At 41.7% G+C, this 54,459-nt stretch carries 50 protein-coding genes, 1 tRNA gene, 1 pseudogene and 1 riboswitch; of the genes and pseudogenes, 36 read left to right on the top strand and 16 right to left on the bottom strand.

Annotated features, from left to right (window positions below):
• Positions 1–104 precede the first annotated feature (104 nt).
• A complete protein-coding gene (locus ACM2FC_RS20535) occupies positions 105–950 on the bottom strand; it encodes a cysteine hydrolase family protein (protein WP_498482906.1) in 846 nt (281 codons plus the stop codon).
• 329 nt (positions 951–1,279) lie between these two features.
• Here ACM2FC_RS20535 and crcB point away from each other — a divergent pair, with 329 nt between their 5' ends.
• From crcB to thiH, 7 genes are all read left to right on the top strand, one after another.
• The gene (gene crcB / locus ACM2FC_RS20530; protein ID WP_498482905.1) at positions 1,280–1,663 is read left to right on the top strand and encodes a fluoride efflux transporter CrcB; all 384 of its coding nucleotides are present in this window, start codon (positions 1,280–1,282) and stop codon (positions 1,661–1,663) included.
• A 56-nt stretch (positions 1,664–1,719) separates the two neighbouring features.
• Positions 1,720–1,818: riboswitch (TPP riboswitch) on the top strand.
• A gap of 116 nt (positions 1,819–1,934) precedes the next feature.
• Positions 1,935–3,884, top strand: coding sequence for a phosphomethylpyrimidine synthase ThiC (gene thiC, locus ACM2FC_RS20525; protein WP_498482904.1), 1,950 nt, complete (start codon positions 1,935–1,937; stop codon positions 3,882–3,884).
• 3 nt (positions 3,885–3,887) lie between these two features.
• Positions 3,888–5,171, top strand: a complete 1,284-nt coding sequence (locus ACM2FC_RS20520) for a thiamine phosphate synthase (protein ID WP_498482903.1) — start codon at positions 3,888–3,890, stop codon at positions 5,169–5,171.
• A complete protein-coding gene (locus tag ACM2FC_RS20515; RefSeq protein WP_498482902.1) occupies positions 5,171–5,923 on the top strand; it encodes a HesA/MoeB/ThiF family protein in 753 nt (250 codons plus the stop codon). Before ACM2FC_RS20520 ends, ACM2FC_RS20515 begins: the two co-directional genes overlap by 1 nt.
• A gap of 23 nt (positions 5,924–5,946) precedes the next feature.
• Positions 5,947–6,156: a sulfur carrier protein ThiS gene (gene thiS / locus ACM2FC_RS20510; RefSeq protein WP_498482901.1), complete on the top strand. Its 210-nt coding sequence runs from the start codon at positions 5,947–5,949 to the stop codon at positions 6,154–6,156.
• Positions 6,157–6,164: 8 nt separating this feature from the next.
• Positions 6,165–6,929 carry a thiazole synthase gene (locus ACM2FC_RS20505; RefSeq protein ID WP_498482900.1) on the top strand — a complete coding sequence of 255 codons (765 nt, stop codon included), beginning with the start codon at positions 6,165–6,167 and terminating at the stop codon, positions 6,927–6,929.
• An 8-nt stretch (positions 6,930–6,937) separates the two neighbouring features.
• Positions 6,938–8,050, top strand: a complete 1,113-nt coding sequence (gene thiH, locus ACM2FC_RS20500) for a 2-iminoacetate synthase ThiH (protein WP_498482899.1) — start codon at positions 6,938–6,940, stop codon at positions 8,048–8,050.
• Positions 8,051–8,117: 67 nt separating this feature from the next.
• Here thiH and ACM2FC_RS20495 read toward each other — a convergent pair whose 3' ends face one another.
• Positions 8,118–9,905 (bottom strand): aminopeptidase P family protein, encoded by a 1,788-nt coding sequence (locus tag ACM2FC_RS20495; protein WP_498482898.1) that lies wholly within the window; start codon positions 9,903–9,905, stop codon positions 8,118–8,120.
• Between the two features lie 76 nt (positions 9,906–9,981).
• Positions 9,982–10,953, bottom strand: a complete 972-nt coding sequence (locus ACM2FC_RS20490) for a LysR family transcriptional regulator (protein WP_498482897.1) — start codon at positions 10,951–10,953, stop codon at positions 9,982–9,984.
• A 102-nt stretch (positions 10,954–11,055) separates the two neighbouring features.
• On the opposite strand from ACM2FC_RS20490, the gene ACM2FC_RS20485 reads away from it, so the two are divergent.
• Both ACM2FC_RS20485 and tsrA read left to right on the top strand, forming a co-directional pair.
• Positions 11,056–12,237, top strand: coding sequence for a multidrug effflux MFS transporter (locus ACM2FC_RS20485; RefSeq protein ID WP_498482896.1), 1,182 nt, complete (start codon positions 11,056–11,058; stop codon positions 12,235–12,237).
• A gap of 207 nt (positions 12,238–12,444) precedes the next feature.
• A complete protein-coding gene (tsrA, locus tag ACM2FC_RS20480) occupies positions 12,445–12,726 on the top strand; it encodes an H-NS-like global regulator TsrA (protein ID WP_498482895.1) in 282 nt (93 codons plus the stop codon).
• 103 nt (positions 12,727–12,829) lie between these two features.
• On the opposite strand, the gene asnC is transcribed toward tsrA, so the two are convergent.
• Positions 12,830–13,294: a transcriptional regulator AsnC gene (gene asnC / locus ACM2FC_RS20475; RefSeq protein ID WP_498482894.1), complete on the bottom strand. Its 465-nt coding sequence runs from the start codon at positions 13,292–13,294 to the stop codon at positions 12,830–12,832.
• A gap of 340 nt (positions 13,295–13,634) precedes the next feature.
• Here asnC and ACM2FC_RS20470 point away from each other — a divergent pair, with 340 nt between their 5' ends.
• Positions 13,635–14,411 carry a class I SAM-dependent methyltransferase gene (locus ACM2FC_RS20470; protein WP_498482893.1) on the top strand — a complete coding sequence of 259 codons (777 nt, stop codon included), beginning with the start codon at positions 13,635–13,637 and terminating at the stop codon, positions 14,409–14,411.
• Between the two features lie 101 nt (positions 14,412–14,512).
• Complete coding sequence (locus ACM2FC_RS20465; protein WP_498482892.1) at positions 14,513–15,010, top strand: hypothetical protein; 498 nt, start codon at positions 14,513–14,515, stop codon at positions 15,008–15,010.
• A gap of 30 nt (positions 15,011–15,040) precedes the next feature.
• On the opposite strand, the gene ACM2FC_RS20460 is transcribed toward ACM2FC_RS20465, so the two are convergent.
• Complete coding sequence (locus tag ACM2FC_RS20460) at positions 15,041–15,469, bottom strand: universal stress protein (protein WP_498482891.1); 429 nt, start codon at positions 15,467–15,469, stop codon at positions 15,041–15,043.
• A gap of 160 nt (positions 15,470–15,629) precedes the next feature.
• Between ACM2FC_RS20460 and ftnA the strand changes: the two genes are divergently transcribed.
• The 5 genes from ftnA to ACM2FC_RS20435 all read left to right on the top strand — a co-directional run bounded on the left by ftnA (position 15,630) and on the right by ACM2FC_RS20435 (position 19,835).
• The gene (gene ftnA / locus ACM2FC_RS20455; RefSeq protein WP_498482890.1) at positions 15,630–16,160 is read left to right on the top strand and encodes a non-heme ferritin; all 531 of its coding nucleotides are present in this window, start codon (positions 15,630–15,632) and stop codon (positions 16,158–16,160) included.
• A 68-nt stretch (positions 16,161–16,228) separates the two neighbouring features.
• Positions 16,229–16,552: a universal stress protein UspB gene (uspB, locus tag ACM2FC_RS20450; protein ID WP_498482889.1), complete on the top strand. Its 324-nt coding sequence runs from the start codon at positions 16,229–16,231 to the stop codon at positions 16,550–16,552.
• A 98-nt stretch (positions 16,553–16,650) separates the two neighbouring features.
• Positions 16,651–17,838 (top strand): BaiN/RdsA family NAD(P)/FAD-dependent oxidoreductase, encoded by a 1,188-nt coding sequence (locus tag ACM2FC_RS20445; RefSeq protein WP_498482888.1) that lies wholly within the window; start codon positions 16,651–16,653, stop codon positions 17,836–17,838.
• A gap of 472 nt (positions 17,839–18,310) precedes the next feature.
• Entirely contained in the window at positions 18,311–18,655 is a 345-nt protein-coding gene (locus tag ACM2FC_RS20440) for a hypothetical protein (protein ID WP_498482887.1), read from the top strand.
• Positions 18,656–18,833: 178 nt separating this feature from the next.
• Positions 18,834–19,835, top strand: coding sequence for an FUSC family protein (locus ACM2FC_RS20435; RefSeq protein ID WP_498482886.1), 1,002 nt, complete (start codon positions 18,834–18,836; stop codon positions 19,833–19,835).
• 104 nt (positions 19,836–19,939) lie between these two features.
• Here ACM2FC_RS20435 and ACM2FC_RS20430 read toward each other — a convergent pair whose 3' ends face one another.
• The gene (locus ACM2FC_RS20430) at positions 19,940–20,272 is read right to left on the bottom strand and encodes a hypothetical protein (protein WP_498482885.1); all 333 of its coding nucleotides are present in this window, start codon (positions 20,270–20,272) and stop codon (positions 19,940–19,942) included.
• 322 nt (positions 20,273–20,594) lie between these two features.
• Here ACM2FC_RS20430 and ACM2FC_RS20425 point away from each other — a divergent pair, with 322 nt between their 5' ends.
• On the top strand, positions 20,595–21,419 hold the full coding sequence (locus ACM2FC_RS20425) for an HDOD domain-containing protein (protein WP_498482884.1): 825 nt from the start codon (positions 20,595–20,597) through the stop codon (positions 21,417–21,419).
• A 12-nt stretch (positions 21,420–21,431) separates the two neighbouring features.
• Here ACM2FC_RS20425 and ACM2FC_RS20420 read toward each other — a convergent pair whose 3' ends face one another.
• The gene (locus ACM2FC_RS20420; RefSeq protein ID WP_498482883.1) at positions 21,432–22,346 is read right to left on the bottom strand and encodes a DMT family transporter; all 915 of its coding nucleotides are present in this window, start codon (positions 22,344–22,346) and stop codon (positions 21,432–21,434) included.
• A gap of 220 nt (positions 22,347–22,566) precedes the next feature.
• Here ACM2FC_RS20420 and rmuC point away from each other — a divergent pair, with 220 nt between their 5' ends.
• The 7 genes and pseudogenes from rmuC (at position 22,567) to tatC (ending at position 28,782) form a co-directional block, all read left to right on the top strand.
• The gene (gene rmuC, locus ACM2FC_RS20415; RefSeq protein ID WP_498482882.1) at positions 22,567–24,048 is read left to right on the top strand and encodes a DNA recombination protein RmuC; all 1,482 of its coding nucleotides are present in this window, start codon (positions 22,567–22,569) and stop codon (positions 24,046–24,048) included.
• Positions 24,049–24,221: 173 nt separating this feature from the next.
• Positions 24,222–25,004, top strand: a complete 783-nt coding sequence (gene ubiE / locus ACM2FC_RS20410; protein WP_498482881.1) for a bifunctional demethylmenaquinone methyltransferase/2-methoxy-6-polyprenyl-1,4-benzoquinol methylase UbiE — start codon at positions 24,222–24,224, stop codon at positions 25,002–25,004.
• Between the two features lie 13 nt (positions 25,005–25,017).
• A complete protein-coding gene (locus tag ACM2FC_RS20405; RefSeq protein WP_498482880.1) occupies positions 25,018–25,626 on the top strand; it encodes a ubiquinone biosynthesis accessory factor UbiJ in 609 nt (202 codons plus the stop codon).
• The gene (gene ubiB / locus ACM2FC_RS20400; RefSeq protein ID WP_498482878.1) at positions 25,623–27,257 is read left to right on the top strand and encodes a ubiquinone biosynthesis regulatory protein kinase UbiB; all 1,635 of its coding nucleotides are present in this window, start codon (positions 25,623–25,625) and stop codon (positions 27,255–27,257) included. The genes ACM2FC_RS20405 and ubiB overlap by 4 nt, the downstream gene beginning before the upstream one ends.
• Positions 27,258–27,303: 46 nt before the next feature.
• Positions 27,304–27,564: a Sec-independent protein translocase subunit TatA gene (tatA, locus tag ACM2FC_RS20395; protein WP_498482877.1), complete on the top strand. Its 261-nt coding sequence runs from the start codon at positions 27,304–27,306 to the stop codon at positions 27,562–27,564.
• A gap of 2 nt (positions 27,565–27,566) precedes the next feature.
• Positions 27,567–27,873, top strand: a pseudogene (tatB, locus tag ACM2FC_RS20390) (Sec-independent protein translocase protein TatB); the annotation flags it as partial.
• A 144-nt stretch (positions 27,874–28,017) separates the two neighbouring features.
• Positions 28,018–28,782 carry a twin-arginine translocase subunit TatC gene (gene tatC, locus ACM2FC_RS20385; RefSeq protein ID WP_498482876.1) on the top strand — a complete coding sequence of 255 codons (765 nt, stop codon included), beginning with the start codon at positions 28,018–28,020 and terminating at the stop codon, positions 28,780–28,782.
• A 48-nt stretch (positions 28,783–28,830) separates the two neighbouring features.
• On the opposite strand, the gene ACM2FC_RS20380 is transcribed toward tatC, so the two are convergent.
• Positions 28,831–29,595 (bottom strand): TatD family hydrolase, encoded by a 765-nt coding sequence (locus tag ACM2FC_RS20380; RefSeq protein WP_498482875.1) that lies wholly within the window; start codon positions 29,593–29,595, stop codon positions 28,831–28,833.
• Between the two features lie 143 nt (positions 29,596–29,738).
• On the opposite strand from ACM2FC_RS20380, the gene hemB reads away from it, so the two are divergent.
• From hemB to spfP, 3 genes are all read left to right on the top strand, one after another.
• Positions 29,739–30,761, top strand: a complete 1,023-nt coding sequence (gene hemB, locus ACM2FC_RS20375) for a porphobilinogen synthase (RefSeq protein ID WP_498482874.1) — start codon at positions 29,739–29,741, stop codon at positions 30,759–30,761.
• 573 nt (positions 30,762–31,334) lie between these two features.
• A complete protein-coding gene (polA, locus tag ACM2FC_RS20370) occupies positions 31,335–34,121 on the top strand; it encodes a DNA polymerase I (protein ID WP_498482872.1) in 2,787 nt (928 codons plus the stop codon).
• Between the two features lie 112 nt (positions 34,122–34,233).
• On the top strand, positions 34,234–34,281 hold the full coding sequence (spfP, locus tag ACM2FC_RS20365) for a small protein SpfP (RefSeq protein WP_438356636.1): 48 nt from the start codon (positions 34,234–34,236) through the stop codon (positions 34,279–34,281).
• Between the two features lie 295 nt (positions 34,282–34,576).
• Here spfP and yihA read toward each other — a convergent pair whose 3' ends face one another.
• A complete protein-coding gene (gene yihA / locus ACM2FC_RS20360) occupies positions 34,577–35,239 on the bottom strand; it encodes a ribosome biogenesis GTP-binding protein YihA/YsxC (protein ID WP_498482871.1) in 663 nt (220 codons plus the stop codon).
• A 148-nt stretch (positions 35,240–35,387) separates the two neighbouring features.
• On the opposite strand from yihA, the gene ACM2FC_RS20355 reads away from it, so the two are divergent.
• The 5 genes from ACM2FC_RS20355 (at position 35,388) to hemN (ending at position 39,489) form a co-directional block, all read left to right on the top strand.
• Positions 35,388–36,005, top strand: a complete 618-nt coding sequence (locus tag ACM2FC_RS20355; protein WP_498482870.1) for a c-type cytochrome — start codon at positions 35,388–35,390, stop codon at positions 36,003–36,005.
• A 210-nt stretch (positions 36,006–36,215) separates the two neighbouring features.
• Positions 36,216–36,863 (top strand): class I SAM-dependent methyltransferase, encoded by a 648-nt coding sequence (locus ACM2FC_RS20350; RefSeq protein ID WP_498482869.1) that lies wholly within the window; start codon positions 36,216–36,218, stop codon positions 36,861–36,863.
• Entirely contained in the window at positions 36,853–37,419 is a 567-nt protein-coding gene (yihI, locus tag ACM2FC_RS20345) for a Der GTPase-activating protein YihI (RefSeq protein ID WP_498482868.1), read from the top strand. The genes ACM2FC_RS20350 and yihI overlap by 11 nt, the downstream gene beginning before the upstream one ends.
• Positions 37,420–37,428: 9 nt before the next feature.
• A complete protein-coding gene (locus ACM2FC_RS20340; protein WP_498482867.1) occupies positions 37,429–37,917 on the top strand; it encodes a DUF2489 domain-containing protein in 489 nt (162 codons plus the stop codon).
• Between the two features lie 183 nt (positions 37,918–38,100).
• A complete protein-coding gene (hemN, locus tag ACM2FC_RS20335; RefSeq protein WP_498482866.1) occupies positions 38,101–39,489 on the top strand; it encodes an oxygen-independent coproporphyrinogen III oxidase in 1,389 nt (462 codons plus the stop codon).
• Here the strand turns inward: hemN and ilvY are convergent.
• Positions 39,476–40,369, bottom strand: a complete 894-nt coding sequence (gene ilvY, locus ACM2FC_RS20330; RefSeq protein WP_498482865.1) for an HTH-type transcriptional activator IlvY — start codon at positions 40,367–40,369, stop codon at positions 39,476–39,478. The genes hemN and ilvY overlap by 14 nt on opposite strands.
• 156 nt (positions 40,370–40,525) lie before the next feature.
• Here ilvY and ilvC point away from each other — a divergent pair, with 156 nt between their 5' ends.
• Complete coding sequence (ilvC, locus tag ACM2FC_RS20325; RefSeq protein WP_498482864.1) at positions 40,526–42,010, top strand: ketol-acid reductoisomerase; 1,485 nt, start codon at positions 40,526–40,528, stop codon at positions 42,008–42,010.
• 239 nt (positions 42,011–42,249) lie between these two features.
• Here the strand turns inward: ilvC and ubiK are convergent, their stop codons facing one another.
• The 5 genes from ubiK to ACM2FC_RS20300 all read right to left on the bottom strand — a co-directional run bounded on the left by ubiK (position 42,250) and on the right by ACM2FC_RS20300 (position 48,640).
• A complete protein-coding gene (gene ubiK / locus ACM2FC_RS20320; RefSeq protein ID WP_498482863.1) occupies positions 42,250–42,507 on the bottom strand; it encodes a ubiquinone biosynthesis accessory factor UbiK in 258 nt (85 codons plus the stop codon).
• 120 nt (positions 42,508–42,627) lie between these two features.
• Positions 42,628–45,774 carry a multidrug efflux RND transporter permease subunit gene (locus ACM2FC_RS20315; protein WP_498482862.1) on the bottom strand — a complete coding sequence of 1,049 codons (3,147 nt, stop codon included), beginning with the start codon at positions 45,772–45,774 and terminating at the stop codon, positions 42,628–42,630.
• 11 nt (positions 45,775–45,785) lie between these two features.
• Complete coding sequence (locus tag ACM2FC_RS20310; RefSeq protein WP_498482861.1) at positions 45,786–46,892, bottom strand: efflux RND transporter periplasmic adaptor subunit; 1,107 nt, start codon at positions 46,890–46,892, stop codon at positions 45,786–45,788.
• Positions 46,893–46,910: 18 nt separating this feature from the next.
• Complete coding sequence (locus tag ACM2FC_RS20305) at positions 46,911–47,492, bottom strand: TetR/AcrR family transcriptional regulator (protein ID WP_498482860.1); 582 nt, start codon at positions 47,490–47,492, stop codon at positions 46,911–46,913.
• Between the two features lie 122 nt (positions 47,493–47,614).
• The gene (locus ACM2FC_RS20300) at positions 47,615–48,640 is read right to left on the bottom strand and encodes a YHYH protein (RefSeq protein ID WP_498482858.1); all 1,026 of its coding nucleotides are present in this window, start codon (positions 48,638–48,640) and stop codon (positions 47,615–47,617) included.
• 222 nt (positions 48,641–48,862) lie between these two features.
• On the opposite strand from ACM2FC_RS20300, the gene rep reads away from it, so the two are divergent.
• Both rep and gspD read left to right on the top strand, forming a co-directional pair.
• Entirely contained in the window at positions 48,863–50,878 is a 2,016-nt protein-coding gene (gene rep / locus ACM2FC_RS20295; RefSeq protein WP_498482856.1) for a DNA helicase Rep, read from the top strand.
• 456 nt (positions 50,879–51,334) lie between these two features.
• Entirely contained in the window at positions 51,335–53,377 is a 2,043-nt protein-coding gene (gene gspD / locus ACM2FC_RS20290) for a type II secretion system secretin GspD (protein WP_498482855.1), read from the top strand.
• Between the two features lie 215 nt (positions 53,378–53,592).
• On the opposite strand, the gene ACM2FC_RS20285 is transcribed toward gspD, so the two are convergent.
• Positions 53,593–54,006 (bottom strand): c-type cytochrome, encoded by a 414-nt coding sequence (locus ACM2FC_RS20285; protein ID WP_498482854.1) that lies wholly within the window; start codon positions 54,004–54,006, stop codon positions 53,593–53,595.
• Positions 54,007–54,295: 289 nt separating this feature from the next.
• On the opposite strand from ACM2FC_RS20285, the gene ACM2FC_RS20280 reads away from it, so the two are divergent.
• A tRNA-Arg gene (locus tag ACM2FC_RS20280) sits at positions 54,296–54,372 on the top strand.
• Positions 54,373–54,459 lie beyond the last annotated feature (87 nt).

The raw sequence follows: 54,459 nt of genomic DNA, 5'->3' as shown, positions 1-54,459 counted from the left end.
GGCCTGTCACGCCGGGGGTCGCGGGTTCGAGTCCCGTCCACTCCGCCATTTATACTAAGCCTTAGTCGAAAGACTAGGGCTTTTTTGTGTTTGTAGGATACAAACTACCTTTCGAAGTTATCTTTAGATGGAGCTTTCGAAGAAGCAAACTTATTAAAACTCTTCATCGACATAAGCTGTACACCTTGTCTTTGCATTGCAACAAGACCACCAACATACACTTGAGTCATTGCTTCTGGCACTGCTCCTACTCTGTAATGTAGATCGGTAGCACCATATTGAGTGCCTCGAATACAATTTGGAAACGTCATACCCACAAAAACAACACTGTTAATATCTTTCGACTGCAAAAAGTCATTTAAGCTACTTCTGTCAAATCCATTGTAATGCGGTTTATAGATGACATATTCATTTGGCCCAATTTTCTGTACACCAAGGTTAAGAAGCAACTTATAATCCAGTTTCGTACCCTTAGGAGCCGTACTATCCACGAGTTCTGATCCCCATGTACCAGGAATGGCCATACTAAACATGCCTTGCTGCATTTGCCATTTTCTTGCCATATCAGCATCACTCCCATCTGGATAATACATTCTGACTATATGGATAATTAACGATCCGCTTTTTCTCCAAGTATCTATTGTTTTCGTTATATTTGGCACTACAGTGGCAATATCTGTTTCTGGAGCTGACCCTTTAGGGCTTCCCCAGTCATTTTGCGTATCAATGACTAGTAGAGCTGTATGTTGTCTATCTAATTTAGTGTCCGGTGTAACAAGATTATGTTTGAGTAAAAGGTTAAATTTATTTAGATGCCCTACTGTCCAGGGCGTTTTTGAATAAAAATTTTGATCGTAAAAACTAGCACTAGTATTACTAAAATTTGCAAATGCAGTAAACGAACAAAAACTCATCATGACTGATAAAAGACATAAGATCTGCTTTTTCATTTTTATCTACCTCTACATAAAGGAACATATGCTATGAACGTACTCCGAATGGAGTACTTAATATGCTATATGACTTAAAATATTTATGTGTAGATAATGAGACAAATTGTTTATATATTCAGTCAATACTCATTTGGTTGCATTGTTGAGCTAGTAAAAGTGACATATGTAACTTTTTAAATATCTAACGCTCTTTGCTGTTATCTACTTATGACGTATTTGTCCTGAATACCTAATTATTCACTTGAGGAATATTAAAAAATACTTTGATTGCTCGCTTTATCACCAATTTTCGTTAAAATACCCCAATTATTTTTGAGGGGGTATTTATGAATCAGTTTTATATATTAGGTTATATAGCGATCGGTGGTGCATTTGGTGCTTGTTCTCGTTACCTAATTTCAGAGTGGTGCGCAGCACTATTGGGTAAAGGGTTTCCATACGGCACATTAACTGTAAACATTGCTGGCTCATTTATTATGGGGCTACTCGCCGCAGCGTTGCAAAGTGAATTGATTTCTAATGATCCGTGGCGACAAATCATTGGGCTTGGCTTTTTGGGCGCATTGACGACTTTTTCTACTTTCTCTATGGATAACGTAACACTGCTTCAGCAAGGTGCGATGTTCAAGATGGGCTTGAATGTTGTGCTAAACGTTGTATTTAGTATTTCTGCTGCTTGGGTAGGCTTCCAACTTATCTCTCGTACATAATCTTGCTTTATATTGCGATGAACATGTTGTGAATCTCAATTAATTTCATATAATGAACCTACTTGTCGGAGTGCCACAAGGCTGAGACCGTTAACTCGGGATCCGTTGAACCTGATCAGGCTAATACCTGCGAAGGGAACAAGAGAAAAATAACTAGAACAAAACTAGTTTATCTTACCTGTTTATCCTTCTGATTAATAAGGATAATTCCTCTTGTAGCACCCTTCCGTCAAGCATTTTTATTTATAAAAACACCGCAAGGAAAAATGCTATGTCGAGTCGCAAACAATCTAGGCTAGAAGCTCAACAGTTTATCGAATCTCTGTCTGTAGAACCTTACCCGAACTCTAGTAAGGTATATATAGAAGGTTCTCGTGAGGACATTAAAGTTCCAATGCGAGAGATTACACTTTCAGATAGCCTAATTGGTGGAACAAAAGACGAACCAATATTCGAGCCTAATGAGCCAGTACATGTTTATGACACGTCAGGTTTATACACCGACCCAGAGTATACGATAGATCTTTATAAAGGCCTTCCTAAGCATAGAGAAGAATGGATTGAAGAACGCGGTGATACAGAGATCCTTGAAGGTGTTAGCTCTGCTTATACTCAAGAGCGTTTAGAAGATGAAACGTTAGATGATGTTCGTGGTGTTGAACTCCCTCGTGTACGCCGTGCGAAGGAAGGCAAATGTGTAACTCAGCTTCACTATGCTCGCAAAGGCATTATTACTCCTGAGATGGAATACATTGCTATTCGTGAGAATATGGGGCGTCAGCAATATAAAGATGCACAGCTTAATTTCCAGCATCCAGGTGAAAACTTTGGTGCTAACTTACCAAAAGAAATCACTCCAGAGTTTGTAAGAAAAGAAGTTGCCGAAGGCCGTGCAATTATCCCTTCGAATATTAACCACCCAGAATCCGAACCGATGATTATCGGGCGTAACTTCTTAGTTAAGGTCAATGCGAATATCGGTAACTCATCCGTTAGCTCTTCTATAGAGGAGGAAGTAGAGAAGCTAGTTTGGTCTACTCGTTGGGGTGGAGATACGGTTATGGATCTATCTACTGGCCGTAACATCCACGAAACTCGTGAGCGTATCTTACGTAATAGTCCAGTCCCAATTGGTACTGTACCAATGTATCAAGCTCTTGAAAAAGTGAACGGCATTGCTGAAAACTTAACTTGGGAAGTGATGCGCGATACGTTAATCGAACAAGCAGAGCAAGGTGTAGACTACTTTACTATTCACGCTGGCTTGCTGCTACGTTATGTTCCAATGACTGCTAAACGTGTGACTGGCATCGTGTCTCGTGGCGGATCAATCATAGCGAAATGGTGTTTAGCTCATCATAAAGAAAGTTTCCTTTACACGAACTTCCGTGAAATTTGCGAGATTTGCGCTAAGTACGACATCGCATTGTCGCTAGGTGATGGGCTACGCCCTGGCTCGATTGCTGATGCAAACGATGAAGCACAGTTCTCAGAACTACGAACACTTGGTGAATTGACCAAAGTTGCTTGGGAGTACGATGTCCAAGTAATGATTGAAGGCCCAGGGCATGTTCCTCTTCATATGATTAAAGAGAATATGGATGAGCAGCTAGAACACTGTCATGAAGCGCCATTCTATACTTTAGGCCCACTGACGACTGATATTGCACCAGGTTATGATCATATTACTTCTGGAATAGGCGCTTCTGTCATAGGTTGGTTTGGTTGTGCCATGCTATGCTATGTAACACCAAAAGAACATTTGGGCTTGCCTAACAAGCAAGATGTAAAAACTGGTATCATCACATATAAGTTAGCAGCGCATGCTGCCGATTTAGCTAAGGGCCATCCTGGTGCTCAAATTCGCGATAATGCGCTGTCAAAAGCTCGATTCGAGTTCCGTTGGGAAGATCAATTTAATCTATCTTTAGACCCAGAAACCGCTAAGTCTTATCATGACGAAACGCTTCCTCAAGAATCAGGAAAAGTAGCTCACTTCTGTTCAATGTGCGGGCCAAAGTTCTGTTCGATGAAGATCTCTCATGAAGTACGTGATTATGCCAAACAAAATGGCACTAGCATTGGTGACGATATGCTAGAGATAAAAATGGTAGATGACCCGCTCGAAGGTATGAGACAAAAATCCAAAGAGTTTTTAGAGTCAGGGGCCGAGCTTTACCATCCTGCGTCTACAAAATCAGAAGCGGCTTTAGAGGACTAACCTTTGAGAGTTCTTATCCCATCGCACGTTCCAGAGCTGAAGGATGAGATAAAGCACTGTTTAACCCTTGCTCGAGAGCAAGGGTTTCAGACGGATGATATCGATCTGGGGTTCAGTTCCATTCAGCACGTTACTATTGAACAAGCACACTCTGATGTTTTTGTTGGAGCAGACTTTATCGGCTCATTAGATAGCGACATGCAGTGTGATTTTTTTCTACTTTACTCTTCCAGTTTAGATATCAAGACTGCTTTCAAGCTTGACGACGAACGTAAAGGCTCCAACATTTTTGTTGGTCTTAAGCATGAAGAATATAGTTATGATATTTGGTGTAGTAACGAAGGTTCTCGAGCAATACGTCGGCTATCTTGTGTAGCGAAAGCTGATATTGCTATCTGTAATCGAGTGCATTTTTGTTGTGTTATATCTGCTCTCGCGCTAAACCACTGTATTGATGATGCCTTGTTGCTAGCAAATACATTTTCTAATGTTTCACGTGAAACATGGCCATTATCCTATCGCCAGTTTCCTGAAATAGTCATGGAGAATGAAGAGCTTGGTATCGATGGTGGTTTGATACAACTAGACGATTCGCATGCATTTCGCACTGTAGACAAAGAAGCTTTTAAGCTTTATCCAATTGTAGATGATATTGATTGGCTGAAACTAGTTTTGGAGCAAGGTGTAGAAACTGTCCAGTTTCGGGTCAAAGGACTTTCAAGCAGCGATACTGAGGTAGCCATAAAGCAAGCAGTTGACATTGGTAAGCGCTACAAAGCTCAGCTATTTATCAATGATTACTGGCAGCTAGCAATTAAGTATAACGCTTATGGTGTGCACCTCGGGCAAGAGGACCTGCTGGAAGCTTCTATACATGAGATAGCAAATAATGGGTTAGCTTTAGGAGTTTCCACACACGGATATTATGAGCTTTTACACGCTGTAAAGATAAATCCTAGTTACATTGCATTTGGTCAGGTATATATAACAAAGACAAAAAATGTCGTGTCCTATCCTTTGGGCGTAACTAAGCTAAAGCTTTATCAGGATCTTATTAAATCAATTCAATTGCAAGAATCTAACTTTGGCGCTATACACAACATTGCGACCGTGGCGATAGGTGGAATCAATGTAAGCAATGCACCCTTTGTATGGAATTGTGGTGTAGATTCTATTGCTCTGATTAGCGCTATCACTAAATCTGACGCTCCGTCAGAAATAATCCAAAAACTTCAAAATATCACACAGAAAAGAATTCACACTTTATCTAAAGAATTGGAGGTCTGATGCTGTCAGATGATCTCTTTACTCGCTATCAAAGGCAAATTTCTCTTAAAGAAATAGGAGAGGTAGGTCAGTCAAAGCTATCAAGCGGGCATGTACTCATTATTGGCTGTGGTGGATTAGGTTGTTCAGTTGGGCTTTATTTGGCAGGAGCAGGAGTAGGTAAGCTTGTTATCAGCGATGATGATTGCGTGGAAGCATCGAACTTACACCGGCAGATTGCCTATAAAACGGTTGATACAGGTACTGCTAAAACTGAAGCGCTAAAAAAGCAATTGCAAGAATTAAATCCAAATACAGCAATCAGAACGATAGCAAAGCGCATGGAAGAGAGCCAGCTAAGCTTGGAAGTGATGTTAGCGGATGTAGTTGTCGATTGTACCGATAATTTTAGTTCAAGACAGATGATAAACCGTGCGTGTTATAAAGCACATAAACCGCTTATAAGTGGTGCTTCTATCGGATGGAAAGGGCAGTTTGCAGTGTTTGATTACACAAATGAAGGTGGATGCTATCGATGCTTGTATCCTTTTGACAAGCAGCCTAGCGTTAAAAACTGTTCTTCTGAGGGGGTCATTGGTCCTGTTGTTGGCACAATCGGTAACCTTCAAGCAATAGCTGTGATTCAAAAACTCGCTACAGACGAATTTATACTCGAGTCTAACACAATTCATTTATTTGATGGTTTTCAAATGCAGTGGCAGAAACTGCCTATTCCAAAAGATACGTGTTGTGAGGTGTGTGGCACCGTTTAAAACCAAAGATTTAGGAGTGATGCATGAGCGTCATAAACGTCACTATTAATAATCAAAAGAAACAAATTAGCCAAAGTTCGAATTTGCAAAACATTATTCATGATTTCGAACTTCCTAGTGAAGGGACAGTATTTACAGTAAATAATCAGATTGTCCCTAAAGGACATTGGGTAAAAACATTATTGTCGGAAGGCGATGTTATTTCTCTATTTCAAGCGATTGCGGGAGGGTAGGTAAAGTCATGTTAAAAATTGCAGGTACGGAATTTGAGTCAAGGTTGTTAACGGGAACTGGTAAGTTTTCGAATAGCGAAACAATGATTAATGCTATATCTAGCTCTGGCTCGCAAATGGCTACTATGGCGCTAAAGCGTGTCGAGTTAGAGAAAAAAGATGATGATATCTTGCAGCCACTGTTGGCCAATAATATAAAACTTTTACCCAATACATCTGGAGCTAAAACAGCAAAAGACGCGGTATTTGCAGCACATTTAGCTCGTGAAGCTTTAGGTACAGAGTGGGTTAAATTGGAAATACACCCAGACCCTAGATATTTGCTACCGGATCCGATTGAAACATTCGAGGCTGCTGAGCAATTGGTTAAAGACGGTTTTATCGTCCTGCCATATTGCCATGCAGATCCAGTGTTATGCAAACGTCTAGAAGATGTCGGCTGTGCAGCTGTAATGCCGCTTGGAGCACCGATTGGCTCAAATAAAGGCCTAAAGACAGAGGACTTTCTAAAAATCATCATCGAGCAGGCTAATGTTCCAGTAGTCATTGATGCAGGAATTGGTGCACCTTCTCATGCTGCTTTTGCAATGGAACTCGGAGCAGATGCCGTTCTTGTAAACACAGCAATCGCAGCCGCTAATAATCCTGTATTAATGGCGAAAGCATTTAAGAATGCGGTTGAAAGTGGTCGCTTGGCGTATGAAGCTGGATTAGCGAATGTTGTTTCTCAAGCTGTTGCATCTAGCCCCCTTACATCATTTCTTGATGAGTGAGTCGTTCAATGAGTTTTCATGAGACTTTTAACAATATCAACTGGGACCATACGCACCTTTCTATCTATTCCAAAACATCAAAAGATGTGGAGCGTGCTTTAAGCAAAGAATCAATCGGATTAGAAGATTTTAAAGCTTTGATTTCTCCTGCTGCAGAACCCTATCTAGAGCAACTGGCACAAAAATCTTTTTCTCTAACTAGACAAAGGTTTGGGAATACGATTTCTTTGTACGTTCCTCTCTATCTTTCGAACCTATGTTCTAATGCTTGTACTTATTGCGGATTTTCTATGGAAAACAAAATAAAACGCAAAACACTAAGTGAAGATGAAATAGCGTTAGAACTGAAAGCCATTAAAGCTATGAAGTTTGATAGTATTTTGCTTGTCACCGGAGAGCACGAAACAAAAGTTGGTATGGAGTACTTTAGAAAATCCTTACCGCTTATAAAGAAGTCGTTCAGCTATTTGGCGATGGAAGTTCAACCACTTGAACAAGTAGAGTATGAAGAATTAAAGTCGTTAGGCTTGGATGCTGTGATGGTTTACCAAGAAACTTATCATCCATCTACTTACGCTAAACACCATTTACGTGGAAAAAAGCAAGACTTTGAGTTTCGCCTAGATACAGCTGATAGATTGGCAAAAGCTGGGATAGATAAAATCGGAATAGGCGCATTGATTGGTTTAGAGGACTGGAGAACAGACTGCTATTTTGCTGCTAGCCATTTAGACTACTTGCAGCGAACGTATTGGAAATCTCGTTATTCAATATCATTTCCAAGGTTGCGTCCATGTGAGGGAGGATTACAGCCGAAATCCGTAATGACGGACAAACAGCTCGTCCAATTGATTTGTGCATACCGTTTGCTTAGTCCAGAGGTCGAGCTTTCACTCTCTACCCGAGAGTCAGAAACTTTTCGCGATAACGTACTTCCACTAGGTGTAACGCACATGTCTGCAGCGTCTAAAACTCAACCTGGAGGGTACGCGAATGATCAGGAAGAGCTAGAGCAGTTTGAAATTTCTGATGAAAGAAGTGCCATGGAAGTTGAATCTATGATCCGTAAAAAAGGTTTTGCGCCAGTGTGGAAAGATTGGCATATAGCTTACTCAGGTTAAACAATGTTTCACGTGAAACATCAAAGCGGCCCTCTAAGCCGCTTTTGTTTTATCAACTAGATATAAATTAATGAGATAAAGGTTGAGTTGCGGACCTGAGCCAATCTTTCGCTTCGCCTTCGACTAGAGGACTTAAATCCTCCCAAACTTTTTGGTGATATTCGTTTAGCCAAGCAAGTTCAGGCTTGGTCAAAAGATTAACGTTTATGTTGCGTTTGTCGATAGGACATCTTGTCAGAGACTCAAATGCTAGAACAGAGAAGTCTCCATCGGTCTCTTTTTCTACTACTAACTCTAAGTTTTCAATTCGAATGCCGTATCCATCTGCTTTGTAATAGCCTGGTTCATTTGATAGAACCATACCTGCTTCAAGTGGTACGTTAATCTGCCTTTTAGAAATACTCTGCGGGCCTTCGTGTACACTTAAGAAGTGACCGACGCCATGGCCAGTGCCATGGTCATAGTCGTACCCTTCAGCCCACAAATGATGTCGAGCCAATGTATCAATCTGATAGCCACAGGTACCTTTCGGAAAGCGTGCTCGCGCGACAGAAATGTGACCTTTAAGTACCAAAGTAAATTGCTTAATCATCTCGTCGCTCGGTTTACCGATCGCGATGGTACGAGTGATGTCTGTTGTGCCATCTTTATATTGTCCACCCGAATCAACCAAATACAAGGAATTGAATTCAAGTTGAGAAGGGGTTTCTTGGTTTTCATGATTATAGTGACACATTGCGGCGTTTGAACCCGTTGCCGAAATCGTGTCAAAGCTTAAATCAACCAAACTAGAGTCCTGGCGTCTAAAGCTTTCAAGTTGATCTGACAGGGTTGCTTCTGTATGGCTAACTTGTTGTTCTACCTGCTTATCAAGCCAAGAAAGAAACTTAACCATTGCGACGCCATCTTTTATATGACTCGATTTCATTCCAGCAATTTCTGCTTGGTTTTTAGCGGCCTTTGGTAGAGCACACGGGTCGCTCGCTGTAATAGTCGTAGCGTTGCAATCCTCAAGCGTAATGGTAAGCCAAGCGTTACTTGTTGACGGGTCAATAAGTACTTTCTTGTTCGCTAGTGTTTGAAGCTGATTTTCAAACTGATCAGGACTATAAACTTCTACGTTAGCGCCGACATGCACTTCAAACTCAGCTGGAAGACGTGACGAGTCGATAAAGAACTGTACGCGACCATCGCTAAAGATAATAGCTTGTGACAACAGAACAGGGAGTCTTGATACATCTGTACCGCGAACGTTTAGTAGCCAACAAACAGAATCTAATGCGGTGATTACGGCACAATCTGCCTCTTTGTCAGCAATTAAGTTTCCAATGTTAACTCTCTTGTCATAAGAGCATGCTCCGGCTGTCTTGGAGTCCATAAGGTGAGCTGTTGATACAACGGGTGCAGGTCTGTCTGACCAAAGGGTGTCTACTGGGTTTTCTGTTTCCGCCACGAGATCGAATTTAGCTGATAGAGATTCTAATGCTCGTTCATACCACGAAAAAGAATGCATACGTGGATCAAAAGCTATTCTAGATTTAACAGTAAGATTAGATAGAATCCATTTGACAGGAGGCTCATCAATTAAATGACAATACTGGAAAGTTTCTTCTGAAACCTGATTTCTTACTTGAACCGTGTATCTGCCATCGACAAATATCGCAGCTGAAGTCTGAGTTATGATAGCTGCACCAGCAGACCCGGTAAAACCAGTGAGCCAATGAAGGCGTTCATTGTGAGCGGGAATATATTCTCCTAAATACTCATCTTCATGAGGGACAATAACAGCTTCATAGTTGTGTTTTTGTAGCCAAGAACGTACTGCCTGGACTTTAGAGGAAACCGATTCAAGCATTAAAAATTCCTTATTGTTAGAGCGATCTAATTCCTACTGAATATTCTTAGAATGGGGTAGGTAGATGATGATAACGCTACTCCTTTTCATCAGCCAACGCAATCGTTCTAAAGTGCAACGTTTTCTCATCAATAATATTACGTAGCCAGGTAAGAGCGGGATCGTTCGATCGCTCGCGATGCCAAAATAGGGTGTAGGCTATAGGGGGAAATTCTAGTGGGAGTGGAAGTACAGTCAAATTCATTTGTTCAGCGACTAGCTCGATAAAATGGCAAGGTGCGGTAAATACGAAATCCGTATAGGTACACAAATTGGCGGCGCTGTTGAAGTCTGGTACAGATATAGCAATATCTCTTTCTTTGCCCATATCCGCCAAACGATAGTCCAACAGCCAACGATTGTTTCCATCACAGCGAACTTGAACGTGCCTTAGTGATAAATAACTATCTAGATCCCAATGACCATGACTTAAGATAGGGTGATTTTTACGCACGACACAAGATATTGGATCACGATAAATTTCTAGTTCAGATATGTCACTAGGTGTCATCATAGTGAGCTTTGCGTCATTAATATCAATGTCTTTTCCAGTAATACCTAAATCGAGATCGCCTTCTTGTAATTGTTTAAATGTACGATCAGTCCAAGGATGAGTTTCTATCGTCAAGTTTGGGGCTTGTAGAAATACATTCGGTAAAAAATGAGAAAAAATAAGAGGGTAGACGCTTTCTACAGTTGCGATATTAAAGCGATGTTTACTGGAATCTGGTGTGAAGATTTCAGGCTCTACCAGCAGTTCAAGGTGATTAACTATCGACTCAATTTTTGGCTTAATGTAAAGGCTTTTGGGCGTGGGTTTAAGCCCATGAGACGTTCTAATAAATAAAGGGTCATCAAACTGACTACGTAACTTCATTAAAGATTTGCTGACTGCTGATTGACTTAAATTGAGCCGATGAGCGGCCCTAGTAACACTCTGCTCTTCAAGTAAAACGCTAAAACAAACCAGTAGGTTCAAATCAAGGCGAGACAGCTTTTGAATATTCATCTGATTTTCCAAATAGGAATATTGATAATGATTATATGTCATTACAATTCATATCCCAAATCAGTTAGAATTTGCTGCACATATCTTTGACTGGAGGTAAAAATGACAACGAGTGCAAGCAAAGGGCAAGTTATGATGCTGATTTTATTAGTGTTATTTAGTCCGTTGGCGATTGATATATATTTACCTGCTTTACCCAACATTGCGGGTGAGCTAGATGTCCCTACCTATGTTGCTCAAGATACAATAACGTGGTTCATGTTTTCTATGGGCGTTGGTCAGCTGTTTGCTGGGCCACTTGCAGACAAATTTGGTCGCAAGACAATCGCTGTTACAGGTGTCGTTATTTACGGATTTAGCGCTTGGTTAGCATATTTAGCACAGTCCATTGAGTGGCTACTATTGGCGAGGCTTTTACAAGGCTTCGGAGCTTGCTCAACGTCAGTTGCTGCATTTGCGTCAGTTAGAGATCTGTTCGGTCCGAGTCGAAGTGGAAAAATGATTAGCTATCTAAACGGGGCTATATGCTTTATACCTGCCTTAGCTCCTATTCTTGGTAGTTGGCTAACCATGCATTTTGGTTGGCGCAGCAATTTTGCCTTAATGGCGAGCTTTGCCGTTTTAGTTGGTTTACTTGTGCTTCTCTCAATGAAAGAGACAAATAGAACTAAACAGAAGCACAATGTATTTAATATCGAACGGTATTGGTCAGTTTTAAAACAGCCATCTTTTCTGTTTCACTCTACCATGTGCTTGCTCGCCATGGCGGCGATATTGGCATATGTGACATCTGCGCCCGTCATTCTTATGGAGCAACAGGGGTTGACGATGACGCAGTTTACCATGTGGTTTAGTATCAATGCGGTCGTCAATATTATTGCATGCATGGTGGCGCCTAAAATTATGGATAGAATAGGTACGCATAAATGCCTAGTTATCGGCTCACTATTATTGATTGTTGCGGGCGCCAGCATGTACTTACTGTCTAACTTACATGTAGCATTGGCATTTATGTTTCCAGTGTTTGTATCTTCTGTTGGTTGTTCATTAATCCTTGGCTCTGGGGCAGGAGAGGCACTATCGGCGTTTGGAGATAAAGCTGGCACGGCAGCAGCACTACTGGGTTTATTTCAAATGAGTGGATCTGGTGTCATTGTCAGCTGGGTACAAAAGCTAAGTTTTATGCCTCAAGTTATAGTCGCTATCCAGATGCTTTTTGTCGTACCCGCATTTGTAATTTTGTTGACTAAAACTTATCGGCGATGGCAATTAGAGGCTGTTTAATTAGTGAATGCGAACTCAATAATTGCTGTTTGTATGATTTAGGTAGGGTCAAAATTCCAAAAACGTATAGTGGTTTATATCTCGAGCTGTTTAGAATTGAAGCAATTAAATATTAAAGTTTAAATATTGTAAAAACAGGTGTATATTTATATTTGATCTATTCAACTAATCTTTTTCCTATATATATCCACTGGAAGCTATACACTAATGACGATGACCACCTATGAAATGGCACGCGTTCTGGAGCAATTAGAAGAATCTCCAGAGAAAATTATGTTTGGTAAGTTATTAAATGAACTTGGCAACCAAAGTGGCGAGCGAATTCAAAGCGCAGCGAAGCAGGTTCCAATTCATTTATTGCGCGATATTGTATTTCAATTTCAGCAAGTTATTGAAGCTCGTAAAGACGAGCAAGTGGAAGTGTTAGCTAAGCAGCTAGCAGAACAGGGTATTTCTGCTGAAGAACTTGAGAAATACTTAAACCGTTAAGTTTTTATAAAATATCTTACTGTATCAGGCTTTTATTAATAATAGGAGCCTTGTTTGTTATGCGTTTATACTCATGAATATACTTGGGCGTAGCTCCGATATATTATGGGTTTACATTACGACTAATTGGATTTTGAAGAGAGATTAATGTTTCAGTTGATTGAACTTCATCGATGGCTTGAAGCTTATTTATTAGCACCCCTTGCAAATCTTCAATTGAGCGACACATTAATTTGACAAAAATATTATATGCCCCCGTTGTATAGTAGGCTTCAACGACTTCTTCCAAAGCATCTAGCTTTTCTAATGCCGATTGATAATCTCGCGCTGCATTTAAGTTAATTCCTATAAAGCAGCACACATCATAGCCTAGCTTCTTTGTATCAACGATAACCTCTGTTCCTTGAATAATTTGAGCGGCTTTCATTTTCTCTATACGTACGTGAATGGTTGCTGGGCTAACGTTAAAGTGCTTTGCCATTTCAGCATAAGGAGTGCGAGCATCTTCCATTAAAGTTTTAAGTATGGCTTTATCTAGCTCATCAGTTTTGGACATGCTGGCAGACATATAGACTCCTTTAGCAGTAATAGGTTGAATTCAGTTTGTTAGTTTATATGTTCAATAGTGTATATGGGTATAAGCTGCATCTTGGAAGTAATAGCAAGATCAATTCCGTTGACACCTAGTTAAAGAGATTCGCATACACGATAAACTATACGACAAGTCATTAAAATAATAGAAAGGGAGAATCAAGAAAATTACCTTGCTATTAGAGGTATTGACTTTATCTGCTAGAGAACTCACTGATATAAAAATACACAGCTTTAGTGTGTAGTGACTAAATTAGTCTATAAGGCAAATTTCCGATACACTTTGCGAAAATTATCAGCAAGTCGTTGGAGTGATAGTGAATATTAAGCTGATTCCTGAGCCTAGTAGGCAAGCTTATTTAAATACATACGCCGAAAAATTTGGCTTGGTTGCTAATGATGAGGCGGTATTTGCTTTGGTTGATACAGGCATCCATATTGAGCTACGCAAACTGGATGAACCTAAGCTTGGCCCTATCTACGTTGACTTTATCGGAGGCGCTGTTGCGCATAGACGAAGGTTTGGTGGGGGTAAGGGGCAGGACATCGCTAAAGCCGTAGGGATCAGCAAAGGCGCTTTACCATTAATCCTCGACGGAACAGCGGGTTTGGGGCGTGACTCATTTGTTTTTGCTTCGTTAGGTTCTCGAGTGCATATGGTAGAACGCCACCCTGTGGTTGCAACTCTCCTTGCTGATGGGCTAGCGCGAGCAAAACAAGATGAAGAGATTGGTGAATGGGTTAGACAAAGAATGTCATTTTCTTTTTCTCCTAGTCAAAAATTACTAGTAGAAAGCAAGGGTATCGGCGACGAAGTGAGACCCGATGTTGTTTATCTTGATCCAATGTATCCGCACCCAGAGAATAAAAAAGGTTCGGCTTTAGTAAAGAAAGAAATGCGTGTATTCCAAGGACTTGTGGGGGAGGATAATGACGCCGATAATTTACTTGAGCCAGCACTAGAAATCGCTCAGAAGCGAGTCGTTGTTAAGCGTCCAAACTACGCTCCTTGGTTATGCGAACAAAAGCCGACGATGACTTTTAAAATGAAAAAGAATCGATTTGATGTTTATGTCATATCATCAATGACTTAGACCACATCTTTTGTAATGAAAATGATTTAACAGTTGCTAAGCTAAAGTTCACGTTGTATATCTAATTACGAATCATTTTTATTCCTGTCTGGAGCTGTGGCATGGTAAAGCGTTTTTGCAAAATGAACCGTCAAGAAATCTCAAGTAGCTTGGGCCAGATTCATCAATTAGTTTCTCTGCCGAAGTACATTTGCCAGTCGTGTGTTCGTAGTTCTGCTGATAAAAGCTCTTTATGCAAGCCAAGACCCATTCCAAAACAAGAGCTAATTGGTAAAACTTGTGATGAGACTATCGAAGTTCTGAATACACAGAAGAAAAGTAGCCTCAACACAACCAGTGAACAAAATAAAAGTGAGCAGTCACTATCAATGAGTAATATTGAAGGGAAAAGAGTTGATAAGAAAAAAGTGAAGAAGCTTAGAAAGCAGCTCTGTAAGCAAAATAAGCAAAGTAAGAAGTTGAGTAAATTGCTTAAAAAACAGAAAAAGCTGCAAGCTAAGCATCTCAAGCTTAAGAGTAAGATCTACCAGCTTGATAATGAGCTAGCCGTCGCTTCCAACAAAATTGTCGCAATCACCGAGGCTCCGCTAGTCCATTAAACCTTTCACCAAGCAATCGTTCTGTTTTGGTTAATCCTCTCTTAGAGGAACGACTAACATGTCAACGGGTGAGCAGTTTATCAGCTGTCGTGTTGATGAAAGGAACTTGCTCCAAAAATCTTGGTGATGGCCACAAACGAGTAGGTCTACCTTAAATTCATTGATGGTGTCACACAGTTCATTACCTAGATCGCCACTACCAACCAGCGTATGTTTGATAGGGTACTCTGCCTTGTCCGCTATCTTCTGCAAGAATTTTTGCGATGATTCCATCGTTTGGTGCTGCGTTTCAGCCAAATTTATATCGATTAGCCCAGTGTAGACTTCAGCATAGTTGACATCAATGTGGATAAAAGACAGCTCAGCTTGCAACGGTTTTGCGAGCGCAACTGCTTTTTTAACAATAAAGTCGCTTTCTTCTGATAGATCAACGGCAACTAAAATATGCTTGTAACTCATTGTCAGTTCCTCTTCTTTATCACCTATTTAAAGACTAACACCGCAGATAATTTATTTTTGTCGTTGTGATCTCAGTTACACATTCGGTATGCAAGATGATATCTTTGCCAAAACGTAGACTGGCTAACCGCCTAGACAAAAAAATAGTAGGAGACTTTTTATGCTGTCGAATGAAATGGTTGAACAATTAAATGAGCAAATTAATCTCGAATTTTTCTCATCCAATCTATACTTACAAATGAGTGCTTGGTGTGAAGATAAAGGATTTGAAGGTGCAGCTGAGTTTCTTCGTGAACATGCAGTAGAAGAAATGCAGCACATGCAGCGTTTATTTACTTACGTGAGTGAAACAGGAGCAATGCCAATCTTAGGTGCAATTGATGCTCCACAACACGAGTTTGCAAGTCTAGGTGAAGTGTTCCGCTTAACTTACGAACATGAACAAATGATCACAGGCAAAATCAACAAGCTTGCTCACGTTGCCTTTACTTCACAGGATTACTCGACGTTCAACTTCCTGCAGTGGTATGTCGCAGAGCAGCACGAAGAAGAGAAGTTGTTTAAAGGGATTTTAGACAAGCTAGAACTTGTAGGGGAAGATGGTAAAGCTTTGTTCTTTATCGATAAAGATCTAGCAACAATGGCGAAAGAAGGTTCATCTTCAATTATGGATGCCCAAGCTAACGCGTAGCTAAAAAGGTAATTTTCTCTGATTATCTTTTTCTTCGGGGCACTAACTGAAGATGTAGGGAGGAAAAGATGATCAGTGGAGACACTATTCTATTTGCGCTTACACTTGTTACTGTCATCAATGTAGCAAGATATCTCACCGCGCTACGTTCACTCATATACATAATGCGCGAAGCTCACCCGCTCTTATATCAACAGGTAGACGGCGGGGGCTTTTTTACTACTCATGGTAATGTATCCAAACAGGTCCGTTTGTATCATTACCTAAAAACTAAAGAATACCACCATCACCATGATGAGTTATTCACCGATAAATGTGGTCGTGTCAGAGAGCTGTTTGTGCTATCAGCAGTGCTGTTGATTGTCACTCTAATTGTCGCTGTTGTCATTTAGTAGGCATTTGTCAGTCACTTGATTTGTGGTTAAACTGGCGGCCTTAGCAAGGATGTGCGTAAGCACATCCTTTTTTATTTCACCAGTAAGAGATGGTTATGAGTAAGAAGTTTGACGTTATTATTATCGGAGCAGGGGCTGCAGGGTTAATGTGTGCTGCTGAGGCTGGTAAACGCGGACGAAAGGTTTTGCTTGTTGATCATGCTAAAAAGCCCGGGCGTAAAATTCTTATTTCTGGTGGTGGCCGTTGCAACTTTACCAACTACGATGTTTCTGCCAGTAACTATCTTTGTAGCAACCCTCACTTTGTAAAATCAGCTTTATCTCAATACACCAACTGGGATTTTATTTCTTTAGTCAGCAAGTACGAGATAGATTTCGAGGAGCGCGACCACGGGCAGTTATTTTGTTTAGAGTCAGCGAAAGATATTGTTGCCATGCTTCTAGAGGAATGTGATTTGCCTACAGTAGAGCAACGTTATCAAGTCGATGTGCATCGTATAACGAAGTTATCACAAGGGTTTGAGCTACAGTTAGGTAACGAAATTCATCAATGTGACTCGTTGGTGATAGCGACTGGTGGTTTGTCTATGCCGAAACTAGGTGCCACGCCATTTGGATACAAGGTTGCGGAACAATTTGGTTTAAGTGTTGCAGCCACAACGGCAGGCTTAGTTCCTTTTACTTTACATACCCAAGATAAACAGGACTTTTCAGAGCTTTCAGGAATTGCAATACCCGCTGAAATTACCGCAGAAGATGGGACGGTATTTAAAGAAGCGCTTTTGTTTACACATAGAGGATTATCTGGTCCTGCTGTGCTGCAAATTTCCTCATTTTGGAAGCCAGGACAAAAGATATCGATCAACTTGGTTCCTGAAGTTGATATTCAGGAGTTTATGGTTCGCTCGAGAGAAAAACATCCTAACCAAACGCTCAAGACTACTTTATCTAAGGTTCTACCTAAACGCTTTATTGAAGTGCTTTTGGAGCGAAAGGAGCTGACTGATAAACCTCTAAAGCAATTCAACTCAAAAGAACTAGAATGTGTGTGTCATCATCTAGAGAACTGGAATATTGCGCCAAATGGAACTGAAGGGTATCGAACTGCTGAAGTAACACTAGGTGGAGTGAACACTGATCATATCTCTTCTAAAACAATGGAGTGTAAAACTGTTACCGGTTTGTATTTTGTTGGTGAAGTCATGGATGTTACGGGTTGGTTAGGAGGGTTCAATTTTCAATGGGCTTGGTCTAGTGGATACGTCGCGGGTCAGTGGGTTTAGTTGTTTTGGAACAATAAAGTTAGCACACAGAGTTTTTCTGCATCACTCAACGGCGTCTCAGCCGCAATAGGGCATTATTTACTATCAAAATGACTATCAGTGGTCATATCATTTGCATTCAACTGCAGATCATATATTTCAATACCTAACTTGGCTTTGAAATAGTGTGCTCAACCGTATTTGGTTGCTAAGGCTATATAAGTACCAATCATTCCTTTGCCGTTCATAACCACTTTTAGTACGTAGAGTTTGTTTCAAAGTTATTGTCTTGCTTTTATGTAAATTTATCTAACAAATGGGTTAGGACAAACAACTTATCACCAGTTAAATAAGTCCTTAATATTTATTCATCGGGATACGATACAACAACGAAAATATTGTATCTCAGTATGAAATAACGATTAGATGCAGCCATATCATTATGTAGAAAATCTACATAACCAACTAAATGGCAAATATTGAGGAATTAAAAATGAAAAAAGCACTTCTACCAGTCATCGCCCTGTCAGCAGTTTTTTCAGCTTACACTTTCGCAGCTCAGCCAAATAACGATCAGGTTCAAGAAATGAATATGGGGGCGTACACTCGTGTATCTGTATCGGAAAATGGTCAAGCAGTTAATGATGCTTCCGTTGTTGTCTCTCATCAAAATAACCTTGAAGGCAATGTGGAAACTTACAATACCAACAAAGATGGTGTTGTTTATTTATCAAACATGGCTCACTCGGGAAATGCTTACACTGTTGAAGTGAAAATGCCTGACGGAAAAGTAATCAAACAAGAATATCTATTTCCTACAGATGCTAGTGACAACTAATCACCAAAGCATTACTTGTTATTGATTTCATCAATGACATTTGTCATCCAAAAGGTAAGATAGCTTACAGCGCAGTGCACACGCTGCCACAAAACGCTATTGGTACGCTTTCTCGCATAGCCACAATCGTGAAAGTAAATGAGTTAGAAGAGCAGTAGTGGTTGAGGTTGGTAGTAGTATGTCTCCTGTGAAAAAATGGTCATTGGTTGTGTTAGCGCTCGCGCCTTCCTTCGCGTTAGGTATCCATTACGGGTATTGGGTGGCTCTGGAGTTGATGATTTTGAGTGCGTCATTCTATCGGCCGCAATCACAGCTTAAATGGGGCATACTGGCCATTTTGCTCCAGGAGCTAGTCATTCTCGCTGGTTTCTTTGCGTTATATCACTCTTTAGAGTATCCATTAATATTCGCTTTGATTGTCTCTATGTGGGCAGGGCTTTCTATGGGACTTGTGATACATGGTAAGCACTTGCGTAGCTTGGCAAGCTGGATACTAATCCCGTCACTGTATTTCGCTATGGAACTCAAAGACTCACCTTTTATCTATTCGATTTCAAATGACTGGTTATTGATAGTGGAGTTTTTAGCAGTTGCAGTTGCAGGTCCAATTCTAGTTTGTATCTATCAGTATGTCACTGACAGACAAGACCGTTACGCTCTGTGGGGGTTCAACCGAGCGTTGTATCCCCAGCTACATTTTGATTCAATCAAAACGGTGATAGGAGTTATGTTGGCGGTATTCATCACGGCGCTTGGGGTGGGGTATTTTAAAATCCCTCATGGGCAATGGATGATATGGTCTACAGCAAGTGTGAGTACCGGACAATATATCTCCATGCACCAAAAGATCCGTCATCGCATGTCAGGTGCGCTTATTGGTCTTGTATTGGGCTTGTCATTGGCTTATGGGCTACAAGGTGACAACCCTATTATCTTTCAAATAGCGGCGCTGTTAATCCCTTTAACATTGTTTATCAGATATTATCCGTTAGCTTTTGCAATGCGATGTACTTTGATCGCATTAGCGGCTGGAACATTAAGTCATAGCGAGTTCCAGGCTGGATATAGAACTGCGAATGTGTTTATTGGCGCGATTGCAGGTGGTTTATGTGCTTATCTTGTGTATTACCTGATTGATAAATTGTCAAAGCCAAACTTTAAGCTTTTCAATAAATGTTAGTGCAGAACACTTGCATTCAAGGGGACCTAACCGGTCCCCTTTGTATTGTTAGACTCACCAGAAGCTTAATCTAGATAGTAAGTCCTATGTGATTTGCGTCAGTATTAATTGTCGCTAGCATCTTGCGCAAAGGTGTATTGTGATTGGGTTGTTTGACCATTTGCTCCTTTCACCTGCAGAGTATAAGTCTTGCCACCATGTGACATGTTTGAAATGTAAACTACGCCATTGCTATTTGTCGTATAGGTTTCTACTGTGTTCTGCCCTGTGACGACAATAGGAGTATTTGCCATTGCTTTGCCGTTATTTAGAGCACTAACGCTTGTGAAAGCACCCATATCGGTTTCTTGTATTTGAACAGAGCTAGTGCCAGCTGCAAATGCGCAAGTAGAAAAAATAGCAGAAAGAGCAACGATAGATAAGATTTTGTTTTTCATAATAAATTCCTCATTTTTTGTTGGCTGACTTACATTTATTGGGTCTCGTGTGCCGTTGAGGTGTAATTTAACGTCGCAAGGGTGATGTAGAAACAGGACAATAGGAAAAATGCTTTCGACTTTTCGCAATAATATGTTTTTATATGTGCGAAATACGCAACGATTTCTGCGCATGAATGCCGATTTATTCCTATCAATTCTATTCAAATGTGTAGTTAACAAAACTCAAAAACATTGCTCTAAAATTTGCCGATTCTTTCTTCGAGCTTTGTTAACTTGTTCTATATTAAATGAGTAAATAATTATAATAAGGATTTTAAGCATGAGTCATGACGCGCTGATTTCCCGAATCAATGAGTTGCCAAGAATTGAAAGTGTACTCCAAGAGCTCCTTGAGATGGTGAATCGTGAAACCATTGACTTTGGTGAGCTTTCTCGAAAAATGTCAATGGATCAGGTACTGAGTGCCAGAGTGCTACGCATGGCTAACTCAGCGCATTTTGGTGGTGTAAAAGGCGTGTCGACTATCAATGACGCCATTATTCGGGTGGGCGGTGGTGCGATACGAACTTTAGTGTCATCTTCAATTCTTTCAACTACGTTTCCGAGATTGGAAACACTCAACCTAAAAGACTATTGGTCAAATACCTTCGAAGTATCCATGATAGCTAGCACAGTGTCCAAAAGTGTTCGTTTGGACCCTAATGAGACCTTTACTACCGGGGTCTTACACAATATCGGTGAATTAATGATTCACGCCCTTGTTCCTGACAAGGCTATAGTAATTAAACATCGCGTTGATAACGGTGAAAGCCGAAGTCGAGTACAGAAAGAGGTGCTGGGTACGGACTCACAAGAGTTGGGAGCGGCACTGGCAAAAAGCTGGAAATTTCCAGCTGCTATGGTTGACGCTATCGCTAATGTTAATCATCCGGGTAAAGCCGGAGACTCAAAAAAGCTAGCTTGCGTGCTTTATTTAGCGAGAGATGTCCATAATAAGTGGGACTCAATGCTCGGTGAAGACGAAAAATCTGCCTTTCTTGTCAACCACCCAGCGTCCAAGGCTCTAAAGCTCTCGAGTGATATGGTGAATAGAATAGATGGAGTTCGCGGGCAGGGTAGTGAGCTCGCCTATCAATTGTTTTAATCCGCCTCAAATTTAATCTGCTTTTTGGCATCGGCTTACTTTGCGACCTTTGCCGAACTTTAACTGTTGTATCGCCAGTCCTATGACGATGAGTACCAATCCTACTAATGTCGAAGGGTGGATGTGCTCTCCAATTATTGTTGCGAGGAGTATTAGTGATATAAAAGGGGATGCGAAGATCAGATTACTGATACGAGAGGTATTATTCGTCAGCTTTAGCGCTGTCAGCCATAATACGAATGTGACACCCATTTCGAAAAGCCCTACGTAAGTAACCGCCAGCCAGCCTTTTGCTGAAATGTGCGACCACTGAGAGTGTTGGTAAAAGCAAATTCCAATTGCTATAGGTATAGCAATCAAAAAGCCCAATAGTACACTCACAATGGGATCGGCTTTATTTTTTGTATTGAGAATCCAGTAGCTAGCCCAGAGTAGAGTGGAAAGTAGCGCGAGTCCTACACCTAAAGGGCTCTGAAATTTAAGCCCGAGTAGATTTCCTTCTGTTGCTATGACTAGCACGCCGATATAGCTAAAAGTACAAGCTAACCAGTCTTGCTTACGAATAGATTGGCCAAGAAATACCGCAGCCATCAAGGTCAATGTGATCGCCCAACTATAATTGATGGCCTGTGCTTGCGCAGCAGGAAGCAAATCATAGGCTTTGAATAAAATCAAATAGTAGGCTAATGGGTTAATCAGTCCTAACACAACGTAGTACAAAGGGTTTGCTAATAAGGTAGGAATGATGAGTGACAGCTTCTTTTGAAAGCCACATATTGTTATCAGTGCTGACCCTGATACCATGCTAGCGATCGTGAGCATCTGTATCGGGGTAAACTGCTCAAGAGTGATTTTAAAAGCAGTTGCGACGGTAGACCAAAGTAAGACAGCGGCTAAGCCAAAACCTAAAGCACGACGTTCGTTCATTACATTATCCCTACAAAGCAAGCACGTATTCATTGGAGGTTTACCCATCATTTCACGAATTATGGGTATCGATTTATTTTAATTTGATGGATTTATTGTCAAGCCGAATGGCCTGCTTCTCGCCAGTCTATATGTAGCTAGCGTTTGCTACAAACTGGACATTTATCCAGTATGGAAATACCATTTAATAGTTAGGATTTAAGTTTAAGCTAGGTGAGCTATGCAGTGGATTTTTGAGTATAAAGACATTTTTTTCACGGCTATAGGTAGCTCTGTTGTGGTCGGTGGCGGTGTGAGCTGGTGGGTGAAGCAAAAAAGCACGATTAGACTGGCGCAACTGACCCAACAGCTAGAGTCTGTCCATCAGCTACACAAAACGCAAACCGATCATCTTCAGAAAGAGCTGGAGAATGCCCAGCAAGAGTTAACCGAACTAGACAGCGACAGAGATAAAGCGGCTTACGAACTCAAACAAGCCCAAAATAAACTGATTGTTGCAGCAGAGAAACTGCGGCAGTTAGAGGTTATGAAACAAGAAAAAGCCAAGCTCTCTCAAGATCTAGAACGTACTCGTAGTCAAAAAAATCAATTGGAAGTTCAGTATCGTGAACAACAGGCGCGCTATGAACAACAAAACCAGTCTAATAAAGAGAAAGTTAAGTTATTAGAATCGGCAGAAGATAGACTGAAGCAACAATTTGAGCACTTGGCGAATCAAGTGTTTGAGGATAAAAGTGCCAAAGTCGATCAGCAAAACAAACAAAGTTTAGAAGGCTTGCTCTCCCCACTAAAACAACAGCTTGAAGGTTTTAAAAAGCAAGTAAATGATAGCTTTCATCAAGAAGCTAAGGAACGTCATACCTTAGTGCATGAACTAAAAAACTTGCAGCGACTGAATGAACAAATGGCCAAGGAAGCACTCAACCTGACCAATGCTTTAAAAGGGGACAATAAGCAGCAAGGTAATTGGGGTGAAGTTATTCTTGCTAAAGTCTTGGAGGAATCGGGTTTAAGAAATGGACACGAGTATCAAACCCAAGTGAGCCTACAAAGCGAATCAGGCAAGCGCTTCCAACCCGATGTTATTGTTAACTTACCGAATAATAAGCAGGTCGTCATCGACTCAAAGATGACATTGGTGGCTTATGAAAGATATTACAATGCCCAAGACGATCTAGAGCGAGATCGGGCGTTAACACAACACCTCACCTCACTTAGGGCACACATTAAAGGGTTAGGGCAAAAAGACTATCACCAGCTGCAAGGAATAGAGTGTTTAGATTATGTATTGCTGTTTGTGCCTGTTGAGCCCGCGTTTCAAGTCGCCATTCAAGCTGATCCAAGTTTAGTTAAGGAGGCAATGGAGCAAAATATTATCTTGGTGAGTCCCACCACCTTGCTCGTCGCTCTTCGTACGATTGATAACTTATGGCGAAATGATCGTAAAAATCAAAATGCGCAAATTATTGCCGAGCGAGCGAGTAAGCTTTATGACAAATTGAGGTTATTTGTCGACGATATGGAAGGCTTAGGAAGTTCGTTAGATAAGGCCAACCAAAGCTATCAAGGGGCGATGAACAAGTTAATTTCTGGTCGAGGCAATGTCATTCGGCAAGCTGAGAGTTTTACTGATCTCGGTGTGCAGGTAAAAAAGCCAATCTCACCTCAACTCGTCGTGAACGCAAAATCAGATGCTGAGTAGAAGCCAGTTAATTGATCGTTTTTGGTTAAATATTGGTATATCAACAAGTCCCCAAAGATTTATTCATTACAATTGCTACCACTAAAGCCTGTGTATAAAGTAAACTAGCGGGCACAACGTGTGTAGGTACGCAATTATTGCGCGGAACTAAAGTGACCAAGGTAACAGAAAGTATGAGCGATTCTAAGGCGCAATTGAAGGTAGCAAACAAACCAACAGAAACAACTCATTTTGGTTATGAGACTGTCGCTAAAGAAGAAAAAGTGGCAAAAGTTGCTGAAGTCTTTCATTCAGTAGCAACTAAGTATGATGTGATGAATGACTTAATGTCTGTAGGTGTTCACCGCGTTTGGAAGCGTTTTACGATTGATTGTAGTGGTGCTAAGCCTGGGCAACGTATTCTTGACCTTGGTGGTGGTACGGGAGATCTTACGGCTAAGTTCTCGAGAATTGTTGGTGAAAAAGGCCACGTGGTGCTGGCGGATATCAATAATTCGATGCTAAATGTTGGTCGCGACAAGCTTCGAGACAACGGTATTGTGGGTAATGTTCACTACGTGCAAGCCAATGCGGAAGAGTTACCGTTTCCTGATAACTATTTCGATTGTATTACCATCAGTTTTTGCCTAAGAAACGTAACGGATAAAGACAAAGCACTTCGCTCTATGTTTCGAGTGCTAAAGCCCGGCGGACGCTTATTGGTTCTGGAATTTTCTAAGCCAGCTTCTAAGTCGCTATCCAAGATCTATGATGCATACTCTTTCCATATTTTGCCTAAAATGGGCAAGTTGATTGCTAATGATTCTGAAAGTTATCGTTATTTAGCTGAATCTATTCGAATGCATCCGGATCAAGATACTCTCGAAGCCATGATGCAGGATGCTGGGTTTGAGCAGACCAAGTACTATAACCTGACCGGTGGCATTGTTGCCTTGCATCGTGGGTATAAGTTCTAAAGGAGTGGACGGTATGCCAATCAAACAATTTGCTACTGCGATTATCGAAACCTCATTAAATACAATGATTCGTGACGACGTTGAATTGAGCCGTCGCTTATCGCGTCTTAAAGGTAACTCAATCCAAGTATTAGTGAGAGAAATAGATACAAGTTTAACTTTTATTTTTAGTCAGCAGCAAATTGACGTGGTTAGTCAATATGAAGGTCAGCCCGATTGCTACCTATCTTTTAAGCTTGCCGATCTGCATGAATTACGCGAGCAAGCTAATATTACTAAGCTCATAAAGCAGGACAGGTTGGTATTAGAAGGGGATATGCAGCTTGCACAGAAGTTTGCTCAGCTTATTACCGATTGCAAACCCGACATTGAAGAATGGCTATCTCGCATTACCGGCGACGTAGTGGCACATACAGTAGTACAAGGTGTCAAAGACTTTGGACAATTGCTACAAAACAAAGCCGCTAAGCATCAAGACCACCTTGCACAAGTTTTGACTGAAGAGTGGAAGTTTGCCCCTAGCGCACTTGAAGTAGCACATTTTTGCGATCAAGTAGATGAAGTTAACAGCTTTTCGGCGAATATTGAAACTAGACTCAACAAGTTGTCGGAGCGACTATGACCCCAGCTGAACTGAAACGTTTATATCGAATCATCAAAGTTCAGTTAGAGTACGGCTTAGATGAGCTTCTTCCCAATCACCAGCTAACCAAGGCGCCGTTACTGCTTCGCAAATCTTTGTTTTGGATTAAAAACAAACATCCAAATAAACCATTGGGAGAAAGGCTTCGGTTAGCATTACAAGAGCTAGGTCCGGTATGGATTAAGTTTGGTCAAATGATGTCCACTCGACGAGATCTTTTTCCAGACCATATCGCTGATCAGCTGGCTATGTTGCAGGATAAGGTCAGCTCTTTTGATGGCAACTTGGCGAAAAATCATATAGAGGAAGCGCTTGGGGATTCATTGGAGAGTTGGTTTGATAACTTTGATATTACTCCATTAGCCTCAGCTTCTATTGCCCAAGTCCACACTGCCAACTTGAAGCAAACGGGACAAGAAGTGGTCATTAAGGTGATTCGTCCGGATATTCAGCCAGTCATTCGAGCAGACATTAAATTGATGTATCGCTTGGCGCGAGTTGTTGCTAAGACGTTACCTGAGGCTCGCAGGCTAAAACCCGTTGAAGTAGTTCGTGAATACGAAAAAACGCTCATTGGTGAATTGGATTTGCGCCGTGAAGCAGCTAACGCTATTCAGCTTAGGCGCAATTTTGAAAACAGCGAAGAGTTGTACGTGCCTGAAGTTATCACCGATTTTAGTAATAAAACGGTGATGGTATCTGAGCGTATTTATGGTATTCAAGTTTCTGATATTGAAGGACTCGAAAAAAACGGCACCAACATGAAGCTCCTCGCCGAGCGTGGTGTCCGAGTGTTCTTCACCCAAGTGTTTCGTGATAGCTTTTTTCACGCGGACATGCACCCTGGAAATGTGTTCGTCGAATATGACCATCCTGAAAACCCACGTTGGATAGGCCTCGACTGCGGCATCGTTGGCACTTTAAATAGCGAAGATAAACGCTATCTCGCCGAAAACTTCTTAGCCTTTTTTAATCGAGACTATCGTCGCGTAGCGGAGCTACATGTTGAGTCTGAGTGGGTTCCACGTGAAACCAATATTGACGAGTTTGAGTTTGCGATTCGTATCGTATGTGAACCGATTTTTGCCAAGCCTCTATGCGAAATCTCTTTCGGTCATGTGCTACTGAATTTATTTAATACGGCGCGTCAGTTCAATATGGAAGTTCAGCCGCAGTTAGTACTGCTGCAAAAGACGCTACTCTATATAGAAGGGCTCGGTCGTCAGCTTTATCCTCAACTTGACCTTTGGGCCACAGCAAAACCTTTCTTAGAAGATTGGATGTCGAACCAAATTGGGCCGAAGGCTTTCTTGAACTCGGTGAAAGACAGAGCACCATTTTGGGCAGAAAAGCTACCAGAGTTGCCAGAGTTGCTTTATGACAGTTTAAAACAAGGTAAGTTGATGAACCAAAAGTTAGAGAGCTTATTCGATGGTTATCGGAAGACCAAACGCTCAATTGCATTGGGTAACTTTATGTTTGGAGCAGGGGCAACATCAATGATTTGCTCAGCAATATTGAGTGGTCGTATGGATGGGCATGTATCCTTGGGATTAGGGGTATTGGGAGTCACACTTTGGTTACTAAGCTGGAGATTTTATCGCAAATAGACGTTAGTCTACGGACAGTATTTTTGTGATCCATGAGGGAATTGATATGGGTGGAATAAGCATTTGGCAACTTCTTATAATTGCATTGATCGTCGTGTTATTGTTTGGGACGAAAAAGTTGCGTGGAATAGGCACAGACTTAGGTGGTGCGATTAAAGGCTTCAAAAAAGCCATCAGTGATGATGACTCTGCGGCGGCGAAAAAAGATGATACAGCTGATGCAGATTTTGAAACCAAAAACATCGATCAACAGAAAACCACCTCAGAGGAATCTGTTGAGACCAAAAAAGATAAAGAGCAGGCTTAAACGTGTTTGATATCGGTTTTTGGGAACTGGTAGTTATTTTTGTTGTTGGTTTAGTGGTTCTCGGCCCTGAACGTCTTCCTCATGCTATTCGCAGTGTTTCTAAGTTTGTCAGTAGCGCAAAAAGTATGGCGAATGGTGTAAAAGAAGAAATATCCAAGGAGCTAAAAGTTCAGGAGCTCCATGAGAATTTACGCAAAGCTGAAAAGAATGGCATGGAAAGTTTGTCTTCTGATCTCAAGTCATCAGTTGAAGAACTAAAAGAAGCTGCCAGATCCGTTCAGCGACCTTACGCAAAGAAAACCGCTTCTCAGGCTAAGCAAGAAGAGCCGAAAACCTCTTCTGTGCCTAGCGAATCATCTGACACACCGATAGATCAACATAAAGCTGAGTAATTGGAAATGAGGAGGAGCAATGGACTTGGTGCTTCCTTCTCAGCTTTATTGAGTAGTTCATATGTCTTCTATGGAACAATCCCAGCCTTTAATGAGCCATCTATTGGAATTGCGAAATCGACTGCTGCGCGCGTTGTTAGCAGTCGTTATTGTATTCTTAGGCTTAATTTACTTTTCAAATGACATCTACGACTTTGTCTCTGCACCTTTAGTTGAGCGATTGCCACAGGGTGCGACAATGATCGCGACTGATGTCGCTTCCCCTTTGTTTACACCGCTAAAACTAACATTAGTTGTGTCGGTATTCGTAGCTGTGCCAGTCATTCTTTATCAAGTTTGGGCGTTTGTTGCACCAGGTTTGTATAAGCATGAAAGGCGTTTAATCATGCCGCTGCTTTTTTCGAGTTCACTGCTGTTTTATTGCGGAGTTGCGTTCGCATACTATGTGGTCTTTCCATTAGTCTTTAGCTTCTTTACCGCCATTTCATTGGGGGGAGTGGAATACGCCACAGATATATCCAGTTATCTCGATTTTGTTTTGGCGTTGTTTATGGCATTTGGTATTGCGTTCGAGGTACCTGTCGCGATTATTTTGCTTTGTTGGACGGGAGCTACGACACCGAAAACATTGAGTGAAAAGCGTCCGTACATCATCGTCGGTGCCTTTGTTGTTGGCATGTTGCTGACGCCACCCGATCTTATTTCACAAACATTGCTTGCAGTGCCTATGTGGTTCTTATTCGAAGTCGGCCTATTTTTCTCGCGTTTTTATGTACGCAAAAAAGAAGAAGACTCGGAGGAGTCGGTGAGCTCTAACAGAGAATAAAGTCGTAGGAGGTTGGCTAGAGCCAACCTCTTTTTTGCTTAACCTGCATCAATCGAGGTTGAAGAGCTGCTTAGCATTTTGTGTTGTTATCAGGTCGATTTGCTCTACACTGATATCTCTGAGTTCAGCGAGTCTGTTTGCGACCAGTTGAGTATAGGCTGGTTCATTTCGTTTTCCTCGATGAGGAACAGGAGCAAGGTAAGGGCAGTCGGTCTCCAAAATAACAAAGTTCATATCTAAGTGCGGAATGACCTTATCCATACCGCCATTTTTAAATGTTGATACACCGCCTAAGCCAACATGGAACCCTAAATCATTAATTGCTTTAGCCTGCTCTGTACTGCCGCCAAAGCAGTGGAATACCCCCCTCAGTGAGCCATCTTGTTCGTTTTTTAGTAGGGATAATGTTTCATCCATTGAGTCTCGAGTATGGATAACGGCAGGAAGTTTTTTTTCCTTTGCCCAATTGAGCTGAGTAACAAACGCCCATTCTTGCTCTTTACGGAATGTTTTATCCCAGTAGAGATCGATACCGATTTCGCCTACCGCGATAAAGTCGTGCTTATCAAACCAAGAATATATGGTGACTAACGTGTCTTTGACATCTTCTTTTACGTAGCAAGGATGAAGTCCCATCATAGAACGGCAGACTTCAGGGTAGTCTGCTTCAGTTTTTAACATTGGTGAAATTGAATCTAAGTCGATGTTGGGCAGTAAGATTTTATCGATTCCTTGGCTTAGCGCTCTCTGCACTACCTCATCTCGATCTTGATCAAATTCATTGGCATATATATGAGCGTGGGTATCTATCATAATAGTTAAGTAGCCGTTACTGTCGATTTTCTACCAAGTATACGGCAGTGTGAGCGTGAGATCATTTTTCGTAAATTGCACCAATCTGCATAGGAAGAGTGATATTATTTCCACTGTCCCAATTATCTGACAAGGAGACAAGTGTGTCTGTATCCATTCAAGGTCAATTCCCACAACGCCGCATGCGCCGTACTCGTAACACTGATTTTAGCCGTCGATTGGTGGCAGAAAACCAGTTGTCGGTAAATGACTTAATTTATCCAATGTTTATTCTTATGGGTAAGGACCGTCGAGAGACGGTGGAGTCTATGCCTGGCATTGAAAGGTTATCGATAGACTTAATGCTTGAAGAGGCATTACACCTTGCTAATTTGGGTGTGCCAGCAATCGCTCTATTCCCAGTAGTGAATCAGGATGCAAAAAGCTTGTGTGCATCTGAAGCATATAATCCAGAAGGGCTTGTGCAAAGAGCTGTCAGACAGTTAAAGGAACACATACCACAAATAGGTGTGATTACGGATGTTGCACTCGATCCTTTCACCACTCATGGGCAGGATGGCATTATCAATGACGATGGGTATGTGTTAAATGATGAAACCACTGAGGTACTGATAAAGCAAGCAGTATCTCACGCTGAAGCTGGCGCAGATATTGTTGCTCCATCGGATATGATGGATGGTCGAATTGGTAAAATTCGGGATGCGCTTGAGGAAGCTGGGCATATCAATACACAGATTATGGCGTACTCTGCCAAGTATGCTTCTAACTATTACGGCCCTTTTCGAGATGCTGTCGGTTCTAGCGCGAACTTAAAAGGTGGCAATAAGAAAAACTACCAAATGGACCCGGCAAATAGCGACGAAGCACTACATGAAGTCTCTATGGACATCAATGAAGGGGCAGACATGGTAATGGTGAAACCAGGCATGCCGTATTTAGATGTTGTACGCCGGGTAAAATCTGAGCTTAAAGTACCAACTTTTGCTTATCAGGTATCTGGTGAATATGCGATGCACAAAGCCGCGATTGCTAACGGTTGGTTAAAAGAGAAAGAAACGATTTTTGAGTCGCTACTCTGCTTTAAGCGAGCTGGTGCGGATGGTATTTTGACCTATTTCGCTAAAGATGTGGCTCAGTGGTTAGCTGATAGTGAAGGTGTAGATTAGTACTTAGAAGCTGTGATATATTAAACGTAAATGATATTTTTTCTCATTTAGTGTTGACATGTTTATGAGAATGATTATTATTAGTGTTGTGTTTAGGAATTAAGGCGAAGCCTGATTGTTAGATACGACATTGCTCACATTGCTTCCAGTGTAATTTATATAGCTTTTGGTAAAGCTTACTCAATCACATTTCGTAAGGTTTACTGGTTATGCTAGGCGACATCTATTTGGTGTCGCTTTTTTATTGCCTGCTATTTTGCTAGCTATCTATCAGACAAAAGAGCGGTACAGGATTTTCCACAGCAATTGATCATCTTAAGATCAATTAAAAAAGACTCGATCTTATAATATGTATATAAAATACATAAGGTTATAGTGATTATTTGGTTAGTCATTCTTACTGTTTGGACAAACTACAAAATTGTATAAACAGAGTTATCCACAAAAGAAAATTAGATCTACCCGCTTATTTTTAATCGATCAAAACTCGAACGCGCACAACGTCGTGGATTCATGATTTCAGTCGTGGCATCCTAAGCAGATCTTCGTTCTCAATTTCGGATTAATTAGACAATGGCTCTTATTCCAGACAACCCGCTGATACTGATCGACGGATCTTCTTACCTTTACAGAGCGTTTCACGCATATCCAGGCACAATGAGCAATGGTGACATTCCTACCAATGCTGTGTATGGCGTCGTTAACATGCTGCGTAGTATGATGCGCCAGTACCCGTCCGATCGCATTGCTGTCGTGTTTGATGCGAAAGGTAAAACGTTTAGGGATGACATGTACCCAGAGTACAAAGCGAACCGTCCTCCTATGCCCGATGATTTACGTTGTCAGATAGAGCCATTGCACAACATTATAAAAGCGTTAGGGTTGCCTTTGATTTCTATCGAAGGAGTCGAAGCAGATGATGTTATTGGAACGTTGTCCCACCAGGCATCTCAAGCGGGTATTCCGGTGCTGATCAGTACTGGTGACAAGGATATGGCTCAGCTTGTCAATGAACACGTCACCTTGATCAATACGATGACCAACGTGGTGTTAGATAGAGCAGGAGTGATCGAGAAGTTCGGAATACCACCAGAGCTGATAATTGATTACTTAGCGCTGATGGGGGACAAAGTGGATAACATCCCGGGTGTCCCTGGAGTGGGAGATAAAACGGCTACTGCGCTTTTACAAGGTATCGGTAGTTTAGACAAGCTATATGAAAACTTGGATGATATTGCTGCTTTAGGGTTTCGTGGTTCTAAGACTATGGCCAAAAAGCTAGTGGATAATAAAGATAACGCATATCTTTCGTATCAGCTGGCGACGATTAAGCTTGATGTTGCATTAGAGGACACACCTCAATCTCTAGTAAAGACTGCTCCTAATCAGGACGAGCTAACAAAGTTATATGGACAGTTAGTCTTTAAGTCTTGGTTGAACGAAATACTAGAAGGCTCTAGTGGTGACGATGTAGCAGAAAATTCTAGGAAAAAGTCATTGGCTAGCTCAGAACCAAATGCTATTGAACCTACAGCAGTTGAAATCGATCGCAGCCAATACGAAACCATTTTAGATGAAGAAACATTTAACCAGTGGTTAGAAAAGTTAAAGGCAGCAGAAGTGTTCGCCTTTGATACCGAGACCGATAGCTTGGATTATATGGTGGTTAACCTTGTTGGATTATCATTTGCTGTTGAAGAAGGGAAAGCGGCTTATGTCCCATTGACCCATGATTACCTTGATGCTCCAAAGCAGCTCGATAGGGATTGGGTTCTAGACAAGCTTAAGCCGGTCTTAGAAGACTGTGAACAATACAAGGTTGGTCAGAATCTTAAATACGATGCTAGTGTTCTTGCTCGTTACGATATTGAGCTTAATGGCATTCGATATGACACCATGTTGGCTTCCTATGTCTTAAATAGCGTAGGTGGTAAGCATGATATGGATAGCTTAGCACTTCGTTTCCTTCAGCATAGTTGTATCTCTTTTGAGCAAATTGCTGGCAAAGGCAAAAAGCAACTGACTTTTAACCAAATCGACCTTGAACAAGCATCGCCGTACGCTGCTGAAGACGCGGATGTCACATTACGACTACACAATTGTTTAAATCAATCGCTGGTTAAAGATGAGAAGTTGAACTCAATCTATCAAGATATTGAAGTGCCGTTAGTGCCTGTCTTATCGAGAATAGAGCGAACGGGCGTGTTGATTGATGACATGTTGCTTTCTGCCCAGTCGCAAGAAATTGCCGTTCGATTGGATGAGCTGGAACAAAAAGCGTATGAATTGGCTGAGCAAGAATTTAACTTAAGCTCACCAAAGCAACTGCAAGCGATACTGTTTGAGAAAATGGGTCTACCTGTAATTAAAAAAACCCCGTCGGGCGCACCATCTACCAACGAAGAAGTGCTGCAAGAGTTGGCCTTGGATTATCCATTACCTAAATTGCTACTTGAGTATCGTGGTTTGGCCAAGCTGAAATCTACGTATACTGACAAGTTGCCAAAAATGATTAACCCAACGACAGGTAGAGTGCATACCTCTTATCATCAGGCGGTGACAGCAACAGGCAGACTCTCTTCAACAGATCCAAACTTGCAAAATATTCCTATCCGCAATGAAGAAGGGCGACGTATCCGACAGGCTTTTGTCGCTCCTCACGGCTACAAAATACTGGCGGTCGACTATTCGCAAATAGAACTACGTATTATGGCTCACCTCTCTGGGGACCAAGCTCTTCTTGACGCTTTCCAGCAAGGTAAGGATATACACGCAGCTACCGCAGCGGAGATTATTGGTGTAGATATCAGTGATGTTACCAGCGAGCAGAGACGTCGAGCTAAGGCGGTTAACTTTGGTCTGATCTATGGAATGAGTGCATTTGGTTTATCAAAGCAGCTCGGCATTCCGAGAGGTGAGGCGCAGGGGTATATGGATAAATATTTTGAAAGGTATCCGGGTGTTATGCAGTATATGGAAGATACTCGCAGTCTCGCATCGGAGTATGGATACGTTGAAACTATCTTTGGGCGGAGATTACATTTACCAGAGATTAAATCTCGTAACGGGATGCGCAGAAAAGCAGCTGAGCGTGCTGCTATCAATGCGCCTATGCAGGGAACAGCGGCTGATATCATCAAAAAAGCGATGTTACTTGTGGATGAATGGATTGAAAGAGAAGGTCAGGGAGATATTCGTATACTGATGCAAGTGCACGATGAACTGGTTTTTGAAGTGAAAGAGTCAAGATTGGCAGAAATTGAAACTCAGATACAAAAATTGATGGAGTCTGCTGCCGAGCTCGATGTACCACTCGTTGCCGAGGCGGGCCATGGCGATAACTGGGACCAAGCACACTAACAAAACGAAAAGGATTGTTCTTTTATAAAAAAATAATGAAAAAAAATTACATAAACTGTTTTACTTTGCGATCAATTGTTGTACATTAAGAGGCGTAGGGTACAGAGGTAAGATGTTCTATCTTTCAGACCTTTTGTTTCACGTTATTGGATTAGGCTGATTCAGCCGCCCCAGTCAGTATTTGACTGGGGCGTTTTTTATTTGGGCGCTATAAAACCCAATAACCCTTTCTTTAAGCCAGCAAAGCCTATCTTTTGGTTATTTTAGTTAAAATGACAATATGATTCGAAACTGTAATAAATATACGAAAATTGTGTTTTGGGTACACTTCTCTCTTTGTATATCAGTATGGATACTTATGTTTCGGTGAGAGCTGAATCTAGTAGGTGAGGGTTGAAATGTTGGCCAAATGGCTGCGGCCAACATGTATTTATAAAGTTGCAGTAATTGTTTATTTACTCTTCATCGTCTTGCGGATCTGCTTGCTCTACGTTTAGGTCATCGACTTGTTCAAAAGCAGGAGCAAACCATTGGTCGAGTTTGTTGCGTAAAACATCGACACCAAGACCTTTCAATGATGAGAAGGCATCAACTTTGACATCGCCACCAAATGCGAGTGCAGCTTCACGAATTTTAAGAACTTGTGCTTTGCGCGCGCCACTTTTCAGTTTGTCCGCCTTAGTTAGCAATACCTGTACTGGGATATCGCAATCCACAGCCCAGTAAATTAACTGCTGGTCTAAGTCTTTCATCGGATGTCTGATATCCATCAGTACGACTAAGCCTTTCAAACAGGTCCTTTTCTGTAGGTATTCACCTAATGATTTTTGCCACTTTTTTTTCATTTCTAGTGGCACTTGAGCAAAACCATATCCGGGAAGATCGACTATATGGCAACCTTCATCAACTTTGAACAAATTGATCAGCTGGGTACGACCCGGAGTCTTACTGGTTTTTGCTAAACTTCTTTGGTTCGTCAGCCGATTAAGGGAGCTGGATTTTCCTGCATTGGAGCGACCAGCAAACGCGATTTCGATACCTTCATCTTCCGGTAAGTGACGGATATCAGGCGCACTGGTGATGAAATGCGTGTTTTGATACTTAATTTTTACGCTCACTGTTAACTCCATCTCGACTTTGTGTTATTGATTGATTACTTTTATGTGATTATGTGTAAAATAATCATGCTCGGCATAAAGTCGCCTATTGTAGCATGAGTGACATAGCGGAGTGGTAATGGAAGCCAGATAATTATAATGGAATGTCATGAAAAAATTAGTGCTAATCGTAAGTCTTTTAGCCAGCAGTGCCTTATGGGCTCAAGGTAATATCGAAGCTGGTAAAGCGAAATCCGCAACTTGTGCCGCATGCCATGGTACAGATGGCAATAGTCTTTTGGGCATATACCCCAATCTTGCCGGTCAACATGAAAAGTATTTAGAGAAACAACTCCGTGACCTCAAGCTAGCAATGGAAACTGGTGGTAAGCAAGGTCGAAACAATCCTGTTATGGGAGCAATGGCGCTGCCACTGTCTGATCAGGACATGGCTGATCTTGCCGCTTATTATGCTTCTCTTCCAGCCAAAGAAGGGTCTACACCTGAGAGTGTGGTAGCGCAAGGCAGAGCCTTATATTCTGGTGGTGATGAGGAGAGAGGGTTAACCGCTTGTATTGCTTGTCATGGACCGAGAGGACATGGTGCTAAGCTTTCAGGTATCCCAAGACTTTCTGGGCAACAAGCTGAGTATATTAAGCTCCAACTTGTAGAGTATCGAGCTGGTACTAGAGCAAACGATATGAACGAGATGATGCGTGATATAGCGAAAAAGCTCACAGACGAAGATATTGAAGTGCTATCTCAATATGTCGGTGGTCTTCACTAACTAATTGCTATATCAATAAGTTTTTTATCGGTGCCCTGATATTTATCGGGGCATTTTTATTGCCAATCTTTTCCATTAATACATTTTTAGCTTTTCACCTAGTTTTTCTACAGTCTCTATACAGTCCGATTTGCTGAAAAATAAACCAATAACACTCCACACAAGTCCAGATTTCTGATATGTTTCGCATCCCTAAATGAGGAACAGAGCATGTATCACTGCCCATTATGTCAATCTGAAGAGACACGCCACTTTCATACCGATAAGCGGCGCGATTATTTTCAGTGTCTGGATTGCCATTTGGTCTATGTCGATCCCACTCAGCGTCTGAATGAAAAAGACGAAAAAGCGGAATATGAATTACATGAAAACAACTCTGAAGATGCAGGGTATCGAAGATTTTTATCTCGACTTGCTACTCCTTTGCAGGAGAAGCTTTTACCCAAGTCGCATGGGTTAGACTTTGGATGTGGGCCAGGGCCGACATTATCCTTAATGATGGCAGAAGCCGGGCATCATGTGGAGTTGTATGATCTCTACTTCTATCCTGATAAAAGTGTACTGCAGCAGCAGTATGACTTTATTACTGCAACAGAGGTAATCGAGCACGTTTATCGACCAGATGTTGTTTGGCAACAATGGATAAATAGCTTGAAACCTAGTGGTTGGCTCGGTTTAATGACAAAATTAGTGATAGATGTCGAAGCTTTTTCTAACTGGCATTACAAGAATGATCGCACGCATGTGATCTTTTTTAGTCGCCAAACATTTGAGTTTTTAGCGAAGCGAGACAAGCTCCAGCTAGAATTTATAGGTAATGATGTAATCTTACTGAGGAAAACCAGTAATGAGTCGTAAAAAGAAATCAAGAAAACCAGGTTCCACTGGCGATGTAGACTTGATTGTCACGCGCAATCGCACCGAATCAGACGTTGAAGGTCGCCTGCGTAAGAAATTAAAAAAGCGTAAAGGTCTAAAGACCGGAAACCGCAACTCAGAAGCCAGCGAAGCTCAATTAGCTTCTGGTAAGCAAAAACTCGATCCACGTGTTGGTAGCAAGAAGAAAATACCACTTGTTATTGACACTAAAAAGCCAACTAAGCAAGAGAAGAAACAGTCAGCAGAAAAAGAGCTAGAAATGTTAGAAAATGATGCTCAGTTGAACGTACTTCTTACTCGCATTGAGCAGGGTGAAAAGCTGGGAGCGGGATTGCAAAACTACGTTGATGAGAAGCTAGACCGAATAGAAACTTTAATGAAACAATTGGGTCTATATATTGACGAAGAAGATGAGCTTGGGCCAGAGGCTGAAAAAGAAGTTCCTGTACGAGCTGAAAAAGCATCTAAATCGAAAAGTGAGCAAGACTTGCTCGATAGTTTTGAAAATGTAGACTTGGACGACTTTAAACACTAGAGGTTTAGGATGAACGTGACGTTACTTGCTGTTATTGGTGGCTTAATTGTATGTGGTTTAGCTATTTATGCTGGCTATTTGTTACTGCTTCTTAGGAAGCAAAACAAGCTTCGGGCTAAACATCATCAGCTTGCTATCAGTCAGCGTAACGCCAATATATACGATAACGTGACCACATTGTGTATGGCGGGTATACAAGGTCAGTGTGATTTGTCAGAAATCAGTATTCGTGTATACAACATTATGGATTATGTTCAAGGTGAAGACAGGGTAGACTTTTCTCGAGAGTATCCTGCCATTAGTGAGTTGTACTATATCGTCAAAGATATGGCTCGTGGTGAGGAGCGGCAAGCGCTACCTAAAAAAGAGCGAATGAAGCAAAACTTGACTCGTAATAAGGCAGAAGCTCGGTTAAATGACGTTGTCGTAGAAGAGCTAAAACACTTAAAGGGTCGAGTGAAGCCTCTAAACGATCAAATTGCCGTTCAGATGGTATAAGGGCGATATAATCAAGCTCATTATATTAGATGAGTGATCGCGCTAGCAGCTACGAATGTTTTTTGTCGAAATTTGGATCGCATGGCAATGTTATCGGGTAGTGTGTGGCAAAATGCCCCCATATTAACAATTTAGTATCGCGCCAATAACGTTGGCACTTTGAAGTAAATGATGGAAAACTTTATGTCTCAGCAAGTTGAATTAAGCCAGAACATAGTGTGGGATCAGGCTGTTATTGAAAAATATAACCAAACTGGGCCACGTTATACCTCTTATCCAACTGCCCTAGAGTTACATGAGGCTTTCACTATTTCTGACTTGGATATGGCGTGTACACAATATCCTGACAGGCCACTTTCTCTATATATCCATATTCCATTTTGTCACACACTTTGTTACTACTGTGGATGTAACAAATTTATCACTCGGCAAGAACAAAAGGTGAATGACTACCTTGATGTTCTCGTTCACGAAATCAGGCAACGCGCTTTTTTACTGCAAGGGAGAGAAGTTGCGCAATTGCATTTCGGTGGTGGTACGCCAACTTACTTAACTAAGGAGCAGCTATCTCGTGTGATGGCGACTCTACGAGATGAGTTCGACTTTATAGCAAAAGCTGAAATTAGTATCGAAGTTGACCCGAGAGAGTTCGAGTTGGATAGGCTCGATCATCTTGTTGAAGAAGGGTTTAATCGTCTGAGTATTGGTGTTCAAGACTTCAATAAAACCGTTCAAAAGTTAGTCAATCGGGAGCAAGATGAGCAGCACATTGTCGCGCTTATTAATCGAGCGCGAAAATTAGGCTTTGAATCCGTTAGCTTAGATTTGATTTATGGATTACCCAAACAGACGAAGGCATCTTTTTCCGAGACTATCTTTAAGGTTCTTTCTCTAAGGCCCGATCGCTTATCTGTATTTAATTACGCTCACATGCCAAATGTGTTTGCTGCTCAGCGTAAGATTAATGATGAAGATTTACCGCCAGCAGAAGAAAAGATGGCAATATTGCAAGATACCATTGCTAGCTTGACCAAGGCGGGTTACCAGTTTATTGGTATGGATCACTTTGCTTTGCCTGAAGATGAACTCGCAATGGCACAAAAAAATGGTGAACTGCATAGAAATTTCCAAGGTTATACGACTCAAGGCAACTGTGATCTTGTTGGATTTGGTGTATCGGCGATATCAATGATCGGTGATGTTTACTCTCAAAACCGTAAAAACTTAAAAGAATACCGTAGCCAAATTGACGAAGAGCGCCATGCTTTGTGGCGCGGTGTAGTACTTGATGAAGATGACTCAATAAGAAGCCATGTTATCAAGCAGTTGATCTGTAACTTCAATTTAAACAAAGCTGATGTTGAGTCTGCCTATGGCATTAAGTTCGATGACTATTTCAAAGAAGACTTAGCGCAACTAGAGCCGTTCATTGAAGATAAGTTGGTGACGGCGAATTCAGCAAGCATCGAAGTAACAGCAAGAGGAAGATTACTCATTCGCAATATCTGTATGTGTTTCGATAGATATATGCGAAATAGGCAACGCCAACAGCAATTCTCTAAGGTGATATAGAGAAAGACATGTCGGAAGCTATTTTCCATAGCGCTTGAATCAGTGGGTTGCTAAGATTCGATTTTTGGCAACATAACCCAAGTTTAAAAGGTTTGAGTGGCTCTACATTTAACTTTTGGATGTTTTCTTTCACAGGACTGTAAGAAAGAACGACATCTGGGACAATGCCAACCCCGCATCCTAGTGAAACCATACTTACTATGGCTTCATGACCTGCCTGAGCATATATTTTTGGCTTAAACTTCATCTGCTTAAACCATCTGTTTGCTCTTTCTCGAGTGGTTCCAAGCTCTGGAATAATAAATGGGATCTTTTCCCAATCTGGAGAGTCTTTTTGTAGCTCTTCACTGAAAGTATTTACGCCAATGGGTGCAATCACTGAGAAAGCGTATTCTCCAAACACTTTAAACTCCAGCTTTGGAGGCAAAACATCCGGTATGATAGTTAGCGATATATCCGCTTCATTAGAAACTACTTGATCGACAGCATGGATAGGATCGCCGGTTGTCAGCTTGTATTCGATTAGAGGTTGATGTAATCGAAACTCAGAAATTAATTCTGGCAGGAATATATAACTCGCTGTTACAGAGCAAAAAATCCTTACTTCACCCGTTAATATATGAGTGTCTTGAGTAAATTGAGTTAAATATTGAGTCCATTCGGCGACGATTTTCATCGCTACGGGCAGTAATTTAGCTCCAGCTCTAGTCAGCTCCACCGAGCGGTTATCACGAATGAACAAAGTTTGACCGATGCTTTCTTCTAACTTTTGTACTTGTCGACTTAATGCCGAAGGGCTCATATGCATTGCTAATGCACTCTTTTGAAAGCTTCTGCTATCACATAAGTGAATGAATAACGTCAAAAGTTTTAGGTTCATTATAGCTTTTTCCTTCTTGCAAAAATCGCAATTACTTATTGTAAATATATCACTTTAAGCAAGCTTGCGTTGATACTAATATGAATTCCATCTTTGGTACTCAGCCGGTGAGTCCCTAAAAAGCAAATACCAACAAATTACGATTAGGATACGAAAATGGCGAACTATTTTAATACTCTAAACCTACGCCAGCAGCTAGATCAGCTAGGCCGCTGCCGCTTTATGGACAAAGAAGAATTTGCAACTGAAGCAGATTTTCTTAAAGGGAAAAAGATAGTAATTGTCGGTTGTGGAGCTCAAGGTTTAAACCAAGGTCTTAACTTGCGTGATTCTGGGCTGAATGTTTCTTACGCTTTACGTCAATCTGCAATTGATGAGCAGCGCCAGTCTTTCAAAAATGCAAAAGACAACGGCTTTGAGGTTGATTGTTATGAAAATCTAATTCCTCAAGCAGATTTAGTTATCAACCTAACACCAGACAAGCAGCATAGCAACGTTGTTGAAACGGTTATGCCATTAATGAAAAACGGTGCTGCGTTGGGCTACTCTCACGGTTTCAACGTTGTTGAAGAAGGCATGCAAATACGTGAAGATCTGACGGTTGTTATGGTCGCACCTAAATGTCCTGGTACTGAAGTTCGTGAAGAATACAAACGTGGTTTTGGCGTTCCAACTCTGCTTGCTGTTCACCCAGAGAACGATCCAAAAGGTGAAGGTTGGGACATCGCCAAAGCATGGGCGGCTGGTACAGGCGGTCACCGCGCTGGTTGTCTTGAGTCTTCATTCGTAGCTGAAGTTAAGTCTGATCTACTAGGTGAGCAAACCATTCTTTGTGGCATGCTGCAAACAGGTTCTATCCTTTGCTACGAAAAAATGATTGCTGATGGTATTGATGCTGGATACGCAAGTAAGCTTGTTCAGTATGGTTGGGAAGTGGTTACTGAAGCGCTCAAGTTCGGTGGTATCACTCATATGATGGATAGGTTGTCTAACCCTGCAAAAATAAAAGCGTTTGAGCTTTCTGAGCAGCTAAAAGACCTTATGCGTCCTCTATATAACAAGCATATGGATGACATCATCACTGGTAAATTCTCAAGCACTATGATGGCTGACTGGGCTGAAGGCGATAAAGATTTGCTTCGTTGGAGAAAAGAGACGGGTGAAACGGCTTTCGAAACTAGCCCTGAGTCTGACGTTGAAATCTCTGAGCAAGAGTACTTCGACAACGGTATTCTGATGATTGCCATGGTTCGTGCTGGGGTTGAACTTGCGTTTGAAGCAATGACGTCTTCTGGCATCATTGATGAATCCGCTTACTATGAGTCTTTACATGAGCTGCCGTTAATCGCGAACCTAGTTGCGCGTAAGCGTCTATATGAAATGAATGTTGTTATCTCTGACACTGCGGAATACGGTACTTATCTATTTGCTCACGTAGCAACGCCATTGTTACGCGAGAAGTTTATGCCGACAGTATCGACTGACGTTATTGGTCGCGGCCTTGGTGAAGAATCTAACCAAGTAGATAACTCTCGTTTAATCGAAGTAAATGACACGATTCGTAATCATCCAGTAGAGTACATTGGTGAAGAGCTACGTGGTTACATGACAGATATGAAGCGCATCTCTGTTGGCGGTTAATCACTATTAATGACAGAGTTATGATGGCGTCTTGTTAAAAGTTTGAAGTTCGTCATTGTAACAAAGCGTTAAAATTATTAACTTAACGCTAATCAATACAGTAGAGATGGCTTAGAGCCACTTAAATTGGTTAAATATAAATACAACCAAACACATCAAAAATAAAAAGCTTGGTCGCCGTTGACCAAGCTTTTTTCTTTTCTGCTGTTTATTTTTTAAACAGAGTGTAGACTGAGCTGCTACTCTTCACCTTTGTCTAATTTAGCTTCTAGTTCAGAGAGCTTTTGCTCCATTTCTGTGAGCTTTTGTCTTGTTCTCATGAGAACTTGAGTCTGCACGTCAAATTCTTCACGGCTAACGACATCAAGCTTGTTTAATTGGCCTTGAATGACTTGGCGAACCTTCTGCTCAACATCCGTTCCTAAATCTTTTACGGGTTGAGGCATCGAGTCATGAATTTGCTTCGCTATCTGTTCTAGTTTCTTTGGATCAAACATGGATTTACCGCTCCTATTTTATTGATGACATTTTATTGAATTAGGCAGCAAATGTCGTTAGCTGGTTAAAAAAAAGGCCACCGAAGTGACCTTTGATTGAAGTTGAATGCTTGATTCAAGCTAAGAAGAAGGGTTATCACTTTCTTTTAACTGCTTGCATGCGGCCTTCGCTTCATCAATACGCGCAAGCTTTTCCAAATCTTTGTCTTCGACAAATATTGGCAGAGGCTTGTGTTTTTCTGCAAGGAAGGTATAGATAACTGGCAATACGAACAAAGTAAAGATTGTACCTATCGCCAATCCAGCTACGATAACCAAGCCGATATTGAAACGAGCGTGTGCACCAGCACCCGTTGCGTACAGTAAAGGTATCAAACCTGCAATCATCGCTGCAGTTGTCATTAAGATTGGACGAAGACGGGTCTTCGCTGCAATCATTACGGCTTCCATTTTCGAGCGTTGATTGTGTAGCTGCTCCTCTTTTGCTACTTCACATATCAAGATACCGTGTTTGGAAATCAAACCAACCAAGGTTATCAATCCAACTTGAGAGTAGATGTTCATTGATGCTATTCCAAAGAACGCCCCCCAAGCGAGTGCTACCAAGGCTCCGCATATCGCAAGTGGTACAGATACCAAGATGACTATTGGATCTTTTAACGACTCAAACTGAATTGCCAAGACTAAGAAAATAATCGCGACAGCTAAAGCGAATGTCATGTAAAGAGCATCACCTTCAGCCATATATTGCCGAGACTCACCTAGGTAAGCGTGGCTATAGCCCTTCGGTAGTGTTGATGCTGCTGTCTGTTGTACCCAATCAATTGCGGTACCAATAGCGGTGCCTGGGGCTTGCATCATACTGATGGTAGCTGAGTTTAGCTGATCAAAGTGAGGCAGGGCACGTGGTTCTCCGACTATTTTGATTGTCACGAAGCTACTCAAAGGAACCTCTTTCCCGTTTGAAGAGCGAACATAGTACTGCTTTAATGATTCAGGGTTTAAGCGCCATTTACGTTCAACTTGAGGAATCACTTCATAAGAGCGGCCATCGATATTAACGCGGTTAATTTGAGCATTTGACATCATGGTACTGAGCGTTTTACCGATATCTTGCATGGTCACGCCGTATGCACCCGCTTTCTCTTTGTCGATGTTGATTTTCATCGTCGCAGAGTTGAAGTTCAGATCCAGCTCGGAGAAGACAAACATTGGGTTTGCTTTAATCTTATCGAGCATTTCTGTCGCAACACTATACAAGTTTTGGAATGAGTTTGGCGTAGAGATAACCAACTGGATTGGTAACCCTGAACCTGCACCCGGAAGCTCTGGCATCTGGAACGCCGCGATGTTCATCCCAGGGATGTCTTTCACTTCTTCACCAACGCGTTTAGCAATTTCAGCCTGGCTCGCCGTTCTATCGCCCCATGGTACTAGAGTTGCGATACCTAAAGCTTGGTTAGATTCAGGTACACCCGTAAATACCATTGAGAACTTCACTTCTGGCTGCTTAGATAGAATCTTGTTCACGTCATTCATGGTGTTACTGAGATAGTCCAAGTTCGCGTTTGCTTCCCCTGTACCCATCAGCATAAACACACCATTATCTTCTTTTGGTGCGAGTTCACTAGGTATGAACTTGAACAATATTGGCAATACAGCAAACACGATGACAGCAAACCCAATCACAACAGGGCGGTGTTTCATGATAGCGGAAAGCGCTCTTTCGTATTTGTCTGTCAGTTTATCTAAACCAGAGTGTACTTTACTCTCAAACTTACTTGGCTTTTGATTCGCCTTGATCATTTTTGAGCACATCATTGGCGAGAGGGTTAACGCCAATATGCCTGATATAAATACGGCGCCAGCTAAGGTTAGGGCAAACTCTTTAAATAACGAGCCAGTCAAACCACCCATTAGGGCTATCGGTGAATAAACGGCAACGAGGGTTAACGTCATCGCAATTACTGGTAGAGCTATTTCCCTCGTCCCTATAATAGCTGCCCTAAATGGCGATTCTCCCATTTTTATATGCCGGTCAACGTTTTCTAACACCACAATGGCGTCGTCCACCACCAGACCGATGGCGAGAACCATGGCCAACAATGTCATCAAGTTCCAAGAGAAACCAAACATTTGCATGACCATTGCCACACCAATGAGTGACAGTGGGATAGTCACAATTGGGATGATAACGGCTCGGAAAGAACCTAAGAATAGAGTGATTACAGCAAGTACAATAAGTGCTGCTTCACCAATAGTTTTTATGACTTCAGTGATAGAATCATTGATAGCGATCGTTGAGTCATACATGATTCGCATTTGGATGGTGCTTGGCAGGTTTTTCTCCAAATCAGGCAGCATCTTACGAACATCTTTAGCAATATTTATTGGGTTTGCTGTTGGGGTTGAGTTGATTGCAGCAACAACCGCTTGCTCACCGTTTGCACTGGCACGGAAAGTATCACGGCTTTTCGTCAGAGTGACTTTAGCAACGTCACCCAGACGAACGATATTGCCATCGTCTTCTTTAACGACCAGTTTTTCCAGCTGATCTGCTGTATTGGCTTGTGTATCGGCATCACCGTTATACAGAACAAATAAGCCAGTTGCCTGACCTGCTGCGGATTGATAGTTGTTCTCTTGCAATACGTTGTTAATGTCAGTCGCAGTGATATTCAGCGCTGCCATTTTGGCAGGGTCTAACCAAACGCGCAGTGCGTAATCAGTACCACCGTACATGGTGACCTTTGAAACACCACCTACTGTGACAAGCTGAGGATTAACGACTCGTTCCAAATAATCCGTTAACTGGCTGGTATTTAGAGTTTTACTCGTAAAGCCCAGATACATAACCGCAGTACTGGAGTCAGCAGATACCGATACCGTGGGATCTTCTGCATTGCTTGGTAGCTGAGATTTAACTGAGTTTACTTTCGCCATGATATCGGCAAGCGCAGCATTCGGATCAGTATTGAGCTTCATGTTCACCGTAATGGTTGAAGTGCCCAGTACTGAGGACGATGTCATATAGTCGATATTATCGGCCTGAGCGATGGCTTGCTCTAATGGTTGAGTGATAAACCCTTGGATGGTATCAGCACTCGCACCATAGTAGCTTGTGGTTACAGTAACCACAGTGTTTGTCATTTTAGGGTATTGTCGAACGGGCATCTTGAAGGCTGCTTGTAGACCAAGCAGCGCAATTAAGAAACTGATCGATACCGCTAAAACTGGACGTTTTATGAAAACATCTGTAAAGCGCATGAATCCTCCAATTACAGCATTGGTATTTTAGCTGGTGGGTTGGTGGCAGTGTCTTTAACAACTCTCACCTTAGAATCGCCAGACAAGTGAATCTGGCCAGATGTCACCACCACGTCTCCAGGTTTTACACCACTAAGAATATGGGCAATTCCACCAGTACGCTCTCCAACGGTAACCACCTCTTGTTTCGCGCGTTTCACACCATTGACGTCTTTCACAATGTAAACATTGTCACCGTATAAGTTATAGGTGATAGCGGTTTGTGGCAGAGTGATTTGATTTGGCACTTCTGGAAGAAGGATATTCGCTCTAGCGAACATACCGCTCAGTAACTTACCGTCGCTGTTAGGGATATCAGCTTGGATTTGAATTAAGCCACTCTGTGAATCAACGGCAGGTTCAATCGCTTTGATAGAACCTTTGAATACTTGGTTTGGGTAGGCATCAACGGAAATATCAACTTCTTGGCCAACTTTGACTTTAGAAATGTCGTTTTGAGGGATAGTGAAGACAAGTCGCATCACACTGGTGTCTTCCAGTCGAACAATTTCTGTACCAGACTGAACATACTGACCAAGATAGACGTTACGAATACCGAGTACACCAGAGAATGGAGCTTTGATATTACGCTGATCGATAGTGGCTTTGAGGCTTTTAATTTGCGCAACTAGAGATAAGTAGCTTGCCTGTGCATCATCGAAAGCTTCTTGTGATACAGAGCCTTTTTGATAGAGGTCTTTGTAGCGCTTGTATTTGGCAGCAGCGGCTGGGAGGTTTGCTTCAGAACTTTGTAGGTTCGCGATTTCAATATCTGAATCGAGCTCTACAAGCGGTTGGCCTGCTGTTACTTTCTGCCCTGATTCAAACGAAATCTTGTTGATTACACCACTAGTTTCACTGGAAACAGTGACACCCTGATGAGGTTCAATAAAGCCGATTGCTTGAATGACAGGTTTCCAGTTCGTTGCCTTTGCCGTTACTACCGTTACTGGATAGTCTGGTTCAGGCCTATTCGCTAAAAATTCTGATATTTTCTTCTCTTTAAACATATTGATACCGATAACGCTGCCGAAGAGTACCAGCGCTATCAATAGCATTATCAAGGTCCACTTTTTCATTCTATTCAGAACTCCAAATTAGTGAGTGATTATTGCATCCCAGCAAGCTTCTAAAGTTGACTCAAGCACATCATCATTAGCTTCGTAGAAGCCCAATGCATGTTTACGAGCCAGCTCAACACTTGCTTCAAAACTTAGTACAGCAAGAATTTCGTTATCAAGGGGTTTAAACAGGCCTTGTTCTTTACCTTGATTGAAAAGTTTATGCACTTCCGTGAATACCTGCCAATGTTGCTCGCGCAAGTTATAGTTACATGTTGTTGGCAGTGACTCATATTGCATTCGATTGCTTATGGTTTCTACGTTTGAACTAGCAAATTTCCATATATTAAACCAGATAGTTCGAAACCGGAGTTTAAGTGGCATATCGTCACTCAAACCAAATTGTGTAACCTCTGCTACTCTTGTAATGACCGAAAGTCTCACTTCGTTGAGTAAGTGATCTTTATCGGAGAAGTAGCGATAAATCGTGCCTGCGGCCACACCAGCACTTTTCGCAAGCTTGTGCATTGAAAAGCCTTGGACTCCATACTCAGCAACAAGCTTTTCAGCAGCAGCCAAGATTTGTTGACGTTTATCAATAGGTTCCGTAATGGACATGGGTCAACCTAAAACTACCAGTGAATGAACGTTCATTCATTATAGTATAAATACAGTATATAGATGCAAGTAAAGATTGCATTTTGAGCAAATTATTTGCTTTTAGGTTTCCTTTCGATCAATTAGTTCCATGTGCTGCCACGCTGCGGCGGGGGAGCTCCTTTCCTATTATGATGGCCTCTTGGTCTTGGCCTTTCGTGAGAATGATGACCAGGCTTGGGCTTATTAAAGGATTGGTCCGGTGTTCCTTTAAAGCAATTTATAACGTATGGGTAACTATTTGTTACATAATAACCATACTGGCCATTGAGTGTCATGCCATTACATTCATCTAAATCCCCTGAGCCAGCAACAAAGATGTAGTCATCACGATAGGTTCCATCATATTGGCCTCCAGGGTTACCAGAACCCGAAGGTCGATTGCCTTTTTTAAGTTGAAAACTTGACTTTGCTGGGCGGATAGCGCCACTGTCATCAAAGAAAGGGCCGAATATTGGAAAGCCGTCGGCAGCAAAGCCGATCACTGGTGAGATCTGTTTATTGTTGTTTATGAATAGTGCATTGGGAGTTGCGTGATAATGGTAAGTACCATCTGGTTGAGCGTGAGCATTGTGAGAGTCGGTTTTGAAGTCACTATAAGTGGCGGCTGGATCATATCGCCACTTTTGGCTCATATTAAAACAACCAATCTTCCCGTTGCCGACACCGTAGCAACCGGCAGCGAGTAAATCGACTTTGACACCATTTAAAAAAACTGCGTTATCAGTTCTTAATGATAAAGGTGTTACTGACGGAGCAAATTGTGGGCTTTGCGTAACTTGATACTTTTGGTTTTGCGGTGTCACCTCATTGGGAAAGGAGCGCTCCCCATCGTTGTACGAGTGATTGGGTATCGCGTTACTTTGGAAGCTGCATTTGTTTCCTTCCACCAAAATGGTTAAGTAAGCTGTTCGAGTTTGACGCTCATTTATGTCTTTTGCTGTTGCCGTATATTGACCGACATAATCTGCGCAATTCGTACTGCGTTTTTTCAAAATTTTATCGGTGATATCTTCTCCACTACCAGAGGTAACGGTATAGCTAGCTATAGATGAAAATGACAGTCCTAAGGAGAACACAGCGGTGATACTAGGTTGAATTAAGCGCATATTCCTTCCTAAGATAAACGTTGATGTCCATGTACTAGTGTAGAAACGAATAGAATATAACCACTTATTATGACAGGAATTTGTGAGCATGTAGGCGAGATTTCTTTCCCTAAATACAGCGTAAAACCATTTAATTGTGTTGGCGAATTACGGATTCTAATAGTAATCACTTACACTCACGATTAAGATAAGCGCCAATAAATAGCCAGATTAGAGATCAAGATGAAGCTGAACGAGCGACAAAATGAAGCAGTTAAATATGTTTCTGGACCATGCCTAGTGCTTGCTGGAGCAGGGTCTGGTAAGACTCGTGTTATTACCAACAAAATCGCGTACCTTGTTCAGCAGTGTGACTACAAAGCTAGAAATATTGCTGCTGTCACCTTCACCAACAAAGCAGCCCGAGAAATGAAAGAAAGGGTTGCACAAACGTTAGGTAAGAATGAAACACGCGGTTTGATGATTTCCACCTTTCATACTCTAGGTCTTAATATTATTCGGAGAGAATATAAAGAGCTTGGCTTGAAGGCTGGCTTTTCTCTTTTTGATGATCAAGACCAATTGGCTTTATTGAAGGAGCTGACGGAAAAGCAGCTTGATGGCGATAAAGATTTACTGCGCCAGCTCATGAGCGCTATCTCAAATTGGAAAAACGACAACACTTCTCCAGAACAAGCCAAGACTCAAGCGCAAGGGGAACAGGGAGAGCTATTCGCATTTTGCTATGAGATGTATCAAATTCAGATGAAATCTTATAACGCGCTAGATTTTGATGATCTTATCTCTCTCCCTGTTACTCTACTTAAACGTAATCAAGAAGTTCGTCAACGCTGGCAAAATCGAATTCGTTATCTGTTGGTAGACGAGTATCAAGATACCAATACCAGCCAATATGAGTTAGTAAAGCTGCTTGTGGGAGAGCGCGGCCGATTGACAGTGGTTGGCGATGACGACCAGTCAATTTATTCATGGAGAGGGGCGAAACCACAAAACCTAGTGCTATTGGGACAGGACTACCCTAATTTGCGCCTTATAAAGCTTGAGCAAAACTACCGCTCAACTAGCCGGATATTACGTGCAGCCAATATACTGATAGCGAATAACCCCCATGTTTACGAAAAGACGTTATTCTCTGAAATCCAAGAAGGTGAGACGCTCAAAGTACTTTTGGCTAAGAACGAAGAGCATGAAGCAGAGCGAGTTACCGGGGAAATTATCGCACACAAATTCCTCAATCGAACCGAGTATCGAGACTACGCGATACTCTATCGAGGTAACCACCAATCTCGCCTAATCGAAAAGTATCTAATGCAAAACCGAGTGCCTTACAAGCTGTCTGGCGGCACTTCATTTTTTGCTCGCGCTGAAATTAAAGACATCATGGCGTATTTGCGAGTTCTGGTGAATGCAGATGATGACAATGCATTTCTGCGCATCGTCAATACGCCACGGCGTGAGATAGGCCCAGCCACATTAGAAAAACTGGGCACATACGCCAATATGCGTGGCAAAAGCTTGTTCGAAGCAAGCTTTGAAATAGGTCTAGAGCAGCACCTGACCGGTCGGGGATTAGAAAACCTGCGCCGATTTACCAGTTGGCTAGTTAAGATGTCAGACAATGCCGAAAGAGGCAATACTGTAGAAGTCGTTCGGTCTTTAGTTCGTGATATCAACTATGAAGATTGGCTTTACGAAACGTCAACCAGCGCCAAAGCAGCAGAGATGAGAATGAAAAATGTCTCAGATCTTTACTCTTGGATAGTGGCTGATCTTGAAGGAGATAACTACGATCAAGAAGTGAAAACGCTAAAAGAGGTGGTTCAACGTTTAACTCTCAGAGATATGATGGAAAGAGGGGAAGAAGACGAAGATACCGATGCTGTTCAGTTGATGACTCTGCACGCTTCAAAAGGGTTGGAGTTTCCGTATGTTTACTTGATTGGTGCGGAAGAGGGCATCTTGCCACACCAAACGAGTATCGATGACAATGAAATAGACGAAGAAAGACGGCTTATGTACGTTGGTATTACTCGTGCGCAACGAGAATTAAGTTTTATTGTTTGTAAGGAGCGGCGTCAATTTGGTGAGCTTATTAAACCCACTCAGAGCCGTTTCTTAGATGAGCTGCCATTTGATGATATTGAATGGGAAGCCAACAAGAAGCCTGTTTCTCAAGAAGAGAGAATGGAAAAGGGGCAAGCTCATATCGCCAACTTGAAAGCGATGTTTAAGAAATAAATGCCACTCGCATGGAAGTTCAACTGAACTGACTTTTTAACAGTCATTGTTCCCGCAATAATCAGAATAACCAAATTTCCTATTAGTTCTAGCCCTTTAGATAAAGTGTTTATCTAAAGGGCGTTTGTATTAACGCTTTTATTCTACTGTGAGAAAAGTGCGCCAACGTCGGTGTAGAACCCGTTGCCACTTCTTAGTTCTCTTGCTTCCCCCAGCTTTAACAATAGGTTAAAAATTTTCCATATGATGTTCGGAACTCTTTATCGTTTTTCTCCTCATAACTGACAATACCTCAAAAAGATAAATGGATGAGATTTTATCAACCTAGATAATTCAATGAAGGGACTCCAAGGGATATCAATAACAATTTGTTATGTCTGCAATCTTAGTGATAGGTAGTGGTTGAATGTTGGCTTATAAGGCCTGTCCAGTTTTTAGCAGGTAGAGGAAGGAAAGTTGAAGTTTTGGTTTAAAAAAAGTGTCTGGTTATTAGTTCTTAGTTTGTTAACCATTCCTATGTTGGCATTTGCAGAACAGTACACAGTGAATTTTCAAGGTACTGAGATTCAAGAGTTTATTGATAGTGTAGGGAGAAACTTAGGGAAAACTGTCATCATTGACCCATCTGTGAATGGGAAGATAGACGTTAGAGGCTATGAGCCTCTGAATGAAAAGCAGTATTACAGTTTGTTTTTAAATGTTTTAGAGGCTTACGGATTTGCAGCCATTACATTGCCCGACGGGGTGGTGAAAGTTGTAAGAGCGAAAGATGCAAAAACTTCATCGGTTCCTGTTCTTTTTGGAGATGAGAAGGCGAATTTCAGTGATGAAGTCATTACTAGGGTGGTCAGTGTACACAACGTGTCGGTGAAAGAGCTATCTTCCATCTTAAGTAAACTTATCGATAATGCCGGAGCTGGGAATGTTGTTCATTTTGACCCATCTAATATTATTCTAATCACTGGGCGGGCTAACACAGTCAATAAGCTGGTTGAAATTATTCGGCGCGTTGATCAAATTGGCAATAAAAATGTGAAGATAGTTGAGCTTAAAAATGCCAATGCTGCTCAGGTTAAGAGTACTGTTGAGTCTTTGATTAAATCCGATAAATCTCAAAACGTATCTGGCAGTATGCAACCTAAGTTAGTGGTGGATGAAAGAACTAATTCAATATTAATTTCAGCGAACCCTGATTCAAGAGCGAGAATCGTTCGTTTAATCCACCAGCTTGACGTAAAATTAGCCACCAATGGAAAAATCCAAGTGGTGTACCTAAAGTACGCGAAAGCAGAGGATTTAGTGAAGATATTGCAACATGCTGCTCAGATGCTCGAAGGAGAACAAGCCGCCAAAGGTAAAGATAAATCTACAGATGTTGCAATAGATGCATATAAAGACGTCAATGCGTTGGTCATCACCGCGTCTCCCACCATCACGAAGGCATTAAAGTCGATGATAAAGCAACTGGATATTCGTCGAGCTCAAGTGTTGATTGAAGCAATGATTGTTGAAATGAGCGAGTCACAAGGTATTAGTCTTGGCGTTCAGTGGGGGTCACTATCCAGTGGTTCTGTCGTGCAATTTAGTAATACAGGAGTGCCAGTCGGAAACGTAATGACCGGGCTTGAAAGTGCTAAGGATACAACAACGACAACAACATATTGGGATTCTGATTCGAGTTCATGGGAAACCTACTCATCGACTAACTCAGGGTCATATGATGATTTGTCCTCAACTTTAAGTAGTGTGAATGGGGCTGCGGTTAGCCTAGTTATGGGAGATTGGACGGCGCTCATCAGTGCGGTTTCGACTGACTCTAGTGCTGATATATTGTCTTCTCCAAGCATTATGGTTTTGGATAATAGTGAAGCCAATATTATTGTCGGTGAAGAAGTTCCAGTAGTGACGGGATCTACTGCGAGTTCGAATAACTCTAACCCATTCCAAACAGTGAGTCGCAAAGAAGTAGGAATTAAGCTGAAGGTGACACCACAGATTAATGAAGGCAATGCGATTAAGTTAAATATTCAGCAAGAGTCGTCTAGTGTACTACCTGCCAATGGCGCGGTGGATGTGCGATTTGCTAAGCGTCAGTTAAATACCAGTGTCTTGGTTAACGATGGTCAAATCATTGTTCTTGGTGGTTTGATAGATAAACGTGCTGTCGAAAGTAAATCGAAGGTCCCAGTGCTCGGAGATCTCCCTCTTATAGGCGCGCTATTTAGGTCGACAACAGATAGTGTTGAAAAGAAAAACCTGATGGTATTCATTAAACCAACGATTATTCGTACAGGCGTTGCAGCGAATAAGATCACTGAGCGTAAATACAATTATATCCGTGCTGAACAGCTTTACAAAGCCGATAAAGGAATGGACTTACTTAAAGGTTCTAATTCTCCGGTGCTACCAAAGTTTGGTGAAGAGGAAAATCATGCCCCTGAGTTGCAGGTGATTATTAATCAAGTAAATAAGCCACATGACGAAAAAGCAAAAGGCTGAAAAGCGAAGAGTTTAGGTCGTTGATGGGGTTTTAGTGTATTTAAAGAGCTTTAATACTAATTGGCTGAGTCGTTAAAGCTCGCTACACGAGAACGTGAATTTCTGTCAGCACCTAAGCTGGAAAGCTCGTTACACAGTGCCTGTTTAGAGGGCACTTCTTGACTTTTAGAGCCACGAAGTGCCAGACATATAGTGATGTTTTGAGGCTAATTGCTCTACATGCCTTCAATCATATGATTAATAGCAGCAACGATTTCATCGTCTGAGCAATCCATACATGTCCCTTTAGGTGGCATGGCATTGAGACCTTCGATTGCGTGTTTTTTTAGAATGTCTTCACCTTGCGCTATACGTGGTGCCCAATCTGCGGAGTCACCCGTTTTAGGAGCACCGCTTACGCCTGAAGCATGACATGCAACACAGAAAGTGTTGTACACAGCAGCCCCATCTCTTGGACCACTTGGAGCTACCGCTACAGGCTCATCGCCAGAGAGATAAACACTACCAACGGGCTTTATGCGTTCGGCAATAGCGTCATATTCTTCTTGGCTAATGTTTGCGGCAAATGCGGCAGATGATAGACCGAAAATAGTGAACAGGACGCATACCAAGCGTCGAGATATATCCATTAAACTCACTTTGCTTTCCCTAGGTAAGTACGTGCTTACTTATTTCTTATCACACGTATTGATAATTTAGAGTTATTATCTGTTAAACCAATGTAAACAGTGGTTAATTATAAGCAGATAAGTTAACGCAATAAACTACAAGTTTTCAGCTTCAAGGGGTTTATCACATCCAGAATCGAGTTTTATTGGCTTTAATTGCTGAAAAAGACACCAAACAAGAAAAAAAGTTGAAAAAGTACTAGACGATCTACAGTGATATACGTATTATTCCACTCCGCCGATAGGGCATGCGCCCGTAGCTCAGCTGGATAGAGCGTTGGCCTCCGGAGCCAAAGGTCGAAGGTTCGAATCCTTTCGGGCGTGCCAATTCCATGAAGGAATTGATCGGTGAAAAAACTATGGTGGCTATAGCTCAGTTGGTAGAGCCCCGGATTGTGATTCCGGTTGTCGCGA

The organism is Vibrio sp. A37 (assembly GCF_059777565.1).
The sequence above is the reverse complement of the archived record's forward strand: the minus strand, read 5'-3'. Positions and strand labels throughout refer to the sequence as shown.

Bases quoted from the DNA above. Each gene is read 5' to 3' on its own strand.
- ACM2FC_RS20305 (WP_498482860.1), bottom strand. From the start codon at position 47,492: ATGTCCATTACGGAACCTATTGATAAACGTCAACAAATCTTGGCTGCT.
- ACM2FC_RS20355 (WP_498482870.1), top strand. From the start codon at position 35,388: ATGAAAAAATTAGTGCTAATCGTAAGTCTTTTAGCCAGCAGTGCCTTA.
- rmuC (WP_498482882.1), top strand. From the start codon at position 22,567: ATGCAGTGGATTTTTGAGTATAAAGACATTTTTTTCACGGCTATAGGT.
- ACM2FC_RS20515 (WP_498482902.1), top strand. From the start codon at position 5,171: ATGCTGTCAGATGATCTCTTTACTCGCTATCAAAGGCAAATTTCTCTT.
- ubiE (WP_498482881.1), top strand. From the start codon at position 24,222: ATGAGCGATTCTAAGGCGCAATTGAAGGTAGCAAACAAACCAACAGAA.
- ACM2FC_RS20535 (WP_498482906.1), bottom strand. From the start codon at position 950: ATGAAAAAGCAGATCTTATGTCTTTTATCAGTCATGATGAGTTTTTGT.
- ftnA (WP_498482890.1), top strand. From the start codon at position 15,630: ATGCTGTCGAATGAAATGGTTGAACAATTAAATGAGCAAATTAATCTC.
- ACM2FC_RS20435 (WP_498482886.1), top strand. From the start codon at position 18,834: ATGTCTCCTGTGAAAAAATGGTCATTGGTTGTGTTAGCGCTCGCGCCT.
- thiC (WP_498482904.1), top strand. From the start codon at position 1,935: ATGTCGAGTCGCAAACAATCTAGGCTAGAAGCTCAACAGTTTATCGAA.
- ACM2FC_RS20340 (WP_498482867.1), top strand. From the start codon at position 37,429: ATGAACGTGACGTTACTTGCTGTTATTGGTGGCTTAATTGTATGTGGT.
- ubiK (WP_498482863.1), bottom strand. From the start codon at position 42,507: ATGTTTGATCCAAAGAAACTAGAACAGATAGCGAAGCAAATTCATGAC.
- tatC (WP_498482876.1), top strand. From the start codon at position 28,018: ATGTCTTCTATGGAACAATCCCAGCCTTTAATGAGCCATCTATTGGAA.
- tatA (WP_498482877.1), top strand. From the start codon at position 27,304: ATGGGTGGAATAAGCATTTGGCAACTTCTTATAATTGCATTGATCGTC.
- asnC (WP_498482894.1), bottom strand. From the start codon at position 13,294: ATGTCTGCCAGCATGTCCAAAACTGATGAGCTAGATAAAGCCATACTT.
- crcB (WP_498482905.1), top strand. From the start codon at position 1,280: ATGAATCAGTTTTATATATTAGGTTATATAGCGATCGGTGGTGCATTT.
- ACM2FC_RS20495 (WP_498482898.1), bottom strand. From the start codon at position 9,905: ATGCTTGAATCGGTTTCCTCTAAAGTCCAGGCAGTACGTTCTTGGCTA.
- rep (WP_498482856.1), top strand. From the start codon at position 48,863: ATGAAGCTGAACGAGCGACAAAATGAAGCAGTTAAATATGTTTCTGGA.
- ACM2FC_RS20505 (WP_498482900.1), top strand. From the start codon at position 6,165: ATGTTAAAAATTGCAGGTACGGAATTTGAGTCAAGGTTGTTAACGGGA.
- ACM2FC_RS20285 (WP_498482854.1), bottom strand. From the start codon at position 54,006: ATGGATATATCTCGACGCTTGGTATGCGTCCTGTTCACTATTTTCGGT.
- ACM2FC_RS20420 (WP_498482883.1), bottom strand. From the start codon at position 22,346: ATGAACGAACGTCGTGCTTTAGGTTTTGGCTTAGCCGCTGTCTTACTT.
- ACM2FC_RS20425 (WP_498482884.1), top strand. From the start codon at position 20,595: ATGAGTCATGACGCGCTGATTTCCCGAATCAATGAGTTGCCAAGAATT.
- ACM2FC_RS20445 (WP_498482888.1), top strand. From the start codon at position 16,651: ATGAGTAAGAAGTTTGACGTTATTATTATCGGAGCAGGGGCTGCAGGG.
- ACM2FC_RS20460 (WP_498482891.1), bottom strand. From the start codon at position 15,469: ATGAGTTACAAGCATATTTTAGTTGCCGTTGATCTATCAGAAGAAAGC.
- thiS (WP_498482901.1), top strand. From the start codon at position 5,947: ATGAGCGTCATAAACGTCACTATTAATAATCAAAAGAAACAAATTAGC.
- polA (WP_498482872.1), top strand. From the start codon at position 31,335: ATGGCTCTTATTCCAGACAACCCGCTGATACTGATCGACGGATCTTCT.
- ACM2FC_RS20405 (WP_498482880.1), top strand. From the start codon at position 25,018: ATGCCAATCAAACAATTTGCTACTGCGATTATCGAAACCTCATTAAAT.
- tsrA (WP_498482895.1), top strand. From the start codon at position 12,445: ATGACGATGACCACCTATGAAATGGCACGCGTTCTGGAGCAATTAGAA.
- ACM2FC_RS20315 (WP_498482862.1), bottom strand. From the start codon at position 45,774: ATGCGCTTTACAGATGTTTTCATAAAACGTCCAGTTTTAGCGGTATCG.
- ACM2FC_RS20465 (WP_498482892.1), top strand. From the start codon at position 14,513: ATGGTAAAGCGTTTTTGCAAAATGAACCGTCAAGAAATCTCAAGTAGC.
- ACM2FC_RS20485 (WP_498482896.1), top strand. From the start codon at position 11,056: ATGACAACGAGTGCAAGCAAAGGGCAAGTTATGATGCTGATTTTATTA.
- ilvY (WP_498482865.1), bottom strand. From the start codon at position 40,369: ATGAACCTAAAACTTTTGACGTTATTCATTCACTTATGTGATAGCAGA.
- ACM2FC_RS20490 (WP_498482897.1), bottom strand. From the start codon at position 10,953: ATGAATATTCAAAAGCTGTCTCGCCTTGATTTGAACCTACTGGTTTGT.
- ubiB (WP_498482878.1), top strand. From the start codon at position 25,623: ATGACCCCAGCTGAACTGAAACGTTTATATCGAATCATCAAAGTTCAG.
- ACM2FC_RS20300 (WP_498482858.1), bottom strand. From the start codon at position 48,640: ATGCGCTTAATTCAACCTAGTATCACCGCTGTGTTCTCCTTAGGACTG.
- ACM2FC_RS20310 (WP_498482861.1), bottom strand. From the start codon at position 46,892: ATGAAAAAGTGGACCTTGATAATGCTATTGATAGCGCTGGTACTCTTC.
- uspB (WP_498482889.1), top strand. From the start codon at position 16,229: ATGATCAGTGGAGACACTATTCTATTTGCGCTTACACTTGTTACTGTC.
- hemN (WP_498482866.1), top strand. From the start codon at position 38,101: ATGTCTCAGCAAGTTGAATTAAGCCAGAACATAGTGTGGGATCAGGCT.
- ACM2FC_RS20380 (WP_498482875.1), bottom strand. From the start codon at position 29,595: ATGATAGATACCCACGCTCATATATATGCCAATGAATTTGATCAAGAT.
- ilvC (WP_498482864.1), top strand. From the start codon at position 40,526: ATGGCGAACTATTTTAATACTCTAAACCTACGCCAGCAGCTAGATCAG.
- ACM2FC_RS20440 (WP_498482887.1), top strand. From the start codon at position 18,311: ATGAAAAAAGCACTTCTACCAGTCATCGCCCTGTCAGCAGTTTTTTCA.
- ACM2FC_RS20430 (WP_498482885.1), bottom strand. From the start codon at position 20,272: ATGAAAAACAAAATCTTATCTATCGTTGCTCTTTCTGCTATTTTTTCT.
- thiH (WP_498482899.1), top strand. From the start codon at position 6,938: ATGAGTTTTCATGAGACTTTTAACAATATCAACTGGGACCATACGCAC.
- ACM2FC_RS20350 (WP_498482869.1), top strand. From the start codon at position 36,216: ATGTATCACTGCCCATTATGTCAATCTGAAGAGACACGCCACTTTCAT.
- yihI (WP_498482868.1), top strand. From the start codon at position 36,853: ATGAGTCGTAAAAAGAAATCAAGAAAACCAGGTTCCACTGGCGATGTA.